Origin of the sequence: Streptomyces albospinus, assembly GCF_014648695.1 — a bacterium.
In the GTDB taxonomy this organism is placed as follows: Bacteria; Actinomycetota; Actinomycetes; order Streptomycetales; family Streptomycetaceae; genus Streptomyces; species Streptomyces albospinus.
This window is the reverse complement of record NZ_BMRP01000010.1, coordinates 113719-168228: the sequence shown is the minus strand read 5'-3', so window position 1 is coordinate 168228 and position 54510 is coordinate 113719. Positions and strand designations below refer to the sequence as shown.

Below are 54510 nucleotides of genomic sequence, written 5' to 3'. Positions count from 1 at the left end.
TGACGGGGATCCGTCGTGGTCAGTCGTTACGGGTGGCCTTGAGGTGCCGTACGTCGAGGGACCATATGCCGCGGCCGTGGGTGGCGGCGTACAGCTTGCCGTCCGGGCCGAGGCGCAGCTGCATCACGGCCGCGGTGGGGAGGTTGTGTCCTGCCACCTGCCACTTGGTGGCGCCGGCAGGCCGGTAGAAGGTGGCCAGGTCGGTGCCCAGGGCGAGGCCGCCGTTCGGGAGCAGCTTCACCGTGTTGGCGGGGACGTCGGGCAGGTTCGCCGAGATGTCCGTCCAGTCGGTGCCGCCGTTTTTCGACTCGAAGACATGGCCGACGCCCGCACCGGGTCCTTCGGTCCACTTGCGGGAGAAGCCGTTGACGGCCACGTGCACATGCTGGGCGTTGGCCGGGTCGACCTCGAAGCCGGAGAGGTAGCGGTTGGGGATGGTGCCGTCGGCCGGGAGGTTGAGCTGGTGCCAGCCGGTGCCGTCGGCGTTGCCGACCGCGATGCCCCGGCTGAAGCCCTTGCTGTCGCAGGGGCCGCACCAGCCGACGTACACGGTGCCGCCCGAGGACGCCACCGCGGTGGCCACATGGCCTTCGCCGAGGTCGTAGGCGCTCTTCCACTCCTTACCGGACCGGATCGCGAAGCCCTTGTTCTGCACCCACACATGACGGCCACCGGCCACCCAGGTGTTGCCGTCCTTGGTGTCGGCGGTGATCGGGGCGATGAAGCGGGCACCGGCGCCGCCCAGGTCCTTGTCCGGCGGGGCCACCTCGTACTCGGTGGCCTTGGACGGGTCCGTGTTCCACGAGCCGTCGTTGACACCGCAGTTCTGGGTGACCCACATGTCGAGGTAGACGTACTCTGCCGCGATGTTGCAGCCGTTGGCGGGGTCGGCGATGGTGTCGGCGCCGTCGCCGCCGAAGTTGGAACCCATGACCTTGTCCCGCCCGCGCAGGATCGACTGGCCGTTGTCCTGGAGGCCGCCGGTCACCGAAACTCCGCCGTGGGCGAGGTCCTTGCCGACGCCCACCGAGTAGTACTGGAGGGTGTCGAGGGTGCCGTCGTTGAGGGACTGCCAGTCCTTCGCGTGGCCGCCCGAGTCGACCGCGCCGTTGAACGGACGGCGGTAGATGCCGCCGTCGTTGCCGACGTACGCCCAGGTCTTGCCGTGGTAGCCGCCGATCGCGACCGCGTGCTGATCGGAGTGGGTGGTCGGCGAGCAGTCGCCGGTCTGCTTGGCCGGGTCGATGCTCCAGCAGGGAAAGGTGAAGTTCCAGTACGGGCCCGGCGTGGTCCAGCTCGTACCGCCGTTCTTGGTCTCGAAGACCTCTTCCAGGCCGAGGTACAGGTGGTCGGCGTTGGCCGGGTCGACCTGGAGGAACTGGTTGTACCAGGACTGGATGCCGGGCTGGTAGCCCGCGCTCTGCAGCGCGGACCCGGATGCCTTGAGCTTGGTGTAGTCGGCGATCTGCGTCCACGGCCCGAACGGCGAGCCGTTCTTCGACACGTACACGCCCTTGAGGCCGCTGTCCGGGTTGGCGGTGGTCTGCGCCGGCGACTGGTCGATGGCGTACAGCCGCGAGCCGTCGGCAGCGGTGGCGAACGTCATGTTGCCGACATCGGCACTGCCGGTGGGGAGGTCACCTAGCCCGCTGACCCGCTTCCAGCCGCCGTCCTGCTCGGCGTACAGACCGTTGTAGGTGTCACCACCACGCCAGCCGACGGCGAGCAGGACCTTGGACGGGTCCTTCGGGTCGATGGCGATGTCATTGGCGATGTTCTTGTACGGGGCGCTCGGGTCGGATGCCTTGGAACCGCCCGGCAGATAGTCCGGGTTGGGGGCGAACTCCAGCTTCCACGGGCCCGACAGGGTGGTGGTGGAGTGCGACCACACGCCGCGGCTCGTCGCCGCCCAGACCTTGTTGCCCACGAACCGCATCGCGTGGATGACGGTACTCTCCAGCTCGGCGCCGCCCACCCGGTTGCCGGGCGCGAACTGCCCGCGCCGCGGATCGCCCAGAACGTAGACGCCCGTACCGACGAAGGCGGTTGCCCCGGTGTTCGACTCGCCGGTGGCGTACCAGAGACGCTTCTTGCCGTCCAGGGCCAGGGTCCCCGTGGACAGCGAGGGGAGTTTGTCGGCGATCGGCTCCCAGCGCCCGCCGCCGGTCTTCGACCGGAAGACGCCGCCATTGGCGCCGCCTGCATACACATACCCCTGGTCGTCCGCGGCGATTCCGGTGATCCGGCCGGTCACCTTCCCGAAGCCGCCGCTGGAGTTGGAGTTCACGTCGCGGTAGCGAGGGTCGTCGGCGTTGTACGCCTTCTTGGTGACGTGATCCCAGTCGCCCCGTGTGTGCCGCATCGACTGGAGCTGCTGCCAGGCCGCCCCGTAGGCACCGGGCGCGACCACGCCGGGAGCCGTCCGCGCCTCGGTGAACTGTGCAGTGGCTTCGGCGGAGTTCTCCGCCTCATCGGAGTCGCCGTCCCGGCTGCCGGGGGTGGCGACAGCGGCCTGTCCCTGGCCGGCGTGCACTGCCTTGATGTGCCGGCGCCCCATGTCGGCCTGGTGGCGCGCGTTCCAGGGCCGGGGTCTGGACTCACCTGACGCCGCGAACGACTGGGTACCAGCCAGCCCGAACGCGGTGGCTACGACGGCGCAGGTGATGAACCGTCGACGATGCCGTTGGGGCACCATGCCCTCTCCTCCCTGCGCCGAGTATGGGGGTGGCCCGACGCGGAGGAGATCTTGGCGTGTCCGTGACAGCGCTGCGAAGGGGGCGGCAGGAAAAATGGTGGGGAGTTTACGTTAGCGGCCCGCATGGACCTAACTTCCCCCAACTTCCTCTAACTTCCCCTTAACAACTGCTATTTGAAGTTGACGACGTGATGGCGGGGATCAGCGGGAACGGCTGTCGGCAACCCGCGCGAGTCCGGCACAGCGGCACCGGCGAGCAGGACGGCGACGCGGGTGGAACTCCGGTCCCGCTGTCGACTCGCATGTTCCACCGTCCCCTCACGCATCGCTCACGCACGTGCCCGACATCTCTCTGTCGTCAGGCTCCGGCTCCGGCTGCCTCAGACGGCTCGTGGAGGTATGTGGTGCGGTCCGAGGGGGAGTCGGGGGCGGTGGGGGTGAAGCCGGGCGGACGAGTTCGAGTCTCGGGATAGCGGTTGCTTCGGGTGGCGGGGTCGCGTCCGGCGCGGATGTTGGCGTAACTGTCCTTCTTCGCCGACATGGTGGCGCCGTCGGTACGTGCGCACATCTCTCGGAGGATGTCGGACACGCTGTGCCGGCGCCGTCCCGGTCGCGCTGCTGGATGAACCAGGCGTACTCCACGGTGCGGGCGGCATCCACGATGACGAGGATGCCGTGGCGGCGGGCGAGGTCATGGACCTGGGTGAGGTCGGCCAGGCTGATCGGCTGCCCGCCGGCCGTGTTGACGACGGCGGCCACGGAGACATACGGGATGCGGTCCGGCCCGATGTCGTGGATGAGGCGTTCCAGTTCGGCCAGGTCGGTGTCGCCTTGAAGGGGTTTCGCAGTACGCGTCGTGGGATTCGTCGATGATGACGTCGTGGAAGGTGCCGCCGTTGAGTTCCTGGTGGGCACGGGTGGTGGTGAAGTACATGGTGCCGGGGATGTGGCTGCCGGGGCGGATCAGGGTGCGGGAGAGGATGTGCTCCGCCGGCACCTGGCCCTTCGGCGCCCAGACCGGCTCGAACAGAACCTCGCGCCGTCGCAGCAGGTGTGGCGATTACCGGTCACGTCGCCGCGTTCCTCCTGACGTCGTCAAGACCCCAACCACAACAGACCCACACGTGTTTGCCGCTCGCCAACCGTCTGCCTGAATGGCCGACAACCTGCGGGAACGCCACCCCGACCCCTTGGACAGGCAGTGCCACAGTGCAAACTTGACCTGCTGTGACCCGTGCCTTGCAGCCAAAGGGGCGGTACGGTGACTGGCGATCCCGCTTACTGCTGCGAAGTTAGGAACTGCATGACTGACTCACTTCTCCACCAGACCATCGAAAACCTCGAAAGCACACTGCCGGAACTCGAGGCACAGGAAAAGCTGTTGCGCGGCGAGCTCAACGACGTGGTCCAACGCGTCACCTCGGCGCGTCACGCCCTGGAGCACCTGCGGGTGCTGACTGGCGCCGCTGCTCCTGTTGAGCAGTCCGCGCCCCTCGCCACGGTCGGGGCGGATGTCGCTCCTCCGGCCCCGGCGTCGGTGGAACCGGCAGGTGACAGCGCCAGTCAGGACTCCCCCGAGGTCGATGCCGCTGCCGCTGCCGCTGCCGCTCCCGAGATGGTGGCGGAACCGGGGGGTGTGGCCGCAGCGGCCGTGCCGTCGCCGCGTACGGCAGCGTCGTCGAGCGCCAAGTCCCGTACGGCCAAGAAGCGCACTGCCAAGAAGGCCGCGGCGAAGAAGGCCGCTGCGCCGGCAAAGACGAAGAAGGCAGCTTCGAAGCAGGCCGCCCCCGCCGAGCCGGCCGCCAAGGGCACAGGAGGTCTCCTTGAGGCCGCCCTGAAGGTGCTCCAGAAGTCGAGCGTGCCGATGCGTGCTCGGGAGATCAATGAAGCCCTGGGGCGGGAGGAGACTCCCGGACAGATCGAGTCTGTTCGCAACACCCTCGATCGGGTGGCGAAGCAGCAGAAGCTGGTGACGCGTCCTGGGCGAGGCACGTACGCGGCGCTCTGACCCGCACAGCTGCGGTGCAGGTGGGGCCCATCCCATGGGGACGTGGCCCCGCCCCCGGCGGCAGTGCTCAGGCCGGAGCGGCTGGAGAAGACCAGGTGGTTCGTGCTGATCCGGCGCAACGGAACCCTCGACCGGTGTGCCGCTGCCAGGCAGTAGGGCGTTCGTCGATCGCGCGCTACGCATGCTCGTTGTGCGTCCGGCTCTTCAGGGCGATGCGGCCCGTCAGCGTGATGTCGTGCCGGGCTCGGTCATCTCCGGCAAAGCCGAGCCGACCGTGGTGGTACGGACAGACCTGCCGGACCTGGTCGCCGAACTCAACGGGCGTGGCACCGGCTCGCGGTCGGTCGGCAACGGGATCACGGACGAGAACGGCGTGTTCCCCATCGCCGTCCCAGGCAACCGGACGGGCTGCATACCCCAACGTTGGAGAGGATCTCCAAGACCGCGCGGCGAAGACCTGCCGTCTGGACCACGGCCTCGCCCGGCACCTGACCCACCACGGCACGCCGACATAGAGCGCATGTTCCAGCACCTTCAACCTCCCACCGACACCGCCGCGAGGCCATGGGCCGCCAGGCATGTCCGACGGGACCTGCCTGGGTCGCGAACCCTGGCAGACACCGCGGAGTCCCTGGACGCCGGCCGTGCTGTGGTGGGCCGCAGGGAGTTGCCCGTCCACTGCCCTGAGTTCGGGTCACGGAGCCTGCTACTCGGTGCGTCGGGATCGGGCGGGCGTCGTCGTCAGCGTGTTCGCGGCTGCCGTCGCCGACGAAGAACAAGGCAGTGCCGACGACGCCGGGGGCTGCGTCGGCGCCTGGACAGGCGACCGCGCCAGGACCCTCCTCGGCTTCCCACAGCAGGCATCGATGTGCGTGGGAGTGCGCAGGAGAAGCTGAGGCGCGATGCGGTCCGGCTCCCTGCCTCCGGCGCGGCAGGCACGTCTCCTCAGAAAACGCCACGCGGGCCCCGTCTGGGAACGGGGCCCGCGTGTGTGGACCAGGGCGTCCGCGTCCGGCAGGCCGCCGTCGGCTGGGGGGAGCCGCGAACGGGTCGGCCGGACCGTGCCCCAGGGCGTGGTACGGGGTTGCGGGGTCAGTGACCGCCCTCGTCCACGACCGCTACCTCCTCGATGTTCTGCTCGATCGCCTCGACCGACATGGCGGTAGCACGGGCCCAGTAGTAGATCCCCAGCGAGAACACCGTGATGATCACCATGTCCCACCAGAGCGGGATGTGGCCCTTGCCGCCGAAGCCGCCCTGCCAGGAGATCAGGCCCAGACCGATCAGGTACACCGGAAGCCAGCGCGCGGCCTTCCAGTCCAGCCGCGGAGCGTTCGACAGCCCCTTCTTCGTCGCGTACACGGCGTAGCTGCCGAGCAGGACGTAGCCGATGATGATCGCCCAGCCGAGCCGCTCCAGGGTGTCCCAGCCGGCCCAGTAGATGATCAGGCTCGCGACGACGAAGGACAGCGGCGAGATGACGCTGCCGCCACGCAGTCGGTAGGGACGCTGGTGGTGCGGCAGACGGTCACGGAACACACCGAATGCCAGTGGCGCGCCCGCGTACATCAGCACACTCGCCGACGTGATGAAGGACACCAGCTGCTGCCAGCTCGGGAAGGGCAGGAAGCAGATCACGCCGGTCACGAAGGAGATGATCAGGCCGAACCACGGCACGCCGCGGGCATCGGTCTTCTCGAATACTCGCGGTGCATAGCCGTTCTTGCTCAGGCCGTAGGAGATGCGCGAGGTCGTGGTCGTGTAGATCAGGCCGGTGCCACCGGGGGAGATGATGGCGTCGGCGTACAGGACCCAGCCCAGCCAGCCCAGGCCCACCACGGTGGCCAGACCGGCCCACGGGCCGCTGATGCCGGCGTAGTTCAGCTTGGCCCAGCCGTGCGCGAAGGAGGCCAGCGGCAGGGCGCCGATGTAGACGACCTGGAGCAGGGTGTAGATCACCGCGCCGATCGCGACCGAGCCGATCGTGGCGCGCGGCAGGTCGCGCTTGGGGTTGCGGCTCTCGCCCGCGAGCTGGATGGCCTGCTCGAAGCCGAGCAGCGCGAAGATGATGCCGCTGGTGCTGATCGCACTGAGCACACCCTTGGCGCCGAACGGGGCGAAGCCGTGGGAGGTGAAGTTGTGCGGGTGGAAGTTGGTCGCCGCGATGACGAAGATCGCCCCGAGGGGTACGGCGATCTTCCACCAGGTCGCGGCGCTGTTGGTGTGCGTGAGCACCTTCACACCGAGGAAGTTCACAGCGACGAAGATCGCCATGAGAACGAGTGCGACAACGAAGCCGCTCGGCGTCAGGGTTCCGTTCGCGTGCTGGAGGCCCTGGGCCCATGACCAGTGGCCGGCGTAGCCGATCATGGCCTCGACCTCGATCGGGGCCACGGTCGCGGCCTGGAGCCAGGAGAACCAGCCGAAGGACATACCGGCCAGGCCACCGAAGGCGTAGTGCGGATACCGCGCCGTACCGCCGGCCACCGGGAAGAGGCCGCCGAGCTCGGCGTGCACCAGTGCCAGGAGGACAACTGCGACCGCACCGATGCCCCAGGAGATCATCGCGGCCGGACCCGCCACAACGACGGCCTTCTGGGCTCCGTACAGCCAGCCGGATCCAATGATCGAACCGACCGAGGCCCACATCAGGCCGATCAGCCCCACCTCCCGGCGGAGTGAGCTGGGGTCGCGTGCCTTCTGGGGAGCAAACTCGTCAACGCTTACCATGCGGCGCCTTTCAAAAAAGCACAGGGCTTGCCGGAAAAATCACCTCAGAGTAAAGAGCGCTTACGGATAGACAAAGAGTCCTTACCTGAATATTACTTTCTCCGAAAAATATATCCGCCGCCTGTGGCCGCCACTGCCGAGATACCCGGTGGGATGGATGGCGGGATAAATCGGCGGGTTCGGGGAGGCCGGCACAATATCGCCCTCGATTCTCCGAGCGGCTGCCAGCGCGACGGGGGGTGAGAATTGATCTTTCCAATCGAAGAACTCCGATTTAGCGCAGCTATCCGCCGCAATTACGGGCCCGATTGCCGAACTCATTCTCCGTCAAGTCGCCTGATACAGACGGCATTTGCGGTCGCCGCCCCCGGCCGGAAGCAGGCCGGCCCGGTGCGATGTGCACCTCGGCGCGTTCCGGAGCCGGCGGGCGCCCCATGTGGTCATAGGGCGCCGCGACAGCCCATCCCCCCATCGACAGCGTGACCTGGGCACATTCGTGGCCACGGCCCCGCTCCGTCCATGATTCACCGAGCCCGGCGGCGCTCACCTCGGGCTTCGTCCCGGCTCGCCAGGGCCTGTCCGATGGCGCGGAGCGATGCCCTGCCCGGATCGGACCGACGACTCTGGTGACCCACAGCCGGGCAGGTCGCGCCACGGCGGGCGGGGCACCGCTCGGCCGGGCCAGAGCCGGGCCGAGCGGGCCTTCCCTTGTTCCGGAGGAGACAGCGCGTGGAGTGGATGGCGCGCAGTTCGTTCCCGGCCTGCCAGAAGGGGGCGGACCTGCGGATCCGGTACGCGCAGACTCCGAGCCTAGAAGCTGAAGCTCATGAACGCCCCATATCCACCCTCGGCGGCCTCCGCGAAGAATGCGACAAGTTCCTCATAGGAGCGCTCCAGCCAGTCCAGCTCTCCCTCCGGGTCGAGCCGCCAGGTGTTGGGGTACACCTCCTCCTTCGTCATCTGTTCCGGGTCGTAGTGGGCCGCCAATTCCTCCCACGGAGTCGCCCGCAGCTGCCCTGCCACGCTCTCAATCTGCTCCACAGACCACCCGAAAAGGGTGCCGTCCTCCAAGATCGGGAACCCGTCCATCAGGAACTCGAGTTCCACATCCGTCTCGTCGAGAAGGAATTGCAGACCGGCCCACGCCTTACTCGGGCCACCGCGGGGGCGATCCGGCATCGAGTGGTCGTCGCTGTCGTACAGCTCGTAGATGTACTCATCGGCCCAACTCGGGTCGTTCTCCGCCCTGTCCAGCTCCTCCGTTGTCGCGCTGATGAACGCAATGCTCACGCTCATGGAAGCCAATCCCCCTAGATGTAGCGCTTGTTCGGCCCCTTGCTCGAACAGCGACGGCGAGTGTTCCACACGCCTCTGACAAGCGGGCTGCGGCCAGGGCCGAACGGCGCCGGGCAATGTCCGATGGGCATGGTCGACTCAGCTGCCAGAAACGGGCACGGCCACACTGCCGACATCAGGGGCACCGGTTCACCGGCCGCCGTCGGCCAGTTCCTCCAGTACGGCGAGCGCGCGGGCGGTGCTGTCGTGGGGAACGAACAGGTGGTCGTGGTGGAAGCCGGCGACCACATTGCAGCTGATCCCGGCCCGGGCCAACGCCGCGGCGACGGCCGCGGTGAGGCCGACGGCATCCAGGGCGGAGTGCACACGCAGTGTTACCCAGCCGGCGACATAGTCGTAGGCGAGACCTGCCCGGTCGGCGTCCTGCCTGGGCAGGACGAGCGTCAGTCCTTCTTCCTCGGCGACGGTGACGACGGGGCGGATGCCTGGCGGGACGGGACCACCGGGGGCGACGGTGAAAACGTACTCTCCAGGGTTCAACACGGGTCGCATGTCAGCGAGCAGCTTGCCCAGATCCTTCTCTGCGGGCATGTGGCTCTCCTTCAGTGTTCGGCGTCTCGGTGGCGACGGGCCGTCTACCGCACGAAGCGGCCTGCCTGTGAAGCGGTGGAGGTCAGGGCCCACAGGCAATCCCACGAGATCCATCCTGCGCGATCACCGCGAGGGTGGCGGCACCGGCCGGCCTCACCGATCCCATACTGGCCCGCACAGCCGAGCAGCCGTTCCCCTTGCCGCGCGACCCGCAGCACGGTGAGCGGCTCCCTCATCCACCGGAGGCAGTGCCCGCGCCGCAGTCGCCATGAGTCCTGGGGTGGGCGGACAGCCCCCCCGGCTCGCCAGGTGTCCTGTCCCGCCTTACGGCTGTCGTGGATCGGCAACTGCCTCCGCAGGAGCTCCAAACGTCGACTCACCGGACGCCAGAGCATCGATCACGGGACGCAAGCTCGACCTCGTAACGAGCGGTGGTCGCCCCCTCCCCACCCCCTCAGTCTCGGGGCAGCCTTCCGCGCAGGTCAGAGACGTTTCCCGCCGCTGCTTCGGCAACCGTCCGAACCGAATCACCATGAGCCGGCGTCGGCGACCTTGCGCAAGCGCGGCAGTTCGTCGGTCTACAGCTCCTTTCGGAACACCGTGGAGCTGCGGCCGATTTCCATGCCCACGTGCAGGTACAGGGCGAGCGCGTCGGTGTCGGAGTGGGTCCAGAGGGTGCAGGTTCGCCGGCCTTGCCGGTGGAAGGCGCGGAAGGCGTGGATCAGGAGCAGTCGGGCGACGCCTCGGTTGCGGTGGTCGCGGTGTACCGCGACCTGCTCGATGTAGCCTTCACCGGCTTCGGGGAGGTCCAACGACATCGCGGCACCGACCATGTGATCGCCGACGAACGCCAGTGCCGACATGGTCGGGGCGAACGCGGGTCGTTCGACGGTGTGCTGGGCCCATTCCTCGTACGACTTGCGCCGCGGCTGCCATTCGTCGAAGGCATCCTCGATGAGCACGTGTGCGTCGTGTTCGTCGCCCTGGCGGAACGGCCGAACCGTGATGCCCGTGGGTGGCTCGGGCGGCATCGGCTCGTCAGACATCACGAACTCCAGCAACCAGGACGTCACCAACCGCTCGTATCCGCGGGAGCACAGGAGTGCGCCGGCGTGCACATCGTCGTCCGGCACGGTCTGGACAATCCGCTCGTCACCCGCCTGCCGTGCCCGGCGCTCGGCCCACTCCAGCAGTGCGGCACCCAGGCCACGCCCTCGGTGCTCGGGATGGACGTCCACCTCCGAGCGCCGGTTCACCCAGGCCCAGGCGGCCACATGCCCCGCCTGGTCGTGGATCAGCACGGTGTCCGATTCCATGACCATGCCCGGTCTGCCGAGGTCGGCAGCGATGCCGCCGGGATCGGCGTGTACCCGTCCGTTCCGTTCACGCTCGCAGGCAGCGATCAAGCCATGGATCGCAGCGACATCGTCAGCGGTCGCGGGACGCCCCTCGTAACCCGGAGGAAGCAGTGGCATGAGATCTGGCATCAGGGCACTCCCGGGTTGGTGAACCTGCCACGGACTGGTGCGGCACCGCGACAGTGTTCCGTCGAGGCCCGGCAGGTTCAATGGACGCACTGCGTATGTCACCCAAGCAGGATGTACCCGAGCGGAACGGTTGCCGGGCCACGCTGTACACACGTTGTGCCGCGGGCCGAGGATGACCCCAATCACCAAGGATGGGCGGTTGGTTCCATCCCTTCAGTCCACTCAGTCCGTCCAGTCCGTTAGGGTTTTCCTTCACAACTGCCTGCGCCTACCTGCACCTGCTCGCAATCGACGGGAACGACCGGAAACGGTCCACATCTGCCTGTTGGTTCCACGCCCGGGAGGAGACCCCTATGCCGCACATCCTCGTCGACCACGACGCGACGCTGCGGGAGGTACTGGACCGCCGCCGCTTCGCCCACGAACTGCACGCGCTCGCCGCGAAAACGGTCGACGGTATAACTGTCGAGAGCTGCAAGACCCGCTTCCGCTGCGTCGACGACGTCGTCATCGCCCACGACGAACCCCAACAGGCCCTGATTCACGTGGACTTCGCGATCCTCCCGGGCCGCACCACGGAGACCAGAACGGCGCTGGGCCAGGCCGTCCTCGACTTGGTACGCAGCCACACGGCGGCGGCTACGGACCTCACGGTCCATGCCTCCGTCGAAGTCCGGGACCTCGATGCCGCCTACGCCAAACATGTGAAGCCGGTGACCACACAGGGGTGACGTTCCGTCACCGGCCGGCCCCCATTCCCCCGGGCCGCAGCCGCCGGGCCGGGCCGGCGGCGGCTACTGCGAATGCCTCGGCTCCTGAATGAGGCCAAGGCATGCCGGACGCAATCGTCGTTCCCTGGCCCGGCCCTTGATCTACAGTCCTGCCCATGGTGAGGAAGCACGTGATCGTGTCCGGACGGGTGCAGGGCGTCTTCTTCAGGGACACCTGCCGTCAGAACGCTCTTGAGTGCCGCGTCTCCGGGTGGGTGCGCAATCTGCCCGACGGGAACGTCGAGGCGGTCTTCGAGGGAGACGAGGACCGCGTCGCGCAGATGGTCGACTGGGCACACCAGGGGCCACCGGCCGCGGACGTGGAGAAGGTCGAGGTACGGGACGAGGAGCCGGAACGGCTGAGCGGCTTCGAGGTCCGGCCCACACCGCGCATGTGAGGGCGCACGGCCTCGGTGCCCTGTGTGCGAACGGGGCACCGAGGCCGGAGGGACCGCGGTCAGCGGTGGCAGGTCAGTGGCGGGTGGTGAACTTCCGCTCGAAGGAGGCGAAAGCGGTTTCCTGGCGCCATTCGACGGCTGCCTTGGCGCTGGACGCGAGCAGGTGGCGGCAGGCGGCGCCGGGGGTTCCCCTGCCGGGGAGCTGTCCGCGGCAGGCGGCGACCGGGTGGTAGCCGTAACGGGTCGGGGTGACCTGCCACAGGCTGCGGCCGGGCAGGAAGGAATACTGGAGCGAGGCGCGGGCCAGGTCCTTCAGTTCGCCGTAGCCGAGGTGGTACGTCGTGGACGCGTACTGGTACTCGTGGGAGATGCCTATGCGGGAGATGCCGGGGTCGTCGGTGGCCAGCACGATCGGCACCCCGTATGCGCGGTAGGTGGTGAAGGGGTGCTCGGCTCCCTTCACGCCGAGGATCTGGGCGTTGCTGGTGAACGGCACCTCGACGGCCACCTGTCGGTCGGCCATGGTGCGTGCCAACTGCCGCCAGTCGTCCTCGTGGACGAGGTCGACGCCGTGGCCGATACGTTCGGCCTGGGCGATGTCGACGGCCTCGTCGATGTGGAACTTCAGGTCTTCCGGCTTGGCCAGGCCCGGCCACAACTCGCCCGCGTGCAGGGTGATGTGGGCGCGCGGATACGTGCGGTGCAGGTAGGCGAGCATCCGCATCTGGAGGGTGTAGTCGCGCAGGGCGATTTCGCCGTCCTCGGGCTGGACCAGGTTGACCGCGGTGAACCGCCCGTCCCGCTCGGCCAGGCGCATGCCGAGTTCAATCTGTGTGAAGACCCGCTCTGGGCTGCTGCCGCGACTGACCTGGGAGTTCCAGCGCACGGTCAGGCGGCAGCCCGGGGCGGGGTGGGAGGTACCGCAGCGGGAAGCCGTACGGAACTCGGCGTCGGCCTCGTCGGCTTCCTTGCGGGCCGTGGCCACCAGGCGGTCCAGCTTGCCGTCGGCGACCAGAGCCCTGTGCATACGGTCGAAGTCGCCGTCCCAACGGGCCTGGTCGGCAACCTTCTTGGCCTCCTCGGAGGCAGGGGTGGTCAGCGTCTCCAGGTAGAACTGGTTCTGGCCGACGATGTCGTCGGCGACCTTCGACAGCAGCTTTCCGCGGTGGCGCCAGGTCACCTCACCGAACTTGCCGAAGGTGTCGAAGAAGTGGTCGTGGCCGGACTGTCCCTGCGGGAAGTCCGCCATGGACCAGGCGCGCACCAGTGCGTCGTGGAACGCCCGGTCGGTCCGGGCGTCCGCCGCCGGCCGCTTGCCCTGCCCGCAGCGCGGTGCGACCGCCGTCATCGTCTTTTCGTCGATGCACAGTCCGTCCTCGGCGGCGAGCGTGATCAGGTACTCGGTGGGGACGGCGCCGGAGAGGTGGTTGTGCAGATCACCGCCCTTCGGCAGGTGCAGGAAGAAGCTGCGCAGCCGCGCCGGGTCCTGGCGAACGGAATTCAGATAGGCGGCGGTGCGCGCTTCGGCCGCGGTCAGCAGACGTGCGGAACGCGGTGGTGGGACGGAGGAGTTGGCCGGCTGCGCGGCGGCGGGCAGCGCGGACGACAACGACAGCATGCTGAGGGTGGCCAGACCGACCCGGAAAGCCCGGCGACGGTTCATGGCACGAAGTTGATCATCATTCACCGTCGCATCGTTGCTGCTCGGCCGGGCCACCGGTAGGCACTTTTCGGCAGTTTCCCCGCACGAGAATCTGCACGGGTCCCAGCGGTTCTGACGTTCGCAGCGGTGGGCATCGGCCGGCGGACCCAGGGGATGTTCCGCCGATTCATCCGCGGCATCACCGCGGATCCGAGCATCCTCACCCGGCGCCGCCTCGACCTGGTCGCGGACCGCACCCGCCCAGCCCGGCCGACGGCATGCCCGGCGCAGGGCACGGACGAGGACGACGACGCCGGAAGCCGGACGCCCTCCCGGCTCAGGAGGGTGTCGGCGCTGGGTACGCGGTGGTCGTCACCGCTGTGCCCATGGCGGTGTCCAGGTCCCGGCCGCGGAATGGTCGCGCCGCCCGGAGCCGAGGTGGTCGCGGAGCGCGCCGAGTGCCGGGTGCGGGTTGTCGCGATGCCAGAGCAGTGAGTGCGGGTAGACCGGTGTCGGATCCTGCACGGCGATGCGCCGCAGGCCGTGGTCGGCGGGCCAGACGAAGTGTGTCTCCTCGCCGACGAAGGTCGCCAGTGACCGGGAGTCGGCGATGGTGTCCAACAGGGGCTCGATGCCGAAGTCGGGGCCGGTGATCTCGATGGTGAGCCCGAACGCGGCGGCGAGGGCATCGTAGTAGGCGCCCCACTCGGTTCCGGGAACGATGCCGGGCATCCAGATCCGGTGCCCGACCAGCTCGGCGGGCGTGACCGCACGGGCGGCGGCGAACTCGTGGGCCGGTCCGGTGAGGAGCTGGATGGGCTCGTCGAAGGCCCGGGCGACCCCGATGTCGTCGGGAAGCTGCCGGCCGGGCATGGTGACGGCGCGGAAGGACGCGTCGATCGTGCCGGACCGGATGGCGTTGATGGCCGCGTCGACGTCGAAGAGGGTCACGACTTCAAGCTCGACCTCGGGGTGCGCGCGGTGGAAGTCGCGCAGCGCGGCAGCCGGGGCGAGCCGCCGGCCGATCACGTCGACGCGCAGCGCACGGCGGCCGGGAGATACGGAGGCGGCTGCCCGCTCTGCGGCCCGTAGGAGGTCGCGGGCGTGGGGCAGGAACGCCTGTCCGTCGATGGTGAGCGTCGCGCCTCGCGCGGTGCGGGTGAACAGCCGCACACCGAGGGTCTTCTCCAGCGTGGCGATGCGTTTGGAGACGGCCTGCTGGGTGATCGACAGTTCGGCGGCGACGTCGTGGAACCGCCCCGCGTCCGCGGCGGCCACGAAGGTGCGCACAGCATCAAGATCCACGCCGGCGACGATACCTGCACAACCAATGGTTGTGATTTCCCGTCGGGTCGGTTGTTTGATCCGGGCGTCTGCCAGTCGCTTTGATACCGGTGGTCAGCGTGTGGTTGTTCAGACAGACGGGGGTGGCGTGAGGTATGACAGGTAGACGGGCGCTGGGGCGGCGGTTCGGGTGGTTGTGGGCGGCGTTTGCGGTCAGCTCCTACGGCACAGGGCTCGGGTTCGGTGCGTTTCCCTTGATCGCGGTCCTCGTGCTGCACTCCGGGCCGACTCAGGTGGCGGCGCTGGCCGCCACGGGGCGGGCAGTGGGAGCCATGCTCGCGGTGCCGCTCGGTCCGTGGGTGGAGTTCCGCCGTAAGCGGCCGGTGATGGTGGCGATGGACCTGATCCGGTTCGCGGCGTTGATGAGCGTCCCCGCCGCGTTCGCGCTCGGCTGGCTCAGCTTCGCCCAACTCCTCGTCGTCTCCGTCGTCGTCGCCGCGGCCGACATCGCCTTCAAGGCGGCCAGCGGTGCGTATCTCAAGTCGCTCGTGCCGCCGGAGGACCTGCTCGTCGCCAACGGCCGGTTCGAGTCCACGACGTGGACCACGACGGTGGTCGGACCACCGCTCGGCGGGGCCGCGGTCGGGCTGTTCGGCCCGGTGACGACCGTGGTGGCCGATGCGGTCAGCTACCTGCTCTCGGCGCTGGGCATCCGCGCCATCGGCGGGAGCGAGCCGCGCCCCGCACGGACCGGTGCACCGCGGCTCAAAGCAGGCGACCTGCTCGAAGGATGGCGCCACATCCTCACCCATCCCACACTGCGACCGCTGTTCCTCAACCAGATCGTGGTCAACGGCCTGATCATGGCCTCCGAGCCACTGCTCGCCGTACTGCTGCTGGGGCGCCTGGGGTTCGCGCCCTGGCAGTACGGTCTCGCGTTCGCGGCCCCCTGCGTCGGTGGTCTGGTCGGCTCACGCCTCGCGCCCCGACTCGTGACGCGGTACGGGCAGCGCACGGTGATGCTCACCGCCGGGGCGCTGCGTGCGTGCTGGCCTGTCGGATTGGCGTTCGTCCGGCCCGGTGTGCCCGGGATGGTACTCATCATCGCCGTCCAACTCGGCCTGGTGACCTGCATCGGAGTGTTCAACCCGGTGCTGGCCACCTACCGGCTCGCCCACACCAACACCGACCGGGTCACCCGCACCCTGTCCGCCTGGTCGGTCAGCACCAGCACCAGCATCGCGGCCTTGACCGCCGCGTGGGGTCTGCTCGCCACCGTCACCAGCCCCCGCACCGCGATCGCAGCCGCCGGGGTCCTCCTCCTTGCCACCCCGCTGCTGCTCCCGCGTCGCGAGAAGGCGCCCCGGAACACAAGGGAAGAGGCCGCGAGCCTCACATGACGGCCAGTTGTGGTCACGCGGCGGCCTCGATGCCGATACTCGGCGAGCCGGCCGCCGGCCGATCGCCGGCCCCACCGAGCCGGTGCCTCGGCGGACGATGCCAGCAGGCGGCTCCCCCGCAACGCTGTCGATCTCATGCGGGCCTACCGGCTTGCCACCCCGGCACGGTCTCACGGCAGGACCGAGCATCCGGACCGGAACGGACGACGGATCTGCTGACGTACCGCCAGGTCAGGACAGGACCTCCCGCAGCCAGGAACGCTCCGCGCGACTGGTGGCGCGGGCGATGGCGAGCATGCCGCGGCGATAGGGGCCGTTGTTCTCCTCGGCGCCCAGTGGACGGTCGCCGTCATAGAAGAAGCTCGCGGGTTGCTCCAGGAACTCCAGCCGCCGGCGCAGCACAGCGTGTTGCTCGACGGTGTCGGGAACCTGGGAGAGGAATGCCAGGACCGTGAAGTACCGGGTGCTGTCACTGATGTCCAGGCCGTCGGCATCCTGCGGACGACGCAGCAGCTCGCAGCGATCGACACGCACACAGGCACACGCGGGCGTCGTCGCGGCGCGCACGTGGTGGCGATCGGTTCCGGACCGATCCGGGAGGTAGATCGGCCGGCCAGCTGCAACGCCTCCACACCGACGGCCTGCGGCTGCATCCGGGGCGCTGCTCTCTCCCGGTGCCGGCGGGCGGCTGTTCGGCGATGCACGGGATACGGTTGCGGAACCGTCCGACCGCCGCAAAGCGACGAGGAGAACATGATCGGTCGCTTCCGTTCTGGTCCTGCGCTCCGTGAGAGCAGGACCGTGCCTGTGGTCAGCAGCCCGCGCTCGTCCCGTGCCGTACGCGCGGCGGCGCTGACGACCGTGCTGGCGGGCGCAGCGGCGTTGGTGGGCGGGTGTGCGGCGGTGGGGATGCCCAAGCCCGCGGGGCGTGCCTCTCCCGTGTCCGGCCCGGTGCGGCTGTGGCCCGGGCGCCCGCCCGCGCCGCAGCCTTCGCCAGAAGCGGGAGCGGGAGTGGACGGCACGCCGTTGCCCTTGCCTGCGCTGCCCCGGGTGTCGTCCGGGGACATCCGGAAGGTGTCCGTGTCCTCCGTCATCCAGGCACAGCTGGATGCAGACGACCGTCGCCGGGCGCCGGCCTTCGACAAGAAGACCGAGAGCAGGATCCGTGCCTGCGCCGACCAGCCGAAGGCCTGTCCCGTGCGGGCTCCCGAGTACCAGGATCTGACCGGTGACGGCAAGGACGACCTGATCGTCGGTATCGAGGCCGAGGACCACACCGTGTCCATCTGGGTCTACAAACTCAAGGACGGCGTGGTGAACCGGATCCTGAACACCGCGGGGACTCCGCTGGCCGTGGACGTGACCGAGGGCAAGCTGATCATGCGTGAACCCACAGAGACTCCCGGGTACGAGATCCGCACCGTCTTCGGGTGGAACCCCCACAGCCAGGTCATGGAGATGCAGGCCACCGAGTACGACTGGCAACCCCCGTCCTCCACCGCCTCCCCGGGCCGTAAGCCATGAGCACGCCCCCGTCGCAGCCGCGGCTGCTGCCCGCCTGGACGGCGACGCTCTACTGGAAGTCCGCCGTCTTCATCACCCTCATGTGCTGCCTGCTCGCCGTGGTGCTCGGCATCCTGGTGCACGTCCTGGTCGGCAGGCAGACCCAGGATCGTGCGCGCAGTACGGCCCTGGCGGAGCTGGACCGCGCCGTGGCCGCATACCGCGCCGGAGAACCCCTCGGCCGCAACGCCTCGGTCGACCCGCCGGACCTGCCCGCTCCCCTGCGCGAGATGACCGTGAACCACGACGAGCGCGCGACCCAGCTCGCCGACCACGGAGGTCACCCGACGATGTGGGCCACCGCCCCCGTCACCGGCCGCAAGGCGCTGGCGGTACGCCTGGACTACAGCACCCAGGCAGCCGCACTCAGCGACCTGGACCAGGCCATCACCGGCTCCTCCGCCGCCGCTATCGGCATCACCCTTGGAGCCGGACTGATCTCGGTCTCCCGCATCACCCGCCGACTGCACCGCACCGCCCAGGTGGCCCGGCGCATCAGCACCGGCGATCTCGACGCCCGTGTGAACGACCCGCGCGCCCAGAACCCGGACCGCGCCAAGGACGAAGCCGCCGCGGTGGCCGCCGCACTCGACGCGATGGCCGCCAGCCTGCAAGCCAAACTCCACCGCGAGCAGCGCTTCACCGCCGACGTCTCCCACGAGCTGCGCACCCCGCTCGCCGGACTCCACGCCGCCGCCGAACTGCTGCCGGCGGGCCGCCCCACCGAGATGGTGCGCGACCGTGTCCAGACCCTGCGCCAGCTCACCGAGGATCTGCTGGAGATCTCCCGGCTCGACGCGCAGGCGGAGCGGGCCGACCTGGACGTGCACCGTCTGGGGCCACTTGCCGAGCGTGCGGTGCGGGCCACCGGAACGACAACTGAGGTCAGCGTCGTGCGGGACGTCTGTGTGGAGACCGACCGGCGCAGGCTGGAGCGCGTGCTGGGCAACCTTGTCGCCAATGCCCACAAACACGGACGCGAACCCGTGGCGGTCACCGTCGACGCCCACGTCATCACCGTGCGGGACCACGGTGACGGCTACCCCTCCTACCTCCTCGACCAGGGTCCGCAGCGGTTCCGCAGCCAATCCGGCGGTTCGGAAGCCGGCAAGCGGACGGGACACGGCCTGGGCCTGACGATCGCCACCGGACAGGCCCATGTCCTCGGCGCCACCCTCCGCTTCTCCAATGCCCCCGACGGCGGAGCCGTCGCCGAACTACGCCTCCCGCCGGGCCCGGCCGACCAGTCCGAGCCAACACCGTCCGGAACGAACGAGCACGGGTCAGAGCACGACTGACAGCCTCGCACTCCCTCCGCGCGGGCCCGGTCCATGAGGCAGGGGGTCGGTTCGGCCACGTTCAAGCTGCCGAAACTGCTTACGGGACCTTCACGCCGGCCTTCCCCAAGCCCGCGGCGCAGGCCGACGCCACTCCCAAGCTCGTCTACAAGCACGACGGCAGAACGGTGACGACGTTGGCCTTCGCCAAGGCCGGCTGACGCCAAGCTGACCGGTTCGGCGACAGAGCTTCCCCGTCCGGCATCGCCGGACGGGGAAGCCCACGCTGCCCTCCGTGCCTGATCGCGCTCCCACCGGTCCGCGATTGCTGCCCTTGAGAGTCCGGGCCGCAACCGCGGCAGTGCCGGCGTCCTCGCCCTCAGGTCCGGCCTGTCCGGACGGCGTCGGCTGCCGGTGCCGGTTCTCCGTATCGGGGGACTGCCGCCCCGTGCTGCCGTCGAACTGCTCGCGCAGAGTGTCGACGTGGCCGGCGTGCCTGGCGGTCTCCTCGATCCTGTGCACCAAGACCCAGCGCATCGACGGTGGCGGCGTTGAGACACTGCTCCCGCCGATTCCGTGCTGCGAGACGGCCGTTGGCATCGTTCGGTCCGCCGGCCGGCACGGAGCGCCGGACTATCCCCCGCCGCGGCGGCGCGAGGCACGATGGAAGCGGGTACCCCAGTCGTGGATCCGGTCGAGCAGTTCGGGCGGGTGCAGCACGTGGAAGTCTGCGCCGATCACGCCCATCGCCATGGCCGGCCAGTCCAGGGAGTCGGCGGTCATGCGCAACCGGCAGTGCTCGGCGTCGATCTCCTCGACCGTTCCCCACCGGCCGATCCGTTCACGCACCGTCGCGGCCGGGGCGTCGACCAGGACCTCCACGCGGTACGGGCGGGGCACATTGTTGAGGCGGGCGCGGACGAATTCGGCGGCGTCGGCAGCAGGCAGGTCACGAAGCCGGAAACGGGAGCCGCTGCTGTGGGGCGCGGTGAGCCGGTCGACCCGGAACGTACGCCAGTCGTGCCGGGCGAGGTCGTAGGCGACCAGGTACCAGCGCCGGCCGAGACAGACCAAGCGGTGAGGTTCGACGTGCCGGTCGGTGTTCCGGCCGTCGGCGGCGGTGTAGGAGAAGCGGAGCTGCTCGGTGTCCCGGCAGGCCAATGCGACCGCGGTGAGGACGGCCGGGTCGACGTCCGCCCCGGCCGACGTGCCCCAGTCGGCGGGGACGGTCATCGCGCCCAGGCTCTCCACCCGGCGCCGCAGCCGGGCAGGCATCACCTGCACCACCTTGGCCAGCACCCGGACCGAGGACTCGGCGATGCCCTCCACCGCGCCCTGGGCGGCGGTCTGCAACCCCACAGCCAGGGCAACCGCCTCCTCGTCGTCGATCACCAACGGCGGCAGCGCCGCGCCCGCAGCGAGCTGGTAGCCGCCATCGACGCCGCGCTGCGCCTCGACCGGATAGCCCAGTTCGCGCAGCCGGTCGACGTCCCGGCGCAGGGTGCGGACCGAGACCCCCAGCCGCTCGGCCAGCTCGGTGCCCGGCCAGTACCGGTGGGTCTGAAGCAGGGACAGCAGTTGCAGCGTCCGGGTGCTGGTGTTCGCCATGCCGCGATTCTCCCTCGAATTCAGGACAGAAACTGACCGCTATGGCTCCTAACGTGATCCCTGACCGACGGAACAAAGACGCCCACGCAACAGCATCAAGGGGAGACGGAGACCATGAGCGAGACCACCACCGGCAAGGAATCCACCCACCACGACGCGGCCGACGTCGCATCCGCCACCGGCGAGCACGCCGACCTGCTGGCGATGCTGGCCAACCACCGGCGCTTCCTGCGCTTCACCACCCGCGACCTCACCGACGACCAGGCCCGACAGCGGACCACCGCCAGCGAGCTGTGCCTGGGCGGTCTGATCAAGCACGTCGCCTCGGTCGAGCGGCACTGGGCGGACTTCATCGTGCAAGGCCCGTCCGCGATGGGCGACTTCACCGCCATGACCGAGGCCGACTGGGCCCGGCGGGCCGACGAATTCCGGCTGCTGCCCACCGAGACGCTGGCCGGTGTGCTGGCCGACTACGCCGAAGTGGCGTGCCGGACCGATGAGTTGGTCGCCACCCTGCCCGATCTGAACGCCACCCAGCCGCTGCCGAAGGCCCCGTGGTTCGAATCCGGAGCGCGGTGGACGGCGCGCCGGGCGGTGATGCACATCATCGCCGAGACCGCGCAGCACGCCGGCCACGCCGACATCATCCGCGAGTCCCTGGACGGCGCCAAGACCATGGGCTGACTACCGTGCAGCGCAGGCTTGTTGCCCCCCGCCCCGTACGGCTGGCTCGTACGAGGAGGCGGGGGCGCCCCGCGATGCGGCACGGTGATGTCCGCTCACCACGGCGGCTGCCTCTACGAGGCACGGATCTTTGGTCATGGCGCAACGCTGGGAACACGAACAGACAGGGCAGTTGACGCCCCCTCGGGGAGGAGATCTGTTCGTCCTCCCCGCGGCGGTGGTGTGTCGCCGTAGCTCCCGCAAGGCGTGGGCGGTCACGTGCAGGTCATGCATGCCATGGACTCCCGATCCGGAGTCCGAGGGAAAGCCGTGGGAACTCGGTACAGGTGGCTTGAGAAGGCGACGATCGTGCCGCCGATCGGCTCGCGGCTCGCGGCTCGCGGCTCGCGCGAGCATTGACGGCATGGGTGTCGCGCAGCTCGTACATGGTCACGTCCACGGACTTGGTGGCCGAGCCGATGAGGTCGTGGACCGCGGTGTGGTCCTGGTGCAAAGTCCGCTCGAAACCCGCATGTTGTGCTTCGCGGGGCCCTAACGTGGCGGATCGTGAACATCCTGATCGTAGGCGGAAGCGGCTTTCTTGGCCGCGAGTTGGCTCAGCAGGCGTGGGCATCCGGGCACGCTGTGACGGCGACCTTCGCGACCCGGGCCGGCGACATCCCCGGCGTCCGCTGGCTGCCCCTGGACCTACGTAGCAGCGAGGAGATCGAACCGGCGCTCAGGGAGACCCAGCCGGACGTCGTCGTCAATGCGGCGTATCGCAAGGCCGATTGGGCAACCACGGCCGACGGCGCGGTCCGCCTGGCGATGGCCGCCATTCAGCACGGCTGCCGGCTGGTGCATGTGTCCAGTGACGCCATCTTCTCCGGCGCCGACGTGCACTACGACGAATCCGCCGTGCCGGATCCGATCACCCCATACGGGGCCGCGAAGGCGGCGGCCGAAACGGCGATCCGCCTGTTCGCCCCGGCCGCCGTCATCGCCCGCACCTCGCTGATCATCGGCGACGGCGGCTCCGCGCATGAGGCATTCATCCACGACCTGGCCACCGGGCGACGAGATGGCGTGCTGTTCACCGATGAGGTCCGGTGCCCTGTTCACGTCGCCGACCTCGCCGGGGCCGTTCTTGAGCTGACCACCTCCGGCCGGGCAGGCGTGTGCCACCTCGCGGGATCGGATGCCGTCAACCGTCATGAACTCGGTGTCCTGATCGCCGACCGCGAAGACTGGGACGCCTCCAAACTGACCGCCGGCAGCCGCGCCGACAGCGGTTCCCCGGGGCGCTGGACGTCCGCTTGGACAGCACTCGGACACAGCGCACCTTGCGTACCACACTGCGCGGCGCCCGCGAGTTCCTGCGCCATGAGCGCTGACTCGTGTCCCTTTCCGCGAAGACCTCGCGGTCAGGCGCGTCCACGTCCTGCGGGCCAACGCACATCGCATCGACGCCGATGCGGGCGATGGGTACGCAGGTCCCTACCCCGCCGACGTCGCGCGGTGGGTCACCGACGAGCTCGTCCGCACGTCGGCCCGGCGATCCGGCTGCTCCCTCGCCCAGGAACGGGGCCCCCGTCCGTCTCCCGCGGCAACGGGACGATGGGCACATGCGCGGGACCAGGGCAACGGCATCCCCGGTCGGTCCGCACCGCCGATCCCGGTCGTGCCAGGTCGCACCGCCTCCGTGCGTCCTTCCCGGTCGTCGACGGTCGCCCCTGCCACGCGCTCACGACTGGCAGCCGTCATCCGGCCCGAGGATGCTTGAGGTGTGGTACAGCGCGACAGAGCGGGAGCGGGGACGTGAGGGCGCTGCGCACGGGGCGCGCCACCGTCGGACGCTGGTGTCTGCGCCACCTTCAGTTGCTCCCCGTCGTCCTGCTGGTCGGAGGTGGCCTCGCCGATTACGTCACTCCTCCGCATGTCAGTGCGGAAGCCTTCTACACGGCCGCGCCGATGACGGCTGCCGCCCTGCTGTCACTGCGCGCGACCGTCCTGGCGGGCATCGGCGCGTGTGCCGTCGACATCGCGCTGCTCACCCACTTCGGCTTCATCGGGGATTCCGGTGGGCAGAGCGAGCTGGCAGCGGTCGTTACCGTCTCGGCCCTTGCCATCGTCGTCAACCGCCTCATGTACTACAGCTACGTACGGCTGCAATCCGCACGCAGGATCGCGCTGGCCGCGCAGCGCGCCGTGTTGCCGCAGCCCCCGGCCTCGATCGGGCCGCTGCGGATCGCGGTGCGGTACCAGGCAGCCGTCAAGGACGCACAGATCGGTGGCGACTTCTACAGCGCGCAGGACACTCCGTACGGGGTGCGCTGTCTGGTCGGCGATGTACGGGGCAAGGGCCTGGAGGCGGTCAAGGCGGTGGCGGTGGCCATGGGCGCTTTCCGGGAGGCCGCGGAGGAGGAACCCACGCTTGTCGGGGTCGCAGCGCGGCTGGAGCGGGCACTGCTGCGGGAAAGGGAGCGGCGGACGGGGCCGGAGCGGACCGAGGGGTTCGCCACCAGCGTTCTGGTCGAGATTTCGCCCTGCGATGATGAACTGCGACTGGTCAACCGCGGCCATCCGGCGCCGCTGCTGCTGCACTCGGGGCAGGTGCACAGTGCGGAGCCGTCCGAGCCGGCCCTTCCCCTGGGGCTGGCGGAGCTGGCCGCCGGCGAGGACCGGACCGACACGGTGCCCTTCCCCTCAGGCGCCACGCTCCTGCTGTACACGGACGGTCTCAACGAGGCGCGAAACCGGGCCGGAGACTTCTACGACCCGGCGGCCGGGCTGACCGGGGGCGAGTTTCCCGGACCGGCTGCGCTGCTCGACGCCCTTCTCACCGACGTGAACCGGCACACCGGTGGCCGCATCGCGGATGACATGGCACTGCTCGCGGTCACGCGAGCACCGGCTGCACCGGCTGCACCGGCTGCACCGGCTGCACCGGGCAACGAGCCTCGATGATGTCCCGTGAGCGGTGCGTCGTACGGCCTTCCTCTGACGGGTCGTCCGAGCCACCGCAGTGGACCGCTCAGCGGGAGTGATCGGCGAGGGAGAGGAGCAGGTGTGCGGTCTCCGGCCGGAGATGGTCGGAGTGCGCGCCCGCGGGCCCCTTCCCGCGGACGCACACGTCGCTCGCGTCGACGCTGACGAAGCGGTGATCGAGGGCGGCAAGCATGCGCCGCCGGTCCTCGGGGCCGGTCGCCGAGTCCTCGGTGCAGGCGAGGTGTTCCGCGAGGACGGCACGTGCCTCGGATTCCGGCAGCAGCGCTTCCGTGCCGAGGAGGAAGTCGTCGATACCCAGCGCGAACACGGCGTAGCCCACGCCGACCAGATACGGCAGGAAGGATGCGGGGAGGCGGGAGAGCGCCTGCGGTGGGATGTCGAACTCGCGGGAGCTGCGGGGGAGTTCTTCGATGGCGGTGTGGTCGGCTTCGGTCTCGCCGAGGACATAGCGGGGGGACAGGTATACCGGGGTCGGGTTCACGGTGCGGTTTCATTCTCCGGGTCGGCTGGGTGGGCCGGCGCGAGCATGGCGTTGACTTCGGGGTACGGCAGGGCGTCCGCCCCGAAGCCGAAGGTGCCGTGGTCGCGGATCTCGGTCGCCGCGCGGACGACGGCGCCGAGCGCGGCGCGGGACAGTGCCGAGCCGACGCTGATCCGCCGTACGCCGAGGGCGCCGAGTTCAGCCACGGACAGCCGCAGCGCGGGCGAGCCCATCAGGACGTTGACCGGGCGGGTGACGGCGGAGCACACCGCGCGGATCGCGTCGGCGTCGGGCAGGGCGGGCGCGTAGAGCACGTCGGCTCCGGCCGCCTCGTATGCCTGGAGTCGCCGGATGGTGTCCGGCAGGTCGGGCCGCCCCTGGAAGAAGTTCTCGGCGCGGGCGGTGACCGTGAAGGGGAAGTCGAGCTCCTCGGCTGCGGCGACGGCCGCGGCCACCCGCTCCACCGCCTCCTCCAGGGGCCGTACGGGCTCCTCGTCGCGGCCGGTGGAGTCCTCCACCGATCCGCCGACCAGGCCCGCCGCGGCGGCGTGCCGGATGGTCTCGGCGACCTCCTCCGGAGTGTCGCCGAATCCGCTCTCCAGGTCGGCGGTGACCGGCAGCGGGGTCGCGGCGACGATCGCCTCGGCGTTCGCGAGCAGTTCCGCGCGGCTGACGAGGTTCCCGCCGTCGGCATGGCCGAGGGCGTAGGAGAGGCCCGCTCCCGTGGTGGCGAGCGCGCGGAAGCCGTGCCGGGTCAGGATCCGCGCGGTGCCGGCGTCCCAGGGGTTGGCGACGACGAACGGTTCGGAACCCTCGTGCAGTTTCCGGAAGGCGACGGCACGTCGGTACTGGTCGGTGGCGGACTTGCTCATCCTGGTGTCCCCTCTGCGGTGCTCATGAGGTCGGCGTCGAGTACAGCTCAGATAACCTCAATGTGGGTGTCCGCAAGAGGATTTGCGCCATGTTCCGCACGGACGAGCGGGCGCAGTAGGTCGGTGACGGCGCCGGGTCCGCCGTAGAACGGGGCGAAGAACTCCCGGGCATGAGCCGGCCGTACCGCATCGGCGTCCGCGAAGACCAGCAGGACCGGCGCCTTGATGGCCGCCACCTCGGACGTCCAGTCGGAGTCCTGCTGCTTCAACTCGGCCACCTTGCCGACCAGCACCGGCCAGTCCACCACCCGGGGCGCCAGCCGGGTGTACACCGCATAGGACGGCGACCGCTTCATCGGCTCGGCGACTGCCGCACTCATCGCGTCCCTCTGCGCCACTCATCGGCCAGCCTCCACAGCCCGGTCGGCCTTCGAACCCCCGGTCGCGCAGAATCGCCTCGATACGGGCGCGGTGCGCCTCCTCCCAGTCGTCGAGGGACTCCCCTGCCTCCTTGGCCAGCTTCGCCCGGACAGCGAGGAGGACCTCTTCCTGCCGGTCGCGGGGCACCACGACGACGCCCTCCTCGTCCGCGACCACGACGTCGCCGGCGGACACCTCCACACCACCGCACCGCACCGCACCGCACACGGACGTTGAGCGGCTCAACGGCCTTCTTGCTCCCCGGGAACGGAATGACGCCGCGGGCGAGGACGGGAAAGCCCATCGCGCGCACCTCGGCGGGGTCACGGATCAGTCCGTCGGCCACGAATGCCGCGATGCCGCGGCGCTGAGCCACGGCACAGACATTTCCGCCGGCGAGTGCGTGGTCCAGGTCGCCCGATGCGGCGACGATGACCGAGCCCGGCGCCGCGCGGTGGATGGCCGCGTGCAGCATGAGGTTGTCGCCGGGCGGACAGCGCACCGTGAACGCCGGCCCGGCGACCCGGGGCATCGCGGACCACAAAGGCCGGATGCCGATGTCCATGACCTGCGCGCGGCCCAGAACGTCCGCGAGGGTGGTCGGGGAGATCTCCTGGAAGGCGGTCGGCGCGGGCGACGGGGAGCCGGCGCGGGCGGGCATGCTCTTCCTCCGTTCGGGCGGGTTGCGGCACACGCGAGCACCGCACCGCGACCGGCCGCGCTCGACGGCTCACGGGCGGGCGGTGCCGCTCACCGGACAACCGCCCGCCCCGGATTGCCGGTTGCCGCACTGCCGGTCGTCGGGCACACCACCATGTGCCCGACGACCGGCTCGGCGGACCGGCCGACCGGCCGGAGAAATCACCTCACACGGACCGGATCGGCCGGATCGGCCCGGAGCGGATGCTCAGCAGCCGTACCGGTCCTCCGTCAACTCGCCCTGGGCCGTGGCCAGGGTCCGGTCGTAGCAGGAACCCGGGCCGTAGAGGCGATAGCGCTCGCGTGAGACGCCCGTGGCGTGCCGCTGTTCGCGGGGCACGTTCTGGTTGTACGCGGCGTCGCCCGTATAGGTGTCGTACAGCCGTGACCAGCCGGTGCGCCGTCCGCCCCGCAGGGTGGCACTGTCCGCGCGGTCCCCCATGGTCATCGTGGTGCGCAGCCGGTTGCTTTTGTCCACGGTCGTCGCACCGTCCATGGTGGAGGTGCGCTGGGTGCGGGTGGTGGTCGCGGGCCCCCGGCCGCTGACGGTCACCGCTTCGTCGTCGTTCCAGCGCGCCCGGAGCGCGTCCGTCGATTCGTCCGCGTTCCAGCGGTGCACGGAACTGCCGACGAGCCTGCGGGTGACCGTCGTCGTGACCCGGCCGTGGGAGGTGTCGAGGTATCCCGACACCGTGAGAGAGTGGCCGCCCTCGGCCGTCAACCGGCGCTCTGTGCCCGGCTCGTACGCCGTCCTGTTGACCAGTTCGCCCGCCCGGTTCGTCACGAGTGCGCCGGTGACCTGCGCCGCCTTCGCGTCCTGCCAGACCAGGATGTTGGTGGGGGTGCTCCAGCCGCTCTGCCCGTCGGGCAGGCCGGTGACCGACACCGCGATCCGGTGCGGGCGCCCGTCGTTCAGCTGTCCCGCGAAGGGGGTCAGGTCGTATTCCACCGGCCGGACGTCGAAGGCACGCGGACCCGGGATCACGTACCACAGGAAGGGGTTGGACCAGCCGCCCGTCCACACGGTCGGGAAGGGAGCGGCGATACCGGCGAGCTTGCCGTCCACCGTCACCTGGACCTCGCGGTACGGTCCGTCCTTGGCCTTGCACGAGTACGGTGCCGAATCCGGCACCGTCAGATACCAGAACTCCTCGCAGCCGCCGCCCGATCCGGTGGCGTACACCTCGGCGACGATGCGTTCGCTGTTGCGCGGCGTGGTCAACTGCCCCGCGTAGACCGTGCCCTCATTGTGGGCGCCCTGGAGGGTGAGGACCTTGTCGGGGGTGCGGGCCTCCTTCGCCCGGCCCTGTGCCGCGTAGAAGGTCAGCGTCACCTTGACCTTGATGACGCCGGTGTACGTCCCGTCCACGGTGTTGCCGATCAGCATCTCGACGGGCCGCCGCTCGTGCAGCATGGCGGCATACCGGGTGACGTCCTTCTCCACCTTCCAGGTGATGCCCTGGGGAGAGGGTTCCGGGGTCGATGTGCGCAGGACCTCCACGCCGCCGATGTGCAGATAGCCGAGGCGGTCGAACTGCCGCCCGGCCACGGATCCTTGGAGTTTCAGGACGACCTTGTTCCAGTGGTGTCCGCACCGTCCGGTCTCTCCGGGCGGTATGTAGGTGCCCTTGTAGGGCGTGTAGTCACGGAATTCGGTGTCGGCGACCGTCACTTGGCACGACGGAGTGTCCGGGACGGACACCGGTGGGCCGGCGGTGACCGGGTCGTGCCAGTGGTTGCCGAATTCGGTGGGCGGCTGCGCGGCGACGGCGGGGCTCGCGCCCAGCACCAGGCCGGCGACGGCGGCGCACACAGTGAGAAGCACTCGTCTCATGGGTCAGGAGTGAAGCGCTTCGTACTGCCGTGCACCAGTGTCCCGTTGGCCTGATCCGCCGCGTGGCGCGGGAAACCGGTCGACTTCCCCACACCTGCGGCGCGAGCCCGGCACGCCCCTCCCGCTCCCCGCCACAGCCACAGCCACAGCCACAGCCAGACACGTATGCCCGACGAACACCCCCAGGACGCGTACCTGCGGAGGAACTTGAGCACTTCCCCCGAGCTGGAGGGAGCCCTCCCCGAGGTGACCAGGACGAGGGACTGTCCGGGCGAACGCGCAAGTCTGAGGACCAGCCGGGTGACCGTGAGTGCGTCCCCGACGCCAGAACCCTCCGGTGGTGCTTCGGCCGCGTCGACGAGCACCGGGTGATGCCGGCGATCCGGGACGATGCGCGGCTCCGGTCGCAGAACGTGGAGCCGGGTTCGGACACGTACTGGCTGCTGGTCTCCGAGGCCGCGATCGAGGCGGCGCTGTACGAGCTGCTGGAGCGCGCCAGGGCGGAGGGCACCGTTTTCGGCGACCGGCCCCCGCCCCCGGCGTGACTCTCACTTCAGGTTTCCAGGCCCGTCCCACAACCTCCGATTGACCGGTTTGATGGCCCGTCCTCCGGCCGACTCACTGGTGCGCTGTGTTGCCGCCGGAGCCCAGGCTCACACCGGCCGCACCGGAGCCGGCGGAAACACCGCCGGCGCCCAGGTTCACGCCGGTGGCGCCGGAGCCGGCAGTGACGCCGCTGGACGACACATTGACGTGCCCGGGGGTCAGGCTGCCGAGCGAGGTCGGGGAGGTGGGGTTCATCGAGGTCCGCGGCGCGTTGATCGAGACGCGGATCGGGTTGGTGTCGACCGGGACCTTCGCAGGGGCGAGCGGGACTGTCCCGCGAGCCCGTGCCTTATCCACGAACACCTTGTGCGTTGTGCGGAAATCGCGCTTGAAGAAGATTCTCTTGGCGAAGTAATCGTTGTGCCTCCGGAAGTCGCAACGCTGGAACTTCTTGATAATGATGACCTTGCGGTCCATCTCGACGACGACAACCTTGACGACCTTAAAGTCCCTGCAATGGCGCGATTCGTTCACGACGATCACGATGACCTTCTGGTGCGGGTGACCGTAGGACGTGGTCGCGCCGACAGGACCGGCAAGGGCGACGCCGGCGGTGCCGGCGATGGCGGTGGCCATTAGGGTGCCGACACCGCGCCGTAGTGCCGGCGCGCTCATGGGTGACAGCCTCCTGGAATGCGCCGTATTGCAGATTTCAATCGTGCACCCTTTCGACCCAGGCGAAGCCGAGCACGAAGCAACCCGGACTTTTCCGTTACCGGTCGATTACAGCAGCGATATGGCCGGTCGCAATTCAGCTGTCCTCGACTCCCTGCCGTAGACGGACAGACGAGTCACGCGTCTCCGGATCGATCCACTGCCATCGCAGGGAGCTGCGCCGTCGTGCCCCTGAATGCGAGCAGTTCTGCGACACATTCATCCGGCAGGTATTCGTTGCCGGTGGCCGTCGTTTTCACCATCACCCTGAGCCGGGGCGCGGCTGTCAGCAGCTCAAGACGGTGGCCGCCCCGACGCAGCCCACGCCGAGGGAGAAGGCCGCTGGGCGCAGTCCGCCCGCAGCAGAAGGCCGCACCTTACGCTCGGGACTCACCCAGCGGCAGTGAGTAATGCAGTGGCAGAGGCACCGGGACACTCTTTGACGTCACGGCTAGCATGGCTGTCCGGCGCGCACCTCGCGGTGAGGGCGCGACCCTTCTTCGGCAGGAGTGTGACGCTGTGCTGCGCACCATGTTCAAGTCCAAGATTCACCGGGCCACCGTGACCGAGGCCGATCTGCACTACGTGGGGTCGGTCACCATCGACGCTGCGCTGATGGAGGCCGCCGACCTGCTGCCCGGCGAGCTCGTCCACATCGTCGACATCGACAACGGCGCCCGCCTGGAGACGTACGTCATCGAGGGCGAGCGGGACTCGGGCGTCATCGGTATCAACGGAGCCGCCGCGCACCTGGTTCATCCCGGTGATCTGGTCATCCTGATCAGCTATGCGCAGGTGGACGACGCGGAGGCCCGTACGCTGCGGCCGAAGGTCGTGCACGTCGATACGGACAACCGCATCGTGGCCCTTGGCTCCGACGCCTCCGAGCCGGTGCCCGGAAGTGATACGTCACGCAGCCCGAGGGCCGCGGCCGTCTGAGAAGCGCGGACCCGAACTCCTCCCGCTGATCCCGATCCTCCTCGTCCGGGTCGGCTCGCTCCGGCGGGCGGCAGCGGGAGACGGCGAGCGCCGGCGCGAGCGGGCGGAGTCTCCGGAAGCGCTGCGCGCCCCGAACCGCTGCTGACACACTCGGGTGAATCGTGATCACCAACCGCTGGTGGAGGAGGAGTTGAGCCGGTCGGACAGGCACTGGACGGCGGGGCCCGAGCGATCTGCCTTCACCACACGCTCGGTCATCCTGCACTGCGTCCGCCACCTGGGCTTCGACGACGCCGGCAGCCGCCGCGACGACCACCGCACCCCGACCACCACCACACCCCCCAACACGAAATAGGCGCCCCCCATGGCACAGCAGCCTGCCACCCCTGCTCCCTACCGCTCCGGCATGTTGAGCAACGACACCCCGCGCGAGCGCGACCGCCTGGAGGCCATCCAACGCAACGTGGACGCGTTCACCACCGGCATCCTCGACGGCCTCCCCCTCCAGGCGTCCTGGCACTGCCTGGAACTGGGCGCGGGCGCCGGCTCCATCGCCTATTGGCTCGCCGGGCGCTGCCCGGACGGCCGCGTCGTAGCCGTCGATCTCGACACCCGCCACCTCGACGGCGACCGGGCCCCGAACCTGGAGATTCAGGAAGCCGACATCACCCACGACGACTACGCGCCCGGCAGCTTCGATCTCATCCACGCCCGCTACCTCTACTGCCACCTGCCCACCCGCGACGCCATGGTCGAACGAGCCGCCCGCTGGCTCGCCCCCGGTGGCTGGCTCGTCGTCGAAGAGCCCTACCACCTGCCCGCGGAGACCTCCCCCTTCCCCGTGGTCCAGCGCCTCCTGGCCGCCTATCAGCGCATGTACCGCGATCACGGAGCCGACATGACCTGGGCGCGCAGCCTGCCCGCCCGGCTCGCCCGCAGCGGGCTGGGCGAGGTGTCCTTCACCGGCAACCTCGGCTGCATGGGAGGACTCGACAAGGACCGCTGGCGCCCCCTCATCGCGCAGGCAGCCCCCGCCCTCCTCGCCGAGGGACTGGTCACCGAGGCCGACGTGAGGGAGTTCTCCGACCTGCTGGACGACCCGGCGTTCATCGACATCCCCCAGGTCACCGTCTCCGCATGGGGTCGCCGCCCTTCACGGCTCGCGGACCCGTGCCCGCAGGCCGGCCGCGGATAGCCAACCCCCGCCGGACCGGCCCGTATCCAGCATCGAGGGGGCAGGACATGAACCGGAGTGCATGTCCTGCCCCCTCGGTGGTGTCGGGGCGTGAGCCCGAGCCGGTATGTCGTTCCCGAGCTCAGGCCAAGTTCACCCCCAGCGGCGTACCAGAGCGCGATCCGACGCATCGGCGTCAAGGCCGGTGGCCGCTGCCGGCCACCGGCCGTCATGGCGCGAGACCGTCAGTCCTCGCCCCTGCGGTGGGCGTTCAGGCACAGCGCCCAGCCGTCGGTGTAGCTGTTCGGCGAGGGCGATCCCCCGGCGTGCGTGGCGGCTGTCCAGTGCGTCGGCCCGGCGGTGCCGTCGCCGACCGGGTTGCCGGCGGAGTCGCTGGGGAAGCTGCCGTTGAGGTGCGGGCCGCCCGAGGCGGTCTTCGTGAAGTCGGTCGTGGTCACGTTGCCCCCGCTGATGGCAGCACCGCCGCTGATCAGGCTGCCGTCTTCGGGACGGCAGCCGACGGTTGCGGTCTGCCCTGTGGCGGCCTCGTCGGGCCCGCTCACCTCGCGGAAGTGGACCGTCGTGACCACGTGGCGGACGTTGTCGTGACCCGCGCTGCACACTGCGTAGGCATAGGTGGTGTTGTTCGTGTCGCGTCCGCCGCCGATCCCGCCGACAGCCGTCCAGGAGTCGGGGTGGGTCTCGCCGTCGGCTGCGGCCTTCTTGCCGAAGTCGTGTGCGGCGTCGTTGAAGGTGGGGAAGCTCGCGATGGGCTTGAGGCTGCCCACGCTGGCCGGGGTGGTCCGGGCGCCGCCGCCGAGCAGGACGGTGCCCGTCGGGCAGGTCGCCGTGACGAGGCGGTCCGACAGTCCGGTGGAGGGACCGGCGATCTTGTTCATGACCACCTGGGTGTGCCGGATCCGATTGCTCTCGAAGCACAGCGCGTAGGGGGTGGTGGAGAAGGAGGGGCTGCTGTGGCTTCCGCTTCCGCCGAACGCCAGCCAGTGGGTCACGTCATGGCCGACGACGCCGGGTGTGTCGGTGTATTCGGTCGTGCCGCCGGGGCTGGGCGCGATGCCCATCACGTGGTTCCCGTTGGAGTCCGGGCCGGTGCCGATGGCCTGGTCGACGCCGCCGCCGGTGATCAGGCCGTGGTCACAGTCCGCGTGGGACGAGACCCCGGTGAAGGGGGTTGCCGGGCCGACGGTGGCCCCGGGGGTCCGCACCGTGACGCCGGCGGTTTTGGCGTTCGCGGTTCCCGGCACCGTAACGATCAGCGCGGCGCCCAGGACCGCCGCCGCCCGGGCGGCGGAGCGCAGCGAGTTCTCTTGCCTCATCGGTTGCTTCTCTCTCACGTCAGTTGTCAGACACCGTCGTTGGCGCACAGCGCCCAGGCGTCGGTGTGGGTGCCGGTCGACGCCTGTCCGCCGGTGTGCCCGAAGGCCGTCCAGTACGCCGCCGTGGTGGTCCCGTCCGCGACGGGGTTGCCGGAAGAGTCGCTGGGGAAGCTGCCGTTGAGGTGGTCGCCGCCGGAGCCCGGTCCCGTGAAGTCGGTGGTCGTCACGTTGCCACCGCTGATGGCGGCACCGCCGCTGACCAGGTTCCCGTCGGTGGGGCCGCAGCCGACGGTCGCCGTCTGGCCGGTGCTTCCGGTGGTCGGTCCGGCCACCTCGCTGTAGTGGACCTTCACCGCGACGCCGCTGACGTTGATGCCGCTGCCGCTGCACATCGCGTACGCATAGGTCTCGTTGGAGCTGTTGCCGGTACCGGCGTCCCACCCGACGGCGGTCCAGGAGTCGGGGTTGGTCTCACCGTCCGCCGCGGCTTTCTTGCCGAAGTCGTGTGCGGCGTTGTTGAAAGTGGGGAAGCTCGCGATCGACTTGAAGTTGCCGACACTGGCCGGGGTGGTCCGGACACCACCGCCGAGCAGGACGGTGTTGGCCGGGCAGGTCGCCGTGACGAGGCCGACCGTCGAGGCCGTGGTGGGTGCATTGACCTTGTTCATCACCACCTGGGTGTGATTGATCAGGTTGCTGCTGAGGCACAGCGCATAGGGGGTGGTGGAGAACGAGGAGTTGAGCATCCCCCCGGTTCCGCCTATGCCGAGCCAGTGCGTCGCATCGGTGCCGACGACGCCCGGCGTACCGGTGTACTCGGTGGTGCCGTCGGCGCTGGGCGAACTGCCCATCACATGGTTCCCGTTCACCCCGGTACCGGTGCCGATCGCCTGGTCGACCCCGCCGCCGGAGGCGAGGCCGCTGGCACAGTCCGCGTGGGTCGAGATCTCGGAGTCAATGGTGGTGGGGCCGCTGGTGGCACCCGGTGTCTTCACCGTGACGGCAACGGTGTTGGCATACGCGGTACCTGACACCGTCATGGTCAGCAGGACCCCCAGGACCAGCGCCTTCCCCAGGGCGGTGCGCCGCCGGACTCTCATGCTCATCGGAGTCTCCCTCCTTCATCGCCAACCTGGCGAACGAGCGCACACTCTGCCGCAGATGTGAGGAGGAAGTCTCCTGTTGCATGGCACAAGCGAGAGGATTGCCGTCTGTGCGAGGGCACATCAGGCGGCGCTGCGCCCCCTGGGCCGCCGCGCGCGCCCCGCACCGCGCAACCACCGGCGACCGCGTGAGGACCGGGGGGCGTCTCACAGGTCCGCCAAAGGACACTGGACCGACCCCGCCCAGGCCCTCCCCGAAGCCCGCCGCGCACTGCGCCCCGGCGGCACACTCGCCCTGTGGTGGAACATCGCCAGCCACTCCGCCGTCCTGGTCCGCGGCCCGCAGAGCGCCGACGCCTTCCTCACCGAGGAGCGCGCCCGCCTCACCGCCCTCTTCCCGAACGGCACAATCGAGGAGAGCTATGTGGTGGACCTGAGGGTCGCCATCCGCTGGACACCCCCGCACCGCAGGATCGTTGACGGCGATGACGACCTGAGAGGGCGCCAGATCCTGTGGTCAGCACTGCTTCACCGGACGCGCCGCTGGTCCACCACACCTGCTCGTCGTCGGTTCCTCAAGTCACGTGAACGGCACGCATGCCAACACCGGCGTGAAGCTCAACACCCCTGCCGGGGTGAGCACTTCAGTCAACAGCAACACGAATGTGGGCGTCGACGTCCTGACGGATCTCGTGGCTTCCGTGAGCGGCGTGGTGAAGTTGTAGACGCGGCGACCGGCAAACCCCGTCCCACTACGGGATCGCAGCGGGACGGAGGCGGCTCGGCGACCTTGGAAACCGTAGGGAAACAGAGCCGCTGTCAGCGGCTGCGCATGGGCGTCGGCAGGACGAACGTCGAACGTTGGCTGACGCGCACTAGGAGGTGAGGTCGTCGACGGTGCGGGCGATGGTGCCGAACAGGTCGCCGATGGTGGTCAGGGCAGCCGTCTGGAGAGTGGCGGCGGGCAGGACGGTGCCGTCGGGGGCGGTCAGCGGTCGGGTGGCGGTGGCCTCGGCGACGACGGTGGGGCGGTAGCCGAGGGTGAAGGCGCCCTGAGCGGTGCAGCTGACGCACATGTGGGTCATGAAGCCGGCCAGCACCAGCTCGTTGCCCGCGCCCAGCTCACGCAGCGTCTTCTCCAGGTCGGTGTCGTGGAAGGCGTTGGGAAGCTGCTTGACCACGACGGGTTCGCCGTCGGCAGGGGCGACTTCGGTGCTGATGGCTCCGATCTCGGCGCGGATGTCGTAGGGGGTGTTCTCACCGCCGTCGTTGACGATGTGGATGACGGGGGTGCCCGCGGCGCGGGCGGCGGCCAGCAGGCGGGCCCCGGCCGTGAGGGCCTGTTCGGCGCCTTCGAGGGCCATGACACCGGTGCGGTAGGTGTTCTGGAAGTCGATCATGATGAGGGTGGTGTCGGCGAGCCGGGGCAGCTGGTTGCCGAGGCCGATCACGTCACGCAGGCTCGTGGAAGCGGACATGGCAGGGGCTCCTATTCAGCAGGGGTGATGGCGGGCACGGCACGGCTCAGCCGTATGGCAGAGCGGTGGTGCCCGGGGACACAGGGAAAGGGTTCAGCTGGTGGTGCGGAAGCGGCGGCGGTAGGCCGCCGGGGTGGTGCCGATCTGCTTGCGCAGCGCCCGGTGGAGCGTTTCCACCGAGCCGAATCCGCAGACGGTGGCGACCTGTTCAAGGGGCTGGTCGGTGCTCTCCAGCAGGCGGCGGGCCGCCTCAACCCGGGCGGCCTCGACGTAGGCGGCCGGGGTGGTGCCGGTTTCCTGGCGGAAAACCCGGGCGAAGTGGCGTTCGCTCAGGCACATCCGTGCCGCGAGGGCCGCCGCGGACAGATCGCCGTCCAGGTGATCCGCGATGAACATCCGCAGATCGTCGATGTCCCTGCGGGAGGCAGCGGGCCGGCTCAGCGGGACCGAGAACTGGCTCTGGCCGCCCTGGCGCTTGAGGTACATGACCTGCTGCCGGGCCACTGCCAGGGCGACCTCCTCGCCCAGGTCCTCGGCCACCAGCGCCAGCGCAAGATCCATACAGGCGCTGATCCCGGCCCCGGTCCACACCTTCCCGCACCGCACGAAGATCGGATCGGGATCCACCGTCACGGCCGGGTGGTCGGCTGCCAGCTGTGCGGCGGTCGACCAGTGGGTGGTGGCCGTTTTGCCGTCCAGCAGCCCGGCCGCGGCCAGCAGGTGCGCGCCCACGCATACCGACGCCACCCGCCGGGCCAGCGGCGCAGCCGTCTTCAGCCATGCCACCACGTCCCGGTCGATCCGGGCGACCGGCCCACCGGGGTGCGGATCCACCGCACCGGGCACCAGCAGCGTATCCAGCACACCGTCGACCTCGGCGAACGAGAGATCCGCGACCAGCCGCACACCCGCCGACGTGGTGACCACGCCAGGTGTCCGGCCCGCCAGCTCCACGCGGTACCCGGCCTGGCCATCGGTCTCCCGGTTGGCCAACGCGAACACTTCGGCCGGGCCGGTGACATCGAGTAGGTCGACATCCGGGAAGACCGCGATGACGACACGGCGGGTTGTGGACATGCACCCATCGTCACTCCCCACGCCCGTGACCACAATGACGTCGTTCTGTCACATCCGGACACGGACACGGACACAGACCAGAGCCACAGACGGAGACACAGACTGCCCGCCAACAGCTCCACTGGGACTGGCACTTGGCGCCAGGTGTCGCTGCCGCTACGCCTCGGCGCGGAGTCGCCCGGCTCGGGTGATCGAGCCTCTCAAGCCGCTTTGTCCCAGGCACGATGCGACCGCGCGCAGGTCGCCCTGGACACTCACTGGGACAGCGCCAGGCCAGCCGTGATCGCCCGGGCCACCGGGGAGAGATCGGATCCGTCCAGTACGAACCCGTCGTGCACGTGCACCGCGGGCTGGGCCATCATCCGTGGAGTCGACCCCCGGTGCGGCCACGTGGCGGTGTGCACGATGAACGGATGACACAGGTAGACATCGCCCGCCTTGCCGGTGGCGTGCGCGGTGGCCCGGCACAACACCGACGGTCGCCACTGCGATTCGACCTGTTCGGTGGGGATCCCGGCCTCGCCGTAGGGTTGCAGGATCGGCGGGATGTACAGGTGCGAGCCTTTGACGAGGCGGGTCGGCGCATCATCGGCACCGATGTCGGAGAAGAGGAACAGCGCGAGCAATCCCCTTGCACGGGAACGTACGTTGACCCAGAAGCTTCCGTCCGGGCCCTCGTAGCTGCCTTCGATGTGATAGCCGGAGCCCGTCCCCGGGTACTCCTCCGACGGGAAGCGGACGGGGACGGCCCCGCCGACCCAGTCTCGACGAGTCCACCTGCCCGGACCGATCAGTTCGTCGTATGCGGCGGTCAGTACCGGCGACGTGGCCGCCGTCGCGAACGGCTCGCCGGAAGGGCAGGGGATCTCCACGCTCGGGCGCCAGGTGCCGGGGTCGTCGCGATCGATTCCCCGGGCGGCCAGCGATCCCCAGATCATCTCCCGGCATGCCGCGGCCGTATCCGCGTCGAAAGCGCCTCGGACGGCTACATAGCCGTCGCGTTCAAAACCCTCCACGTCCACACCACTGATGGTGCACCCTCAGCGCCCGAGGCTCACCCGAATTACCCGTCCGTTGCCGCTGAGCCGCCGTGCGCATCCTCAGCCCGCGGGGGGTCGGACTACTGTGTCGGAGCGTGAACGCGGACGGCCGGCCACCACGAGCGCGAGCTGGGCCAAGCGGGCCGGCCGCACTCGATGTTGACAGGTGCGGAGCTCCTGGCAGGAGCCGGGTCGACCGAGATCCGCGACCTGCCGGCAGCACGCGATCCTTGGGCGCCCCGGCGCCGACACTGCCATCGTCCGGGGGGAAACGGTCAGGACGCACCGCGGCGGCGGACGGCGCGACATGGGTCAGGCAGTACGTCTGAGGTAGCGCGTGCGCCAGGCTCGCGTGATCACACAACGTTGAGAGTTGACCGTCGAGAATCCACGGTGGTGCGCAGGCCGGTGCCTGCCCCGCGACCAGTCCGCCTCTTGCGGACACGGCTCCGGCGGGTTCCGGTAGTCGCAAGTCCCGGCCCAAGCCCTCGCACTGAGGCGCCCGGACGGTGCCGGTCAGGGAATCAGCCGCTGTGCCTTGGCCGCCGCGACCGCGCCCGTGCGGGTGTCGACGCCGAGCTTGGCGTAGATGCGGGCCAGGTGTGTCTTGACGGTCGCCTCGCTGATGAACAGGGCACGGGCGATCTCACGGTTGCCCAGGCCACGGGCCAGCTGGGCGAGGATGTCCAACTGGCGCTCGGTGAGCGCGGCATGGGGTTTGCGCACGCGCTCCATCACGCGGTTGGCCGCGGGCGCGGACAGTACCGCCCGGCCCTCCGCGGCGGCGGTGATCGCGGCGAACAGTTCCTCGGGCCGCTCGGCCTTGAGGAGGTAGCCGGTCGCGCCGACCTGGACGGCACGGGTGACGTCGGCGTCGGTGTCGTACGTGGTGAGCACCAGGACGCGGGTGCCGGGCACTTCGGCGACGATGCGGCGGGTGGCTTCGATCCCGTCGATGCCGGTGCCGAGGCTGAGGTCCATGAGCACCACATCGGGTCGCTGTTTGGCCGCGACGGCCAGCGCTTCCTCGCCGGTGGCCGCCTCGCCGACGACTTCGATGTCCGGTTCGGCGGACAGCAGGGCGCGCAGACCGGCCCGGACCACGGCGTGGTCGTCGCACAGCAGCAGGCGTACCCGCCGGCCGGGGGCAGAAGCGGGGATGTCGGGGGCGTGCGGTGTGCGGGACATGCAGGTCACTCCTCGTCCGGGTCGGTCGCCGGACCGCTCGCCCGGAGCGGGACCGCCGCGGAAACGACCGTCCCTTCCCCGGGATGGGACTCGATGGTCAGCGTGCCGTCCATCTGGCGCAACCGGACTTCCATGGCCCGCAGACCGTGGCCCCGGTTCGGTGCCGCCCCCGATGCGTCGTCCCGGCCCGGGGTGAAGCCGCAGCCGTTGTCGGCGATGTCGAGGACCACGTCCTCGTCGAGGTAGCTGAGGGTCAGGACGGCATCGGTGGCATGCGCATGCTCGCGCACGTTGGCGACGGCGCCCTGGGCCACCCGCAACAGCCCTGCCTCGACGGCCGGCGGCAGGGGAACGGGATCGCCGTCGGTCCGGAAGTGCACGGCCGGGCCCGCGGCCGGCGATTCCGCCGCGGATCCGGCGGTGGCCGCCCCGGCTGCGGTCTCACGGCGGGCCAGCGCACGCAGGGCCTCCGGCAGTCCGCCCCCGCCGGAGAGGTCGGCGGGCGCAAGGTCTTGGACGAACCGGCGCGCCTCGACGAGGTTGCGCTCCGCGATGTCCGACGCGGTGGCCATGTGCCGGTGGGCTGCTTCCGGGTCCGCGTCCCAGAGCCGCTCAGCGGCCTGGAGCAGCATCCGCTGGCTCGACATGGCCTGGGCGAGCGTGTCGTGGATCTCCATCGACAGCCGCTCACGCTCGGCCAGCATGCCCGCCCGCCGCTGGCTGGACGCCAGGACGCGGCGGGTCCGGACCAAGTCCTCGATGAGCGAGTGTTGCCGCGCCGACTGTCGCTGCATGTGCATGAACACCGTAGCGGCCAGCCCGGCGACCACGGGCGGCACGACGATCAGCAGCGGATCAGGACCGTTGATCCGCACCTGTCCGACCACCACCAGGACCGTCAGCACGGTGATCAACGCCAACGCGGCCCGTGCCGGCAGCAGTTGCAGCGCCGTGTAGACGATCGTCACCGCGCTCCAGGCGAAGCTCGGTGCCTGGAGCACCAGAGCCACCCAGCCCAGGACGAAGACGCCGAGCCAGGCCCGCCGCCACCGAAGCGCGAACGCACCGTCCGCGGCCGGTCGCGCCACGTACGCCACCGCCAGGAGCGTGGTGAGCGCGATCACCCACCATGTGCCGGGGGCACCGGGGTGGTGGGTCAGGAAGCGGGCCATGGCGGCGATCAGCAGCAGGACGAACGAGGCCGAGATCACCGCCTCGATCCAGCGGCCGGCCGGACCGACCGCGGTTTCCGTCCGCGGTCCGCCGTCCGCCGCTTCGGTCCGGCCACCGCTCACGTGCTTCACGTTCATCCCTGATTCGTAGCCCGGTTTGCGGCCCACACCCGTCATCCGATCGGTTGACACCGACGTCGTCCATCATGCTCCGCGACGTCATCCGCTCCGCGGACCGCTGCCCGCCCGGGGCCGCCAAGGATGGAAGCACCGCAACCGATGCGGACCACGGGGCACCCGGTCCTGGTCGACGAAAGAGGAGCACATCCCATGCAGATGCCGTCCATGCGTACCCGGATCATCACCGGCGCGGCAGTGCTGGCCGCCGTAGGGGTGACCGCCGTCGGCGCCGTCGCCGTTGCGGCGCCGGACGACACCGGCCACGGTAATGCGGTCACGGCGGCAGCCCAGGCGAAGCCCCAGAACGTCGTCGCCACCGACCACCTGACCGTCGCCGCGGCAGCCAAGGCGGCACAGGCCGCGCTCGGCGCCGCCGCGAAGGCCGACCAGCACGTGTCGGTGTCCGTGGTCGACCGCAACGGCAACACCATCGTCACGCTGCGCGGCGACGGTGCCGGCCCGCAGTCCTACAAGGCGGCGGAGGAGAAGGCGTTCACTTCGGTGTCCTGGAACGCGCCCACCTCCGCCCTCGTCAAGCGCCTGGAGCAGGCACCCACCCTGAAGGACATTCCGGGCACGCTGTTCCTCGCCGGCGGCACCCCGGTCCAGGCCAAGGGCGCCCCGATCGCGGGCATCGGCGTCGCCGGCGCGCCCACCGGCGACCTGGACGAGCAGTTCGCCCAGGCCGGCGTCGCCGCGCTCAATCAGTAGCCCGCACCCGCCGGCCATCGGGCCGAGGTGCCGAGCAGCCGGGACTCCACGGCCTCCCCGACATCGCGGACCTGCCTCCTCCGCGGCCCCGGCTTCGGGCGCATGCGCCCGGAAGGGAAGCAGCCCGTGGAGTTCCGGCTGCTCGGCACCGTCTCCGTCGGACCGGTTCGAGGATCACCGCGAGCAGACCAACGGCATACGTACGTCTTCGACGCCCCTGTGCACACACTCAACTCCCAGCAGAAACATGGATGTTCAGAGATGCGGTGCCACTGTGCTCGATGATGCCGTGCCGCTGTGCCCGCTCAGGCCATGGGATGCACAGCGAGCACCCATGCCTCGCGACGCCCGCCCCGCAGCGCGGGAATTGCCCCACAGGATTGGGCAGGAATTGCACCGCTCACAGGGTCTTTTTGCTTCATAGAGTCGCACTCACACCGACGCCGACGCCGACGCCGACGTCGACAGCGACAACAGACCCAAGGGGCCAACGCCATGCACAGCGACAACGTCAAGAACGCCGTCAACGCCCGCTTCGACGCCGTCCTGACTCGGGGAGCGGAGGCCGAGACCACCAGCGATCCCAGTAGCGTCATGACCCTGCTGGCCGACTCCGATGCCACTGGCGGGCTGCTCACCAGCTACCGCTCCACCTTCGCCAAGGGTGCGGTCGGGGCGCCTGCTCACTTCCACACCCGCGCCGCCGAACTCTTCTACGTCATCGACGGCGCGCTGCGAGTGCTGGTGGACGAGGAGATCACCGTGCTGAACGCCGGGGACTTTCTTCTCGTGCCGCCGAACACCCCCCACGCCTTCGCCGCCGCCCCCGACCACGAGGCCGACGTCTTGTTCGCCTTCACACCCGGCATGGCGCGCTTCGACTACCTCCGGCTGCTGGGCCGCGTCATGCGCGGTGAAGCCGGCCCTCAGGAAATCAAGGACTCCTCAGAGCGCTTCGACAACCACTACGTCGACAGCCCGGTCTGGCGCGACGCACTGAACGCCTCGCGCTGATCGGCCTGACCCCCGCGGTCGCCCCGGGAATCGCCGCCATGGTGCAGCTGCGGGTACGCGCCGCGCTGCGTGCCGACGAGGAGGCCGACGAGGTGCTGTGGATGCCGGCCCGGGGCTGTAGCCGCACCCACGGTTCCAAAAACTTGCCGTTTAGGCAATCTTTCTTCACGGGCAATCTTGCCCCGACGGCAAGATTTGCCCTACGCTCCTCGCATGGCACCCACAGACGAGGCACGCACGACCGGGCAGCCCGGACTCCGCGAGCGCAAGAAGCGGGAGACCCGGGTCGCGCTGAGCCAGGCGGCGATCCGGCTCTGTGTCCTGCACGGCTGGGCCGATGTGACGGTTGATCAGATCGCCGCCGAGGCCAACGTCTCCGTCCGTACCTTCCGCAACTACTTCGGCGGCAAGGCCGAGGCGATCGCCGCCAGCCACTCGGAGCGGATGCTCCGGGTCGCCGACGACCTGCTCGCCCGTCCGGCCGGCGAACCACTCTGGGACTCGCTGCTCCACGCCGTCCTGGGCCAGTTCGTCCCCCCGGGCAACTCCGGGCCGCAGAACGAGCGTTGGCGCGAGGGGGTGCGGCTGATGCTGGCCGAACCCGCGCTGGCCGGTGAGATCGTCAAGGCCAACGCCGCCGCCCAGCAGGAGTTGGCCAAGGCCGTCGCGCGCCGCACCGGCACCGATGCCGAACGCGACGTCTACCCGAAGCTGGTGGCGGCTGCGGTCGCGGCCGGCAGCGGAGTGGCCGTCGAACACAGCCTGCGGGCCGACGAAGCCGTGCCACTGGGCGCGGTACTGACACAGGTCTTCGGGCAGCTCGCCGCCGGCCTGCCCGTCCCGTAGCGAAGCGCGGCGACCAACTCGCCTCCGGTGCCACCCTTTCCCGCCCGCACCAAGGAGACCTGACCGTGATATCCGACGTGATCATCGTGGGAGGCGGCCCGAACGGGCTGATGCTGGCCTGCGAACTGAGCCTGGCCGGCATCCGCCCGGTCGTTCTGGAGCAGCTCCCGCAGCCCAGCACCGAACCCAAGGCCAATGGCCTGCTCGGCCAGGTGGTACGTCTGGCCGACCACCGCGGTTTGTACGAGCCGCTCAGCGGCAACCCGGAGCCCCCGCAGCCGAACTCCGCCTACTTCATGTTCGCGGCCATGGGCCTCAACCTCGGGCTGCTGGACGCCAGTCCGGTCTTCGCCCTGGCCGCCCCGCAGCACCGCATCGTCCAGGTCCTGGAGGAGCGCGCCCGCACACTCGGCGTCGACCTGCGGCGCGGGCACCGGGTCAGCGCCGTGGCCCAGGACGAGGACGCCGTCACCCTCGACGTCACCGGCCCCGGCGGCGACCAGCAGCTCCGCGCCCGTTACGTGGTCGGCGCGGACGGCGCGCGCAGCGTGATCCGCAAGCTCTCCGGGATCGCGTTCCCCGGCGTCAGCTACGACCGCCGCACCAACCGCACCGCCCACGCCACCGTCCCGGCCGACTGGGTCGACCCGGTCAACGGCGCCCTCACGATTCCCGGCCACGGGCCGGTACTGCCCTTCCTGCCCCACCGCACCGACCAGGGCGGCTTCTCCTACGCACCGTTCCCCGGCCAGCCGCCGCTGGTCAGCACCACCGAATGGGACCAGCCCGCGGCGGACGAGCCGATGACCCTGACCGAAATGGAGTCGAGTATCCGTCGCGTCCTGGGCGTCGACCTGCCGCTCGGCCCGCCGGACGGAACGGGCCCGCACGTGCTGCGGCGGCTGACGGGCGGCAACACCCGGGTCGCCGACCGGTTCCGCGACCGCCGGGTCTTTCTGGTCGGCGACGCCGCCCATGTCTACGCCGCCGGCGGCGGCCCCGGCCTGAACCTCGGCCTCCAGGACGCCGCCAACCTCGGCTGGAAGCTCGCCGCCGCGCTGCGCGACACCGCCCCGCCCGGCCTGCTCGACAGCTACGACACCGAGCGCCGCCAGGCCGCCCGCCGCATGGTGCTCAACGCCGAGGCGCAGTCCGCACTCACCGCCCCGGGGAGCGACACCAGCGCCCTGCCCGAGCTCTTCACCGAGCTGCTCACCCGCAAAGAGGTCGTCCAGGACCTCGCCGACCTCACCGCGGGCACCGACGTACGCTACGAGATGGGCATCGCCGATCCCCACCCGGCAGTCGGCTACTTCGCACCGGAGTTGGATCTGATCACCGAGTCGGGGAAGGTCCGGATAGCCGAACTCGCAAGAATTGGCCAGCCGTTGCTGCTCGATCTGACCGATGACCAGTCGCTGGCAGAGGTACTGACGGGCACTCAGGACGCCGTCGACCTTGTCAACGCACAGGGCGGCCGGGCCGACCTCACCGGCCTGCTGATCCGCCCCGACGGCTACGTGGCCTGGGCCTGCGACTCACCGCGCCCGGCCCCGGCCGAGCTGGCCACCCTGCGAGCGGCGGTCGAGCGCTGGTTCACCGCCTGAGGGGCAGCCGCCCTGCGTCGCCGGCTCCTCTGAAGTCCGGCGACGCGGGCGCGGATTCAGGCGGTGCGCAGGGGCAGCGAGCGGCGGAAGGGGCCGGCTGCCGCGCCGCGCTTCCCACCACCTCCTCCCCCGCACTAGTGCACCCGACCGCTCGCCCCGCCCACCCAATCGTCACGTCGACGCACCTCCCACAGGCCCACAGTGCACCATCCAGGGAATCCTCAACCCCTGGGCACTAGTGCACCATCTAGACAAGTGCCCTACACAGCAGCAGTTTTAGGCTTGCCCGATATAGGTTTACGCCGTACATTCTCTGCTCATGCGGAACACCGACATCCTCATCTCCGGAGCCGGCATCGCCGGCCCCACGCTGGCGTACTGGCTACGCACCGCAGGCTTCGCCGTCACGATCGTCGAGCGCGCACCGGAACCCCGACCGGGAGGCCAGACCGTGGATCTGCGCGGCGCCGGCCGCACCGTGGTCACACGCATGGGCCTGATGGACCGGGCACGGGCGCTGAGCGTCGACCAGCGCGGCCTGGCATGCGTCAATGCTTCCGGCCGGATCACCGCCCGGATGCCGGCAGACGGCTTCGGAGGGGAGGGAATCGTCTCGGAGATCGAGATCCTGCGCGGTGACCTTGGCCGTCTCATGTATGACGCCACCGTGCCGGACACCGAGTACGTCTTCGATGACACCATCACCGGTCTTGACCAGGACGACGACGGAGTCACCGTCACCTTCGAGAAGGCCGCCCCGCGTCGATTCGGACTGGTCGTCGGCGCGGACGGGCTGCACTCCGTCGTACGCGCCCTGGCCTTCGGGCCGGAGTCGGACCACGTACGCCCACTGGACCTCTACACGGCGTGGTTCACCACCGTCGAGGAGATGGAACTCGACGGCTGGTATCAGATGCACAACGCGCCCGGTGGGCTCGTCGCCTCGGCCCGGCCGGGCCGTCTCGACGGCGAGATCAAGGCCGGCCTCAGCTTCCGGTCGGCACCGATCGCCTACGACCGCCGCGACACCGCAGCGCAGCAGGACCTGGTGGCTCGACGCTTCGCCGGAGCCGGATGGGAAGTCCCACGGTTGCTGCGGGCGATGCGCACCGCGTCCGACTTCTTCTTCGACTCCATGGGCCAAGTGCACCTCGACAGCTGGACTCGCGGCCGGGTGGCACTGCTCGGCGACGCCGGCTACTGCCCGTCGCCACTCACCGGCCTCGGTACCAGCCTGGCCCTGGTCGGCGCGTACGTACTGGCAGGTGAACTCGCCACCGCCGAAGGCGATCACCGCATCGCCTTCCGGAAGTATGACGAGACCATGCGCCCCTACGTCAGCAAGGCCCAGCAGTTGCCGCCCGGCGGCGCCGCGGGATACGCCCCCTCCAGCACACTCGCCATCCGGTTGCGAGACCTCTCGATGCGCTCGATGAACCGCTGGCCGATGCGGAATCTGCTCGCCGGACAGTTCGCCAAGGCCGGAGACATCGCTCTGCCCGACTACGGCCTACACGGTGTCGGGGAACAGCAGGCGTCGTCTACCGGGACGGGGCACTGATCGAGCAGGGGCCGTCAGTCAGCGGCAATTGGGGCAGACACAGGCGTTGCCGCCGCCCCGCCTCCGCAGAGCGCGCCATGCGGCTCGACGGGCATGTGCAGCGACCGGTGAAGTCAGGTCACCGGCCGGCGGTCCGTCACCGCCGACCAGCCGGCCGCGAGCCGAGAGCCCCTTCACCGACTGCCTGTTCCTGGGCCACATCAGAAGCCTGGCAGGGCAGTTCTCGTGGATTCGACACGTTCGACACGTGGAACGCATTCAACGCGTTCAACAAGTTCGCTCGGCTCGGCGGACCCCACCAGGTGGTTTGTGGGGCAGTCTTGCAGAAACGGTTCAGTCCTCGGGTGGCAAGCGCGCGGCTTGCGGGGACTCAGGGTGTGGTGTGCGGTGGCTTGCTCGTTGGTCGCTTCCTGCCTCACGTTCGAGAGTGCGTCCTCGGTACGCCAGGGACGCGTCGGGGCCCTCCCCTGTTCGTCACCTGTACGGCAGCCGCGTCGGCGGCTGACATCCTGGAGGTTTGCGATGGCGTCGTCCCGTGAGCGGCTGGTCGTGCTGCTGGTGGAGGTGTTCGAGGTCGACGAACAGGAGATCGTGCCCGAAGCGTCGCTGGGTGAGTTGGGCATCGACTCCCTCGGTGCCCTTGAGCTGCACGCCAACATCTACAGGCGGTGGCGCCTCGCGCTGGAGCAGAATGATGCGGGCACGGAGATGACCGTGGGCGAGGTGTGCCGGCGGATGGACGTCGCTGCTGGTCAGATGGTTCGACCGTGAGAACCTCGCCGATCGTGGTGACCGGTCTGGGACTGGTCACCCCGGCCGGAATCGGCACGAAGGCCACCTGGGAGCGCGTGTGCTCCGCAGTCCCGGCCGCGGCCGTGGACCCGGAGCTGCACGGCTTGCCGGTGGACTTCTCCTGTCGGGTGCCCGGTTACGAGTCGCGTCGGTACCTGCGGGTGGCGGGCGCGCGGCGACTGGGCCGCTTCACCCAGTTCGCACTGACCGCCGCATACGAGGCTGTTGAGGACGCGGCGTTGCAGCCGGGGAGGTGGGCGGGCGAGCGGGTGGCGGTCGTGGTGGGCAACGGCGCCGGGGACATGGCCACCATCGAGGCTCAGCAGCTGCATCTCGCCCACAACGGCGCCGACTTGGTCTCCCCCCTCACTCTGCCGGTGTACCTGCCGAACATGGTCGCCGGTCAGTTGGCCATCGCACTCCATGCTCGCGGCCCCAGCCTTCAGGTCTCCACGGCCTGCGCCTCGGGCGCCACCGCGATCGGCCTGGCCGCGCAACTCCTGCACAGTCACTCGTGCGACATCGCGATCGCCGGAGGGACCGAGGCCGTCGTCACGCGGCTGTGTGCCTCCGCGTTCGCGAACATGGGGGTCCTGTCCCGGCGCCGCGACGATCCGGCCGCGGCCGGCCGCCCCTTCGACGTGGACCGGGACGGCTTCGTCCTCGGGGAGGGTGCCGGGATCCTCGTCCTGGAACGCGCCGAGGACGCACGGACACGCGGCGTGCGCGGCCATGCGACGCTGGTCGGATACGGCACCGCCACCGACGCACATCACCCCGTGGCTCCCGACCCCGCCGCCACCGCGTTCACTCAAGCCATCCGCCAGGCCCTCGGACAGGCACAGGCCGCCCCGCGGGATGTCGATCACGTCAACGCCCATGGCACCGGCACCCCGCTCAACGACCAGGCCGAGGCCCGCGCTCTGACCGCCTTGCTCGGCCCGCGCGCATCGGTCACTTCCACCAAGGGGGTCACCGGCCACCTTCTGGGCGCTGCGGGTGCTGTCGAGGCGGCGCTGACCGTACTGACCGTCGCCCACCGCACAGCCCCGCCCACCGCCAACCTCCACCACCCGGACCCCGGCATCGACGTGGACTTCGTCACCGGCCGGCCGCGCAGGCAACCCATCGAGCTGGCCCTGAGCACCTCCATGGGTTTCGGCGGCCACAACGCCGTTCTGGCCTTCCGCCCCGCACCCTCCACCGGAGCACCAGCATGAGACACACGCACCTTGTCACCGGTGCGACCGGCCTGATCGGCGCCGCCCTGGTGTTGGAACTCGCCACCCACCCCGACACCCGCGACATCATCTGCCTGGTGCGCCCCGGAGACAGCGACCCGCACACCCGGCTGACTGCCGCCCTCACCACAGCGGCTCAGGCATACCGCACCGACGCCGAGACCGTTGCGCAGGCCCTGCGCGTGGCCACAGCCGTCCCCGGCGACCTCACCCAACCCGGCCTCGGCGTCGACCCGGCCCAGGTGAGAACCCCCGGCCCCACCTGGTTCTGGCACGTCGGCGCGCTGGTCGCCTTCGGCCAGGCCAACCGCCGCCGGCTCTTCGCCACCAACACCGCCGGCACCCGCCGCACCGTCACCCTGGCCACCCGGCTGGGCGCCGAGGCGTTCCATTACGTCTCCACCGCCTATGTCGCCGGCCACCGTCAAGGCGAGATCCCCGAACAGCCCATCACCGAGCCGACACCGCGCGAGTGCTACGAGGCCAGCAAGACCGCCGCCGAGCGGATCGTGCGGAACGCCCCGCTGCCCACCCGCATCTACCGCCCCACTGCGGTCATCGGCCACCATGCCACCCTCGCCTGCGGCGGCCCCTACTCCGGCGTCTACGGCATGATGCGCCGCATCGCCCTCCACCACACCCTCCGTCCCGCGCTCGACGGCGGCCACCACCCCATCCGCCTACTCGCCCACCCGGAACTACAGCTCAACCTCGTGCCCGTCGACCATGTCACCCGCGAACTGGTGGAAATCGCCCATGCCACCACCCGGGACCGCATCTTCCACCTGAGCAACCCGACTCCGCCCACCGTAGGCGCCACCCTCGGTGCAATCTTCGGGCAGTTGGGCATCCCCGACCACGAACTCGTCCGCGACCCGGCACACCTCCGGACCCCCGACCTCCACCTCGCCCACCTGCTCGACGAGTTCTACAGCGCCTACCTCACCCACGACCAGCACTTCCGGCGCGACAACGCCCAAGGCGTCCTCGCCCACCCCGAGCGCTCCCACTTCCCCATGGACGACGATCTGCTCCACCGCTTCTTCGCCCATTACCACCGGCACGAACTCGCCCGCCGACACCCAGCCACCGCCGGCCCCGGCCCAGCTTGACCGTCCGCGCCGCCGAGGGGACCGCACCCGCTTCCCTGTCACGCTCGGCGCGACGGGGTGCCGTGGCGGCAGCGACCGATCGGCAGGGGAAGGCGAAGGTCATGTCAGGTCAGGTCAGCAGGAGGAAGGCCGCGCCGCCGGCGGTGAGCAGAGCATAGACGGCAGGGTCGGTGAGGAGGACGGGCGGCCGGACAGCCACCCCCCGGAGAAGGCGGCCTTGTTCGGGGCGGCAGGAGTATGCGAACCCGTGCCGGCGCGCCGCCCGCACAGCCCGTTGGACGAGTGCCGGGAAGTCCTGGTCCTGCTCCCAGCCCTGGTCCTGGTAGGCGTCCGTTCCCCGAAGCGACATGCGCTCATTATGGCTGCGCAGTCTTCCCGGAGGGCTTCACTGTCACAGTAGCGAGCACCCGAGCCCAAGTCCTCACCGGGCCGGTCTCCGTCAAGGCCTCGTATTACTCACTCTCCTCGTAGACGACGTGGTACTTGCGCGTGTAGCGGTTGAGTGCCGCCGGATCGAACCGTCCCGCCTTGCTCACCTCGGACCTGTGCTCGGTCAGGGCCTCCACCACGCACTCCCAACCTCCTGGTGAGGAGATCCGGAGGAGGCCGAATCGGAGAGGTCGGACTCCAGGTCTCGGCCGCCAGGATTGCGGCGTCCATGAGGCTCACTGGCCCTGCTCCGGGGCGGTCGCCGTGCGGCAGGTGCAGGTCTGGGGCCGCGGCAGAGAACCGGAGTGGGAACGCTCCAGCCCGAGCTTGCGGTCCAGGGCGAGCGCGTAGGCACCGGTGGGGGCCAGCGCCAGCAGCAGCGCGAGGGCCGCTGCGCTGAACACCGAGGCGCTGAACGGTGCCTCCGGGTGGGAGAAGAGGAACATCGACAGTGCGAAGGTGAGCAGTACGCCCGTACTGGCCCACGCCGACAGCCGTACGGCCACCCCGAGCAGCAGGGCGATTCCCAGGGTCGCTTCGACTGCGGTTGCCACCCCGCCCACCGCGTCGACGAACCCGCCCGGCAGGTAGGGGGCGAGTTCATGGACGTAGGCCAGGTAGAGGTCGTAGGTGCCCCAGCCGACGTTACCGGATCCGGGTTTGCCCCACAGGCCGAATCTGTCGGCGACCGCCGACAGGAACCCGGTCGCCAGGGCGAGGCGGGCGAGGACGGTGGCGCTCGCCCACGCCCGTGGGCTGCCGCCCGCACGGTGGGCCCGCTTCCGCAGGTTGTCCAACTTGGTCATGGCCACGGGTGTGTCTGTCCTTTACGTCCGTTGCGGGGGTAGGGGGCGAGTGCGGCCGGTCGGTCCTCGGGCCGTGCAGTGTGCCCGTTCCGGTGCTGCGCAGTACGTCTGCGGCGGCGGACGAGAGCAGCCTGACCCGCGGTGTTGCTCTTCTGGCCCTCTCGGCACCGGAGTTGGGCGGTGGACCGGTCGGCCGCCGAGGTTCGCAGGGGCCACGGTAGGCGCGAAGCGGAGCCCGGGTAGGGTCCACTTCCATGGCTGATTCGGGTACCACTTGTGGTCCGGAGCTTCTGGTCGCGCTGTCACCCGAGGCAGGCACGCCGCTGCGGGGCCAGTTGGAGTCCGCTCTGCGCCACGCGGTCCGCGCCGGGCGCCTGGCGTCCGGCCAGCGGCTGCCCGCCAGCAGGGTCCTCGCCGCCGACCTGGGCGTGTCCCGGCGCCTCGTGGTCGACGTCTACGACCAGCTCACCGCCGAGGGGTATCTGACCGCCCGCGCAGGCTCCGGCGCCTGGGTCTCCGACCTGGCCACACCTACCGATTCCGCACGGACTTCGAACGGTTCGGCCGAACTTCCCCCGCTGCGCTGGGACTTGCGGCCAGGAGTCCCGTCACTTGCCCACTTTCCCCGCCAGCAGTGGCGGCGCGCTTGGCTGTCCGCCCTCACCGGTGCCTGTGACGCGGACCTCGGATACCCGCAGGCGGCCGGGCATTCCCGCTTGCGCGAGGCGGTCGCCGCCTACCTCAACCGCGTACGTGGCGTGGCCGCCACCCCCGCAACCACCCTGATCTGTGCCGGGTTCACCCAGGGGCTGGACCTGCTCTGCCGCACCCTGCGCGCAGGCGGCGCCCGAACCGTGGCCCTGGAAGACCCCGGCCTGCCCCACCGGGCTCGCATCGTCCGCCATGCCGGTCTGACGCCCCTGCCGGTACCGGTCGACGCCGACGGGCTGGTCGTGACGGCGCTTCCCGACCACGGAGTCGATGCCGTACTGACCACTCCCGCGCACCAGTTCCCGACCGGAGCGGTGCTGGCGTCGCACCGCCGCGAGGCGCTGCTGGCCTGGGCAGGCCGCGCCGGCGCCCTCGTGCTGGAAGACGACTACGACGGCGAATTCCGCTTCGATCGCCGAGCGATCGGCGCGCTGCAAGGACTGGCGCCCAACTCCGTCGTCTACCTCGGGTCGACCAGCAAGACCCTCGCCCCGGCCCTGCGCCTGGGCTGGCTCGTCAGCCCGCCCCAGCTCGTCGGACGGCTCACCGCAGGCAAGTTCCTGACCGACCACGGCACCGCCACGCTGGACCAACTCGCCCTCACCGAGATGATCAACAGCGGTGCCTACGACCGGCACATCCGGCAGACCCGGTCCCGCTACAAGGCGCAGCGGGAAGCACTCGAAGCCGCCGTCTCGCGCCATCACGTGCCGCTGCGCCTGACCGGCGTTCCGGCGGGAGTGCAGACTCTCGCCACCCTTCTCGGCGGTCATGACGGCAACGGTCTTGTCCGACGAGCGGCCACCGACGGCATCGCCCTCGACTCCGTCACCCGCTACCACCTGGCCCCCGGCAAACCGGCCCGTTCCCTGGTGATCGGCTACGGCAACATCACTCCGCACGGCATCGACCGGGCCATGGCAGCCCTCGCCCGCATCATGGACGCGGAACCACCGCAATGACCGCCGCCCCGCAAGCCGGGAGCCAGGCGACCGGGCCGGGCACGCGGCAGCCCTTGGCGCGGCGCGTGCAGGGTTCCGTGTGGGTTGCTCCGGGGTCAGTGTTCGGTCGGCAGTAGGGCGCCGGCTCGTGTCACCGTGCGGATGACCGGCTCCGTCTCATTTCGCGCTGCCGCGGCGGCCAGGTGATCGGCTCCGTCCTCGCGTGTGCCTTCGTGCCGGACCGGACCGGGCAGCAGGCGGCATCGGTACCCGGCCGCCGGAACCTCACCGAGCCCGGTGAACTTCCCGCCTGCGCGCCGCTCCGCCGGGCGGCTCGCAGGCGGGCGGCTCGCAGGCGGGCGGCTCGCAGGCGGGCGTCACTGCCTGGAGCCTGCCAAGCGGTGGCCGCGTCAGGGAGGGTGGGCGTTGATGGCAGGATTGGGGCGTGGCGACGAACGAGACCTGGGCTGTGCACGGTGACCTGCTGGCGGCGAAAACGCGGGTGTACGAACCGGGTGGGCTCGACTGCTCACCGCCGGTGGCCGAGGCGGAAGGTGCCGAGTACGTAGCTCATGCGTTCACGGTGGATGGTCGCTCGGCAAGGTTCCGGGTGGCCAAAACGACCCCTACGAAGGTCGGCCAGTTCGTCACCGTGTGGCAGAGGTCCACCGAGGGCCCCATCCGGCCGTTCGATGTCGATGACGCCGTCGACCTCTTTGTCGTCAGCAGCCGCGACGGCGACGGGTTCGGGCAGTTCGTGTTCCCGCAGGACGTGCTGTGCGATCGGAACATCGTGTCCAGGCACGGCTCTGGCGGGAAGCGCGCGTTCCGCGTCTATCCGCCGTGGGTGACGACGACGAACCGTCAGGCCCGCAGCACACAGGCATGGCAGGTGGACTACTTCCTGCCCATTCCCCAGGACGGGCCGGTCGACCTGACGCGCGCCAAGGCCCTCTACCGGCCGTAGGAGTCCCCAGGCATTCGGTGGACGCAGACATTCCGCTCGGGCGGGCATTCCGTCGGAGGCTGATGCCGGTGTCGTGCGGACGGTGGTGTCGGCGATGCCGATGTCGGCCGGGGTCAGGTGCCGGTGCGCAGTGCGAGCCGGCGCGCCCCCGGCGATCCTGAAGGCATGGCGGATCACAGCAACGCCGGCGACCGGGCGGACGACGAGGGGCAACCGCGGCCGGAGCAGCCGGGTGGCAATTACACGGGCGCGGTCTACGGCTCCCTCTTGGCCGCGTCCGTCGTGGCCGGCACCGCCACGTTCGGACCGTTTCCCCGGGTCGGGCTCGTCCTGCTGCTGCTCGTCACCGGGCTGGTGTTCTGGGCAGCGCACGTCTACGCCCGCCTCGTCGGCGACCTGGCGTCGTACCGGCATCTGACGTGGGCGATGGTCAGGCGCGTGGCGAGGGATGAGTGGCCGATCGTCCAAGCGGCGGCGTCGCCGGCCGTCGCCGTGGCGGTCAGTCCGCTGCTGGGGCTGGGGCTGGCAGGCACCGCGTGGTTCGCGCTGTCCGTCGCCGTGGCCGAGCAGATCGGCTGGGCGAGCACGGCCGCCATCCGCGCCGGCGCCTCCCTGCGCCTGGTGGTGATCTCGGGCGCCGTCAACCTGGTGCTGGGCCTCATCATCGTGGTCGCCAAGGCACAACTGCATTGAGTGCATCGAGCGGTTGAATGCATCGGGCGGGAAGATCAGGCGAGTTGGGTGCGCAGGTCCACCGGCTCGGACACGGGCCTTTCGCCATCGGATGCCGCCGGTGTCCGCCCGCTCGTCGCGCGCCTCGTGCAGGACTCCGAGCGCCACAGCGACGCGGCCCACTGAGCCTTGCCTCGGACACTGTCGGTGCGACGGTGCCTGCGCCTCCTCCTGGCTACCAGCCTGGGCAGCGGAAGAGGCCGGCTCGGCGCCGCTGGCGCCGGGCCGGCCTTTCCGGTGGTGCATCACCCTCGGGGTGCCGAGCCTTCCGCTCGACGAGGCTGGTCAGTCCGTGCCGAACTCCATCGCGGCGCGGTCCAGCATCTCGTCGTCGGCGGAGACCTCGCCGCGGGAGGCGATGGCCT

At 70.0% G+C, this 54510-nt stretch carries 49 protein-coding genes and 6 pseudogenes (1 of these 55 only partly in view); 27 read left to right on the top strand and 28 right to left on the bottom strand.

Translation table 11 applies throughout. The features are described from left to right. Positions 1-19 precede the first annotated feature (19 nt). The 3 genes and pseudogenes from IEZ17_RS16415 to IEZ17_RS42380 all read right to left on the bottom strand — a co-directional run. A complete protein-coding gene (locus IEZ17_RS16415; RefSeq protein ID WP_189300757.1) occupies positions 20-2695 on the bottom strand; it encodes a ligand-binding sensor domain-containing protein in 2676 nt (891 codons plus the stop codon). Positions 2696-3053: 358 nt separating this feature from the next. Beyond that, entirely contained in the window at positions 3054-3263 is a 210-nt protein-coding gene (locus tag IEZ17_RS42385; protein ID WP_229852324.1) for a hypothetical protein, read from the bottom strand. 110 nt (positions 3264-3373) lie between these two features. Further along, positions 3374-3610, bottom strand: a pseudogene (locus IEZ17_RS42380) (beta-eliminating lyase-related protein); the annotation flags it as partial. Between IEZ17_RS42380 and IEZ17_RS16405 the strand changes: the two are divergent. Further along, positions 3552-3785, top strand: coding sequence for a hypothetical protein (locus IEZ17_RS16405; protein ID WP_189300897.1), 234 nt, complete (start codon positions 3552-3554; stop codon positions 3783-3785). The pseudogene IEZ17_RS42380 and the gene IEZ17_RS16405 sit on opposite strands and share 59 nt — an antisense overlap. Positions 3786-3956: 171 nt before the next feature. Beyond that, a complete protein-coding gene (locus IEZ17_RS16400; RefSeq protein ID WP_229852308.1) occupies positions 3957-4703 on the top strand; it encodes a Rok-like winged helix domain-containing protein in 747 nt (248 codons plus the stop codon). Between the two features lie 1092 nt (positions 4704-5795). Here IEZ17_RS16400 and IEZ17_RS16395 read toward each other — a convergent pair. The 4 genes from IEZ17_RS16395 to IEZ17_RS16380 form a co-directional block, all read right to left on the bottom strand. Beyond that, the gene (locus tag IEZ17_RS16395) at positions 5796-7433 is read right to left on the bottom strand and encodes an APC family permease (protein WP_189300755.1); all 1638 of its coding nucleotides are present in this window, start codon (positions 7431-7433) and stop codon (positions 5796-5798) included. An 810-nt stretch (positions 7434-8243) separates the two neighbouring features. Next, on the bottom strand, positions 8244-8729 hold the full coding sequence (locus IEZ17_RS16390; protein WP_189300753.1) for a YfbM family protein: 486 nt from the start codon (positions 8727-8729) through the stop codon (positions 8244-8246). A gap of 189 nt (positions 8730-8918) precedes the next feature. After that, the gene (locus tag IEZ17_RS16385) at positions 8919-9320 is read right to left on the bottom strand and encodes an ACT domain-containing protein (RefSeq protein ID WP_189300751.1); all 402 of its coding nucleotides are present in this window, start codon (positions 9318-9320) and stop codon (positions 8919-8921) included. 578 nt (positions 9321-9898) lie between these two features. After that, the gene (locus IEZ17_RS16380; protein ID WP_229852307.1) at positions 9899-10909 is read right to left on the bottom strand and encodes a GNAT family N-acetyltransferase; all 1011 of its coding nucleotides are present in this window, start codon (positions 10907-10909) and stop codon (positions 9899-9901) included. 251 nt (positions 10910-11160) lie between these two features. On the opposite strand from IEZ17_RS16380, the gene IEZ17_RS16375 reads away from it, so the two are divergent. Both IEZ17_RS16375 and IEZ17_RS16370 read left to right on the top strand, forming a co-directional pair. Continuing rightward, a complete protein-coding gene (locus IEZ17_RS16375; RefSeq protein WP_189300749.1) occupies positions 11161-11538 on the top strand; it encodes a 5-carboxymethyl-2-hydroxymuconate Delta-isomerase in 378 nt (125 codons plus the stop codon). A 155-nt stretch (positions 11539-11693) separates the two neighbouring features. Further along, on the top strand, positions 11694-11975 hold the full coding sequence (locus tag IEZ17_RS16370; RefSeq protein WP_189300747.1) for an acylphosphatase: 282 nt from the start codon (positions 11694-11696) through the stop codon (positions 11973-11975). 73 nt (positions 11976-12048) lie between these two features. Here the strand turns inward: IEZ17_RS16370 and IEZ17_RS16365 are convergent, their stop codons facing one another. Together IEZ17_RS16365 and IEZ17_RS16360 are read right to left on the bottom strand one after the other, a co-directional pair. Further along, positions 12049-13638, bottom strand: a complete 1590-nt coding sequence (locus IEZ17_RS16365) for an adenosine deaminase family protein (RefSeq protein ID WP_189300745.1) — start codon at positions 13636-13638, stop codon at positions 12049-12051. Between the two features lie 351 nt (positions 13639-13989). After that, positions 13990-14922, bottom strand: coding sequence for a LysR family transcriptional regulator (locus tag IEZ17_RS16360; RefSeq protein WP_189300743.1), 933 nt, complete (start codon positions 14920-14922; stop codon positions 13990-13992). Between the two features lie 134 nt (positions 14923-15056). On the opposite strand from IEZ17_RS16360, the gene IEZ17_RS16355 reads away from it, so the two are divergent. Continuing rightward, complete coding sequence (locus IEZ17_RS16355; RefSeq protein WP_189300741.1) at positions 15057-16301, top strand: MFS transporter; 1245 nt, start codon at positions 15057-15059, stop codon at positions 16299-16301. 231 nt (positions 16302-16532) lie between these two features. Here IEZ17_RS16355 and IEZ17_RS16350 read toward each other — a convergent pair. Next, positions 16533-16823 (bottom strand): annotated as a pseudogene (locus IEZ17_RS16350) (PadR family transcriptional regulator); the annotation flags it as partial. A 558-nt stretch (positions 16824-17381) separates the two neighbouring features. Between IEZ17_RS16350 and IEZ17_RS16345 the strand changes: the two are divergent. After that, positions 17382-17825, top strand: a complete 444-nt coding sequence (locus IEZ17_RS16345) for an FG-GAP repeat protein (RefSeq protein ID WP_229852306.1) — start codon at positions 17382-17384, stop codon at positions 17823-17825. Next, positions 17822-19162 (top strand): sensor histidine kinase, encoded by a 1341-nt coding sequence (locus tag IEZ17_RS16340; RefSeq protein WP_189300739.1) that lies wholly within the window; start codon positions 17822-17824, stop codon positions 19160-19162. The genes IEZ17_RS16345 and IEZ17_RS16340 overlap by 4 nt, the downstream gene beginning before the upstream one ends. A 420-nt stretch (positions 19163-19582) precedes the next feature. Here IEZ17_RS16340 and IEZ17_RS16335 read toward each other — a convergent pair. Further along, a pseudogene (locus IEZ17_RS16335) lies at positions 19583-19690 on the bottom strand (mycothiol transferase); the annotation flags it as partial. A gap of 84 nt (positions 19691-19774) precedes the next feature. Next, positions 19775-20749, bottom strand: coding sequence for a helix-turn-helix transcriptional regulator (locus tag IEZ17_RS16330; RefSeq protein WP_189300738.1), 975 nt, complete (start codon positions 20747-20749; stop codon positions 19775-19777). A gap of 114 nt (positions 20750-20863) precedes the next feature. Between IEZ17_RS16330 and IEZ17_RS16325 the strand changes: the two genes are divergently transcribed. The 3 genes and pseudogenes from IEZ17_RS16325 to IEZ17_RS16315 all read left to right on the top strand — a co-directional run bounded on the left by IEZ17_RS16325 (position 20864) and on the right by IEZ17_RS16315 (position 24379). Continuing rightward, positions 20864-21433, top strand: coding sequence for a DinB family protein (locus tag IEZ17_RS16325; RefSeq protein WP_189300736.1), 570 nt, complete (start codon positions 20864-20866; stop codon positions 21431-21433). A 516-nt stretch (positions 21434-21949) separates the two neighbouring features. Then, a pseudogene (locus tag IEZ17_RS16320) lies at positions 21950-22633 on the top strand (SDR family oxidoreductase); the annotation flags it as partial. A 597-nt stretch (positions 22634-23230) separates the two neighbouring features. Then, a complete protein-coding gene (locus IEZ17_RS16315; protein ID WP_189300733.1) occupies positions 23231-24379 on the top strand; it encodes a PP2C family protein-serine/threonine phosphatase in 1149 nt (382 codons plus the stop codon). A 67-nt stretch (positions 24380-24446) separates the two neighbouring features. Here IEZ17_RS16315 and IEZ17_RS16310 read toward each other — a convergent pair whose 3' ends face one another. The 5 genes and pseudogenes from IEZ17_RS16310 to IEZ17_RS16290 form a co-directional block, all read right to left on the bottom strand. Continuing rightward, on the bottom strand, positions 24447-24902 hold the full coding sequence (locus tag IEZ17_RS16310) for a hypothetical protein (protein WP_189300895.1): 456 nt from the start codon (positions 24900-24902) through the stop codon (positions 24447-24449). Next, positions 24899-25774, bottom strand: coding sequence for an isocitrate lyase/PEP mutase family protein (locus IEZ17_RS16305; RefSeq protein ID WP_189300732.1), 876 nt, complete (start codon positions 25772-25774; stop codon positions 24899-24901). Before IEZ17_RS16305 ends, IEZ17_RS16310 begins: the two co-directional genes overlap by 4 nt. Positions 25775-25821: 47 nt before the next feature. Next, a complete protein-coding gene (locus IEZ17_RS16300; protein ID WP_189300893.1) occupies positions 25822-26154 on the bottom strand; it encodes a hypothetical protein in 333 nt (110 codons plus the stop codon). 46 nt (positions 26155-26200) lie between these two features. Beyond that, a pseudogene (locus tag IEZ17_RS16295) lies at positions 26201-26855 on the bottom strand (RraA family protein); the annotation flags it as partial. Positions 26856-27101: 246 nt separating this feature from the next. Further along, on the bottom strand, positions 27102-28727 hold the full coding sequence (locus IEZ17_RS16290; protein WP_189300730.1) for a peptide-N4-asparagine amidase: 1626 nt from the start codon (positions 28725-28727) through the stop codon (positions 27102-27104). A gap of 371 nt (positions 28728-29098) precedes the next feature. Between IEZ17_RS16290 and IEZ17_RS16285 the strand changes: the two genes are divergently transcribed. Then, positions 29099-29272, top strand: a complete 174-nt coding sequence (locus tag IEZ17_RS16285) for a hypothetical protein (protein ID WP_189300728.1) — start codon at positions 29099-29101, stop codon at positions 29270-29272. A 73-nt stretch (positions 29273-29345) separates the two neighbouring features. On the opposite strand, the gene IEZ17_RS16280 is transcribed toward IEZ17_RS16285, so the two are convergent. Next, on the bottom strand, positions 29346-29948 hold the full coding sequence (locus IEZ17_RS16280) for a hypothetical protein (RefSeq protein ID WP_189300726.1): 603 nt from the start codon (positions 29946-29948) through the stop codon (positions 29346-29348). Positions 29949-30506: 558 nt separating this feature from the next. Between IEZ17_RS16280 and panD the strand changes: the two genes are divergently transcribed. The 3 genes from panD to IEZ17_RS16265 all read left to right on the top strand — a co-directional run bounded on the left by panD (position 30507) and on the right by IEZ17_RS16265 (position 32121). Continuing rightward, entirely contained in the window at positions 30507-30926 is a 420-nt protein-coding gene (panD, locus tag IEZ17_RS16275) for an aspartate 1-decarboxylase (RefSeq protein WP_189300725.1), read from the top strand. A gap of 154 nt (positions 30927-31080) precedes the next feature. Continuing rightward, positions 31081-31281: a hypothetical protein gene (locus IEZ17_RS16270; RefSeq protein ID WP_189300723.1), complete on the top strand. Its 201-nt coding sequence runs from the start codon at positions 31081-31083 to the stop codon at positions 31279-31281. 9 nt (positions 31282-31290) lie between these two features. After that, on the top strand, positions 31291-32121 hold the full coding sequence (locus IEZ17_RS16265; RefSeq protein WP_229852305.1) for a class I SAM-dependent methyltransferase: 831 nt from the start codon (positions 31291-31293) through the stop codon (positions 32119-32121). 224 nt (positions 32122-32345) lie between these two features. Here the strand turns inward: IEZ17_RS16265 and IEZ17_RS16260 are convergent, their stop codons facing one another. Both IEZ17_RS16260 and IEZ17_RS16255 read right to left on the bottom strand, forming a co-directional pair. Then, positions 32346-33437, bottom strand: coding sequence for a hypothetical protein (locus IEZ17_RS16260; RefSeq protein ID WP_189300721.1), 1092 nt, complete (start codon positions 33435-33437; stop codon positions 32346-32348). A 26-nt stretch (positions 33438-33463) separates the two neighbouring features. Next, a complete protein-coding gene (locus tag IEZ17_RS16255; RefSeq protein ID WP_189300719.1) occupies positions 33464-34543 on the bottom strand; it encodes a hypothetical protein in 1080 nt (359 codons plus the stop codon). 223 nt (positions 34544-34766) lie between these two features. On the opposite strand from IEZ17_RS16255, the pseudogene IEZ17_RS42375 reads away from it, so the two are divergent. Together IEZ17_RS42375 and IEZ17_RS16250 are read left to right on the top strand one after the other, a co-directional pair. After that, positions 34767-34985 (top strand): annotated as a pseudogene (locus IEZ17_RS42375) (SAM-dependent methyltransferase); the annotation flags it as partial. Positions 34986-35124: 139 nt separating this feature from the next. Next, complete coding sequence (locus IEZ17_RS16250) at positions 35125-35265, top strand: hypothetical protein (RefSeq protein ID WP_189300717.1); 141 nt, start codon at positions 35125-35127, stop codon at positions 35263-35265. Positions 35266-35415: 150 nt separating this feature from the next. Here IEZ17_RS16250 and IEZ17_RS16245 read toward each other — a convergent pair whose 3' ends face one another. The 5 genes from IEZ17_RS16245 to IEZ17_RS16225 form a co-directional block, all read right to left on the bottom strand. Beyond that, positions 35416-36018, bottom strand: a complete 603-nt coding sequence (locus tag IEZ17_RS16245; RefSeq protein ID WP_189300715.1) for an isochorismatase family protein — start codon at positions 36016-36018, stop codon at positions 35416-35418. Between the two features lie 93 nt (positions 36019-36111). After that, positions 36112-37095: a GlxA family transcriptional regulator gene (locus IEZ17_RS16240; RefSeq protein ID WP_189300713.1), complete on the bottom strand. Its 984-nt coding sequence runs from the start codon at positions 37093-37095 to the stop codon at positions 36112-36114. A 254-nt stretch (positions 37096-37349) separates the two neighbouring features. Then, a complete protein-coding gene (locus tag IEZ17_RS16235; protein ID WP_229852304.1) occupies positions 37350-38117 on the bottom strand; it encodes a phytanoyl-CoA dioxygenase family protein in 768 nt (255 codons plus the stop codon). A gap of 534 nt (positions 38118-38651) precedes the next feature. After that, entirely contained in the window at positions 38652-39323 is a 672-nt protein-coding gene (locus IEZ17_RS16230; RefSeq protein ID WP_189300711.1) for a response regulator, read from the bottom strand. A gap of 5 nt (positions 39324-39328) precedes the next feature. Next, complete coding sequence (locus tag IEZ17_RS16225) at positions 39329-40633, bottom strand: sensor histidine kinase (RefSeq protein ID WP_189300709.1); 1305 nt, start codon at positions 40631-40633, stop codon at positions 39329-39331. A 192-nt stretch (positions 40634-40825) separates the two neighbouring features. On the opposite strand from IEZ17_RS16225, the gene IEZ17_RS16220 reads away from it, so the two are divergent. The 8 genes from IEZ17_RS16220 to IEZ17_RS16185 all read left to right on the top strand — a co-directional run bounded on the left by IEZ17_RS16220 (position 40826) and on the right by IEZ17_RS16185 (position 49559). Further along, positions 40826-41386 (top strand): GlcG/HbpS family heme-binding protein, encoded by a 561-nt coding sequence (locus IEZ17_RS16220; RefSeq protein WP_189300707.1) that lies wholly within the window; start codon positions 40826-40828, stop codon positions 41384-41386. Positions 41387-41881: 495 nt separating this feature from the next. Next, the gene (locus IEZ17_RS16215) at positions 41882-42400 is read left to right on the top strand and encodes a cupin domain-containing protein (protein ID WP_189300705.1); all 519 of its coding nucleotides are present in this window, start codon (positions 41882-41884) and stop codon (positions 42398-42400) included. Between the two features lie 213 nt (positions 42401-42613). Continuing rightward, complete coding sequence (locus IEZ17_RS16210) at positions 42614-43246, top strand: TetR/AcrR family transcriptional regulator (RefSeq protein ID WP_189300703.1); 633 nt, start codon at positions 42614-42616, stop codon at positions 43244-43246. 65 nt (positions 43247-43311) lie between these two features. Then, positions 43312-44853, top strand: coding sequence for an FAD-dependent monooxygenase (locus IEZ17_RS16205; protein ID WP_189300701.1), 1542 nt, complete (start codon positions 43312-43314; stop codon positions 44851-44853). A gap of 319 nt (positions 44854-45172) precedes the next feature. Further along, entirely contained in the window at positions 45173-46414 is a 1242-nt protein-coding gene (locus IEZ17_RS16200) for an FAD-dependent monooxygenase (protein WP_189300699.1), read from the top strand. Positions 46415-46936: 522 nt separating this feature from the next. Further along, entirely contained in the window at positions 46937-47185 is a 249-nt protein-coding gene (locus tag IEZ17_RS16195) for an acyl carrier protein (protein WP_189300697.1), read from the top strand. Next, on the top strand, positions 47182-48426 hold the full coding sequence (locus IEZ17_RS16190) for a beta-ketoacyl-[acyl-carrier-protein] synthase family protein (protein WP_189300695.1): 1245 nt from the start codon (positions 47182-47184) through the stop codon (positions 48424-48426). The genes IEZ17_RS16195 and IEZ17_RS16190 overlap by 4 nt, the downstream gene beginning before the upstream one ends. Beyond that, on the top strand, positions 48423-49559 hold the full coding sequence (locus IEZ17_RS16185) for an SDR family oxidoreductase (RefSeq protein ID WP_189300694.1): 1137 nt from the start codon (positions 48423-48425) through the stop codon (positions 49557-49559). Before IEZ17_RS16190 ends, IEZ17_RS16185 begins: the two co-directional genes overlap by 4 nt. A 109-nt stretch (positions 49560-49668) precedes the next feature. Here IEZ17_RS16185 and IEZ17_RS16180 read toward each other — a convergent pair whose 3' ends face one another. Next, entirely contained in the window at positions 49669-49908 is a 240-nt protein-coding gene (locus IEZ17_RS16180) for a hypothetical protein (RefSeq protein WP_229852303.1), read from the bottom strand. 316 nt (positions 49909-50224) lie between these two features. Then, the gene (locus IEZ17_RS16175) at positions 50225-50794 is read right to left on the bottom strand and encodes a DoxX family protein (RefSeq protein WP_189300692.1); all 570 of its coding nucleotides are present in this window, start codon (positions 50792-50794) and stop codon (positions 50225-50227) included. 254 nt (positions 50795-51048) lie between these two features. Here IEZ17_RS16175 and pdxR point away from each other — a divergent pair, with 254 nt between their 5' ends. The 3 genes from pdxR to IEZ17_RS16160 all read left to right on the top strand — a co-directional run bounded on the left by pdxR (position 51049) and on the right by IEZ17_RS16160 (position 54106). Next, positions 51049-52467, top strand: coding sequence for a MocR-like pyridoxine biosynthesis transcription factor PdxR (pdxR, locus tag IEZ17_RS16170; protein ID WP_189300690.1), 1419 nt, complete (start codon positions 51049-51051; stop codon positions 52465-52467). 424 nt (positions 52468-52891) lie between these two features. After that, positions 52892-53413: a MepB family protein gene (locus IEZ17_RS16165; RefSeq protein WP_189300688.1), complete on the top strand. Its 522-nt coding sequence runs from the start codon at positions 52892-52894 to the stop codon at positions 53411-53413. Between the two features lie 165 nt (positions 53414-53578). Further along, positions 53579-54106 carry a hypothetical protein gene (locus tag IEZ17_RS16160; RefSeq protein ID WP_189300686.1) on the top strand — a complete coding sequence of 176 codons (528 nt, stop codon included), beginning with the start codon at positions 53579-53581 and terminating at the stop codon, positions 54104-54106. 324 nt (positions 54107-54430) lie between these two features. Here IEZ17_RS16160 and argG read toward each other — a convergent pair whose 3' ends face one another. Continuing rightward, positions 54431-54510, bottom strand: the final stretch of a protein-coding gene (gene argG / locus IEZ17_RS16155; RefSeq protein ID WP_189300684.1) for an argininosuccinate synthase. Its footprint extends 1366 nt past the window's final position; only the last 80 of its 1446 coding nucleotides appear in the window; the start codon falls outside the window, past its right edge — the gene reads right to left on this strand; it ends in the stop codon at positions 54431-54433.

Bases quoted from the DNA above. Each gene is read 5' to 3' on its own strand.
- IEZ17_RS16415 (WP_189300757.1), bottom strand. From the start codon at position 2,695: ATGGTGCCCCAACGGCATCGTCGACGGTTCATCACCTGCGCCGTCGTA.
- IEZ17_RS42385 (WP_229852324.1), bottom strand. From the start codon at position 3,263: ATGTGCGCACGTACCGACGGCGCCACCATGTCGGCGAAGAAGGACAGT.
- IEZ17_RS16395 (WP_189300755.1), bottom strand. From the start codon at position 7,433: ATGGTAAGCGTTGACGAGTTTGCTCCCCAGAAGGCACGCGACCCCAGC.
- IEZ17_RS16390 (WP_189300753.1), bottom strand. From the start codon at position 8,729: ATGAGCGTGAGCATTGCGTTCATCAGCGCGACAACGGAGGAGCTGGAC.
- IEZ17_RS16385 (WP_189300751.1), bottom strand. From the start codon at position 9,320: ATGCCCGCAGAGAAGGATCTGGGCAAGCTGCTCGCTGACATGCGACCC.
- IEZ17_RS16375 (WP_189300749.1), top strand. From the start codon at position 11,161: ATGCCGCACATCCTCGTCGACCACGACGCGACGCTGCGGGAGGTACTG.
- IEZ17_RS16370 (WP_189300747.1), top strand. From the start codon at position 11,694: ATGGTGAGGAAGCACGTGATCGTGTCCGGACGGGTGCAGGGCGTCTTC.
- IEZ17_RS16365 (WP_189300745.1), bottom strand. From the start codon at position 13,638: ATGAACCGTCGCCGGGCTTTCCGGGTCGGTCTGGCCACCCTCAGCATG.
- IEZ17_RS16355 (WP_189300741.1), top strand. From the start codon at position 15,057: ATGACAGGTAGACGGGCGCTGGGGCGGCGGTTCGGGTGGTTGTGGGCG.
- IEZ17_RS16340 (WP_189300739.1), top strand. From the start codon at position 17,822: ATGAGCACGCCCCCGTCGCAGCCGCGGCTGCTGCCCGCCTGGACGGCG.
- IEZ17_RS16330 (WP_189300738.1), bottom strand. From the start codon at position 20,749: ATGGCGAACACCAGCACCCGGACGCTGCAACTGCTGTCCCTGCTTCAG.
- IEZ17_RS16325 (WP_189300736.1), top strand. From the start codon at position 20,864: ATGAGCGAGACCACCACCGGCAAGGAATCCACCCACCACGACGCGGCC.
- IEZ17_RS16305 (WP_189300732.1), bottom strand. From the start codon at position 25,774: ATGAGCAAGTCCGCCACCGACCAGTACCGACGTGCCGTCGCCTTCCGG.
- IEZ17_RS16300 (WP_189300893.1), bottom strand. From the start codon at position 26,154: ATGAGTGCGGCAGTCGCCGAGCCGATGAAGCGGTCGCCGTCCTATGCG.
- IEZ17_RS16290 (WP_189300730.1), bottom strand. From the start codon at position 28,727: ATGAGACGAGTGCTTCTCACTGTGTGCGCCGCCGTCGCCGGCCTGGTG.
- IEZ17_RS16285 (WP_189300728.1), top strand. From the start codon at position 29,099: ATGCCGGCGATCCGGGACGATGCGCGGCTCCGGTCGCAGAACGTGGAG.
- IEZ17_RS16280 (WP_189300726.1), bottom strand. From the start codon at position 29,948: ATGAGCGCGCCGGCACTACGGCGCGGTGTCGGCACCCTAATGGCCACC.
- IEZ17_RS16265 (WP_229852305.1), top strand. From the start codon at position 31,291: ATGGCACAGCAGCCTGCCACCCCTGCTCCCTACCGCTCCGGCATGTTG.
- IEZ17_RS16260 (WP_189300721.1), bottom strand. From the start codon at position 33,437: ATGAGGCAAGAGAACTCGCTGCGCTCCGCCGCCCGGGCGGCGGCGGTC.
- IEZ17_RS16255 (WP_189300719.1), bottom strand. From the start codon at position 34,543: ATGAGCATGAGAGTCCGGCGGCGCACCGCCCTGGGGAAGGCGCTGGTC.
- IEZ17_RS16245 (WP_189300715.1), bottom strand. From the start codon at position 36,018: ATGTCCGCTTCCACGAGCCTGCGTGACGTGATCGGCCTCGGCAACCAG.
- IEZ17_RS16240 (WP_189300713.1), bottom strand. From the start codon at position 37,095: ATGTCCACAACCCGCCGTGTCGTCATCGCGGTCTTCCCGGATGTCGAC.
- IEZ17_RS16230 (WP_189300711.1), bottom strand. From the start codon at position 39,323: ATGTCCCGCACACCGCACGCCCCCGACATCCCCGCTTCTGCCCCCGGC.
- IEZ17_RS16225 (WP_189300709.1), bottom strand. From the start codon at position 40,633: ATGAACGTGAAGCACGTGAGCGGTGGCCGGACCGAAGCGGCGGACGGC.
- IEZ17_RS16220 (WP_189300707.1), top strand. From the start codon at position 40,826: ATGCAGATGCCGTCCATGCGTACCCGGATCATCACCGGCGCGGCAGTG.
- IEZ17_RS16215 (WP_189300705.1), top strand. From the start codon at position 41,882: ATGCACAGCGACAACGTCAAGAACGCCGTCAACGCCCGCTTCGACGCC.
- IEZ17_RS16210 (WP_189300703.1), top strand. From the start codon at position 42,614: ATGGCACCCACAGACGAGGCACGCACGACCGGGCAGCCCGGACTCCGC.
- IEZ17_RS16200 (WP_189300699.1), top strand. From the start codon at position 45,173: ATGCGGAACACCGACATCCTCATCTCCGGAGCCGGCATCGCCGGCCCC.
- IEZ17_RS16195 (WP_189300697.1), top strand. From the start codon at position 46,937: ATGGCGTCGTCCCGTGAGCGGCTGGTCGTGCTGCTGGTGGAGGTGTTC.
- IEZ17_RS16185 (WP_189300694.1), top strand. From the start codon at position 48,423: ATGAGACACACGCACCTTGTCACCGGTGCGACCGGCCTGATCGGCGCC.
- IEZ17_RS16180 (WP_229852303.1), bottom strand. From the start codon at position 49,908: ATGTCGCTTCGGGGAACGGACGCCTACCAGGACCAGGGCTGGGAGCAG.
- IEZ17_RS16175 (WP_189300692.1), bottom strand. From the start codon at position 50,794: ATGACCAAGTTGGACAACCTGCGGAAGCGGGCCCACCGTGCGGGCGGC.
- pdxR (WP_189300690.1), top strand. From the start codon at position 51,049: ATGGCTGATTCGGGTACCACTTGTGGTCCGGAGCTTCTGGTCGCGCTG.
- IEZ17_RS16160 (WP_189300686.1), top strand. From the start codon at position 53,579: ATGGCGGATCACAGCAACGCCGGCGACCGGGCGGACGACGAGGGGCAA.